The following is a 57,671-nucleotide window of genomic DNA, read 5'->3' on the forward strand; positions in this document are numbered from 1 at the left end:
GTGGCCGGGCCCGGCCACGACGGGGGCGGGGGTGGGGGCGTGCGCGTCGAGCAGTGCCCGTTCGATGAGCGCGGCGTGCCCCGCCACGGTGGGGGCGGCGAAGAACTCGGTGAGGGACAGCTCCACCCCGAGGTCCTCGCGCAGGTCGTCGACCACGGCGAGCGCGAGGAGCGAGTGCCCGCCGAGCGCGAAGAAGTCGACGTCGGGGCCGCCGACCTCGCGGCCGAGGGACAGGGCCCAGGCGTCGGCCACCGCCTGCTGAATCGGCGTCAGCCCGGTGCTCGCGGCAGCGGACTCCGAAGCCAAGTGTCCAGCCGGATCCGGTAGTTCGACCAGCGCGCGGCGGTCCACCTTCCCGGACGCGGTGAGCGGCAGTCGCTCGACGACCGTCCACTCGTCCGGCACCAGATGGGCGGGCAGCCGCTCCGAGAGCCGGGCGCGCAGCGTCTCGCCCTTCGGCACCGGCCCCGGCGCGGGGACGACGAACGCGGCCAGGCGCGCGTCGTCCGGCGTCGGGCGGCGCACGGCGACCGCCGCGGCGTCGACCTCCGGCTGCTCCCGCAGCGCGTGCTCGATCTCGCCCGGCTCGATGCGGAACCCGCGGACCTTGACCTGGTCGTCCGCCCGGCCGTGGAAGTCGAGGACGCCGTCCGGCCTGCGCGAGACGAGATCCCCGGTGCGGTAGAGGCGCCCGTGCCGCGCGTGGTCGACGAAGCGCTCCGCCGTCAGCTCGGGCTTCTTGAGATAGCCCCGCGCCAGCCGCGGGCCGCCGACCCACAGCTCACCGCGTTCCCCGTCCGCCACGGGCTCCCCGGCGTCGTCGAGGACGAGCGCCGTGGCCCCGGCGACGGGCCGGCCGATCGGCGGCGGCGCGTCGCAATCGGCGTCGGTCACGGTGTGCGCGGTGGCGAAGGTGGTGGTCTCCGTCGGGCCGTAGCCGTTGACCAGCTCCAGCCAGGGGAAGGCCCGCAGGACCTCGCGGGCGGACTGGGCGGCCAGCGCCTCGCCGCCGACGACCACCGTGCGCAGCACGCCGAAGAGCCGCGAGCGCCGCGCGGCCAGCTGGTGGAAGAGCGCGGTGGTGAAGAAGGCGACGGTCGCGCCGTGCCGCTCGACGTCCTGCGCCAGCTCCTCCAGCGAGGGGCGCTCGGCGGCGCAGACCGCCACCGCCGCGCCGCACGCGAGCGCGATCCACACCTCGAAGGTGGAGGCGTCGAACGTGCCGGGGGAGTGGAACAGCACCCGGTCGCGCGGGGTGACCGTGACATACGAGGGGTCGGTCACCAGGCCCGCGATGCCGCGGTGGGTCAGGGCGACGCCCTTGGGCCGGCCGGTCGAACCGGACGTGAACATCACGCAGGCCGTGGCGTCCGGGTCGTACGGGGCGCGGGCCAGCGGCGCCCGCACCGCGCCCTCGCCGCGCTCCGCCCCGTCGGCGTCCAGGACCAGCGCCCGGTCGGCGGGGATGCCGGCGCGCTCCAGCAGCTTCTTGTCACCGACCGTCAGCACGGCCTCGGTGTCCGTCAGCATCGCGTCGATGCGCGGCCGGGGATGGGCCGGATCCAGCGGTACGCACGTCGCGCCCGCCCACCAGACGGCGAGCTGGGTGACGACGGTACGGGCGGAGCGCGCCGTGAGCGTCGCGACGGCGTCGCCGGGGCGTACCCCGCGGTCGTACAAGGACGCCGCCAACTGCCCGGCCCCGGCGACGAGCTGTGCGTACGTCAGAGTGGTGTCACCGTCCGTGACGGCGAGCGCCGACGGTATGCGTTCCGCGTTCCGGGCCATCAGGGCGGGTAGGCCGCCGGGCTGTTCGGGTGCGGTCGAAGCTCGGGCGTCGGCGTGGGCCTCGGCATGGACGTCGGCGGTCACGGTTCTCTCCTTTTCACGGGTCGAGGCTTTCGGAGGCGGCGCGGTTGACGTCACGTCAGCTCACCCCGTTCGCCGCGAGGCGCTTGTCCACCAGGGCGGCCACGGCGCGCAGGTCGGGCTGGCGCAGCACCTCCGGCGCGCGCAGCCGCACGCCGACGGCGTCCTGGATCGCGGCCAGCAGCCGGGCGGCGGTCAGCGACTGGCCGCCGGCCTCGGTGAAGTTGTCGTCGAGAGTGATCGCCGGGGCGGCGAGCAGGTCCCGGCAGAGCCCGAGCACCAGCACCTCGCTCGCACTGCCGGACAGCTCGCCGGCGCCGGAAGCCGCTGCTTCCGCGGCCTCCCCCGCCGCCGACGGCTCCTGGGCGGCCAGGAGCGCGGCCCGGTCCACCTTGCCGTTGGCGTCCAGCGGGAACCCGTCCACCAAGCGCACCTCCGCCGGCACCGCCTGCTCGGGGAGCCACGCCCGTACCCCGCTCAGCAGTTCAGGGACGGCGGGCGACGCGCCGGGCGCGGGCAGTACGAATGCCACGAGCCGGGCGCCGCCGGACGCCGGGCGCCGGACGGCGACCACGGCCCGCCGCACCCGCGCGTCGTGCTCGAACGCGGCCTCGACCTCGGCGGGCTCGACGCGCACGCCGCTCACCTTGACCTGGTCGTCGAGGCGGCCGAGGAACTCCAGCTCCCCGTCCGGGCGCAGCCGCACCCGGTCGCCGGTGCGGTAGACCCGTTCCACACCCGTCAGGGCCTCCGGCGCGGCGACGAACCGCCGCGCGGTCAGCTCCTCGTCCAGATAGCCCAGGGCCAGGCAGTCGCCGCCCACGAGCAGCTCGCCCGCCTCGCCCCGCGGCACGATCGCGCCCCGCTCGTCGGCGACGCAGACGACCGCGCCCGCCACCGGACGGCCGATCGCCGGGGGCTCGTCCGCCGGGCCGTCGAGCGGCTCGCCGCGCATGGCGTGCGCGGTGCAGACCACCGTGGCCTCGGCCGGGCCGTAGGCGTTGTGGATCGTCGCCGTGACATCGGCGGCCGGACGGCGGCGCAACCGATCGCCGCCCACATAGACATGACGGACCTTCAGCCCTGTCGGCCAGGGTCGGTCCAGCAGCGGCTCGACCATCGGCGTGGACGACACGGCCACCGTGATGCCCGCCTCCCGCCACCAGTCGGCCAGCGCCGCCGGGTCCCAGCGCACCTCGTCCGGTGCCACCGAGAGGGCCGCGCCGCACGTCAGGGCGGACCACAGCTCCAGAAGGTGCGGGTCGAAGGCGATGCCGACGTGCAGGCTGTGCCGGTCCTCCGGGGTCAGGCCGGTGCGCTCGCGGTGCCAGCGCAGCAGCGCGCCGAGCGATCGCTGGGCGACGGCGACCGCCTTGGGGGTGCCCGTCGATCCGGAGGTGAGCACCGCGTAGAACGTGCCGTCAGGTGCCGTACGGGCGTCGGAGACCGGGGGAACGAAGGCCGCGACGGCCTTGGCGACCGCGTTCACGCCCTCCGTGGGAACGGGCAGCGGCAAGTGCTCCGCCGCGCGGTGGCCCGGCGGCAGCGACTCGGGCGCGCCGATGACGGACACCACGCGCAGCCCCTCGGCCACGGCGGCGAGCCGCCGTTCGCCGGGGCGCGGTCCGAGCGGAAGGTACACGGCGCCGAGCCGGGCCAGCGCGACGGCGACCGCCACCAGCGCGGCGGACCGGTCCAGGCAGACCACGACGATGTCGCCGGGGCCCACCCGCCCGCGCAGCGCGTCGGCGACAGCGTCGGCTGCGGCGTCCAACTCGGCGTACGTCCAGCGGTGTTCGCCGTCCAGGACGGCCGGCGCGCCCGGAGTGTCGCGCACCCAGGTCTCGTACCAGGACAGCACCGTCTCACCGGCGGCCGGGGCGGCGGGCAGCGGACCGCCGCGCAGCACACTCGGCAGGGGCGTACCCGGGACGGTCGTGCTGTCCCGGAGGGCGTCATCGTCGAGGGGCAGGGACGCCATGTCGGCTGTCCGGGCTGTCTCAGTGGTCTCGGTCATATCGACTCCGAAGGCGCGGCCGTCGTGCCGACGGCGGTCAGGGCGCGGGCCTGGTCGGCCAGCACGGGGTTCTGGAACAGCAGCCGCAGGGGCGGCCGGTCGCCGAGGTGCGGCTCCAGCCACGCGGCGAGCCGGGCGGCGAGCAGCGAGTGCCCGCCGATCTGGAAGAAGTGCGACGAGCCCGTGAAGCGCTCGTGGCCGAGCACCTCGCGCCAGCCCTCGGCGAGCAGCGCGACGCCCGGGTCCTCGAAGACGGCGGGCTCCGGCCGGGGGTCCTCGGCGGGCCGGGCCTGCGGGAGCGCGGCGGCGATCCGCGCCAGCCCGGTCCGGTCCGGCTTGCCGCCGGACAGCGTCGGCATGGTGTCGAGCCGCACCCAGCGGCCCGGCACCAGCGCGGCGGGCAGCCGCTCGGCCAGCGCGGTGTGCAGCGCCCGCTGGTCCGGCTCGTCCGTCGACTCCAGGAAGCCCACCAGGCGCGGCCCGCCCGCGGACGCGCGGTCCAGGACCACGGCGCAGGACCGGCCGCCGAGCACGGCGGAGGCCGCGGCCTCGATCTCCTCCAGCTCGATGCGGTAGCCGCGCAGCTTGACCTGGTTGTCGCGGCGGCCCAGGAACCGCAGCCGCCCCGCCAGATCGCGGTAGCCGAGGTCGCCCGTGAGGTAGGCCCGTACGCCGCCGAGCGGCTCCGGCGTCACGAAGCGGGCCGCCGTCGCCTCCTCGTTGCCGACGTAGCCCTCGGCCAACCCGACGCCGCTGATGGCCAGTTCGCCGACCGCGCCGGCCGGCAGCGGACGCAGCCCGCCGTCCAGTACGTGCACGCGCTCGCCGGGCAGCTCGGCGCCGAGAGGGATCTCCGCGCCGTCCGCCAGGTCCTCGGCGGTGATCTCGTGGACCGTGGTGCTGATCGCCGCCTCGGTGACCCCGTACACATTGAGCACGGTGGCGCCGGTGGCCGCGAGCAGCCCGCGCATCGCGTCGGCCGGGATGCGCTCCCCGCCGAGCGCGATCAGCCGGGGCGCCCAGCGGCCCGCGGCGAGGGCCGCGCACAACTCCTCGCGCGTGGCCAGGAAGTAACTGGTCGGCAGATTGGCGACGCTCACCCGCGCGGCGGCCAGCAGTTCGATCAGCTCGGCGCCCGTCGGCACCTCCCGCTCCGGCACCACCAGGCACGCCCCGGCGTGCAGCGACGGCAGCACCTCCTCCAGCGACACGTCGAAGGAGGGCTGCGCGAAGAGCAGCGCCCGGTCCCCGTGCGTGAGCCCGAACCGCTCCGCCGTGCCCACCATATGCCGGGCCAGCGCCTCGCGTCCCACCGCGACGGGCTTCGGAATACCCGTCGAACCGGAGGTGTGGATGATGTACGCCGCGCCCTCCACTACCCGCGCCGCCGCGGCGCGCGGGAAGTCCGGCCCGTCCACGAGCGCGACGGGCAGCCCCTCGGCGGGCAGCGCCGCCGCGCCCTCGGCGGTGGTCAGCACCAGCGCCGGACCGAGCCGACCGAGCAGCAACTCGAGCCGGGAAGCAGGGTCGTTGGGCGACAGCGGACAGTACACCGCCCCCGTCCGCAGACACGCCAGGAGCGCGACGACGGAGTCCGCGCCGCGCGGCAGCACCGCCGCGACCGGCTGCCCGGCCGCCACCCCCGCGCCCCGCAGCCGGCCGGCGAGCCGGCCCACCCGCTCGTCGAGATCGCCGTACGTCACCTGGCGCGCCCCGATGAGCAGGGCCGGCAGCGACGGGTCGTTGCGCGCGGCGGGGTCCAGCGCCACGGCGTCCTCGCCGAGCGCCGCGCACGCGTCCGCCGGCGCCTCCTCGACAGCGGACCCCAGGGAGGCGAGCTTCGTGTCCGGCGCGTCGAGATACGACCGGACCAGGTCCAGGAAGCGCTCCGCGAGCAGCCGCGCCACGTCGTCGCCGAACAGATCGGCGTCGTAGTCCCACACCAGCGTCATCCCGGCCGCCCCGTGCCGCGGCCCCACCCCGCGCCGGTCGTCGGGCAGCAGCACGAGATCGAGGTCGAAGCGCGTGGTGCCGGTGTTGAACCCCTCGAACAGGGACACCTCCAGACCCGGCGTCTCCGTCTCCGGCAGCGCCGCGTCATGGGCGCTGAACATCACGTTGAACAGCGGGTTGTCCGCGCCCGAGGTGTGCATGCCCAGCGCGTGGGTCAGCTCCTGCACCGGCACGTCCTGATGCGGCAGGGACCGGATCAGCGTGTCCGTGACCTCGTCCATCGCCTCCGCGGCGCCCGCCTCCGCGTCCAGCCGCAGCCGCAGCGGGATGGTGTTCACGAACATCCCGACGGTCTCCTCGAACCCCCGCGGCCGGTTGCCCACGGCGGTCCCCACGACCATCTCCGAGCGCCCGCTGTGCCGCCGCAGCAGCTCCGCGAAGAGCCCGAGCAGCACCGCGAACGGCGTGTACCCCTGGGTGCGGGCGTGCTCGCGCAGCCGCTCGGCGAGATCCGCGCCGATGGCCTGGCGCAGCTGCCCGCCGCGGTGGCGGCGCTGCGCGCCCGGCCGGGTCAGCCCCGGCAGCGGCACGTCGAAGGAGGCGCCGGCCAGCTCCTCGCGCCAGTACGCCAGCGAGCGGGCGCGCTCCTCGCCGCCGGCCGCCTCCGCCACCGCGCGGACGTGCTCCTCGTACGAGCGCACGGGCGCCGACTCCGGCCGCTCGCCCAGCACTCGGGCGCGGTAGACGCCGAAGACGTCGCTCAGGATGATCGCGAACGAGTGCCCGTCGTGCACCAGGTGGTGCTCGACGTGGATCAGCCGGTGGTGGTCGTCGGCCAGCCGCGCCAGCGTCCAGCGCAGCAGCGGCGCCTGGTAGGTGTCCAGCGGGCGCTCCGCCTCGGCGCGCACCAGCTCCAGGAACGCGGCCTCCGGGTCGGGCTCCCCGGAGAGGTCGACGGTGCGGTAGCGGGGGGCGCACCCCTCGGCGACCCGCTGGCCGGGCACGGCGCCGGGGACGGCGACGAGTTCCAGCCGCAGGCCGGGATGGCGGTCCAGGGTCGCGGCGAGGCCGGCGCGCAGCGCGTCCTCGTCGAGCGTGCCCCACAGGTCGAGCGAGGCGGTGAAGTTGTACGCGCGGCTTCCTGGCAGCACCTGCTCGTGCAGCCAGACGATCTCCTGCGAGGAGGAGAGGGTGAACATCGGCAATTCCCAAGGGTCGTCAGGGGTGTCGGGTCCCCGTGCGGAGCGAGCGCACCACACCGCGCCACGGAGCGCGCGGCGCGGCGGGAACGTCCCGCGACAGGGGGAGGCAGCGAGTCGACGGCGCTTATCGGCGCGTCAACTACTTGCGTGGAAGGGGAAGTTGAGGTCGCGTCAGGCGAATGGCGCGGGGGCGGTGAGCCGGGCGCGCAGCGCGCCGGTCAGCTCGCCGAAGGCGTCCCCGGCAACGTTGTCGTCGAGCACGGTGCGGTCCCAGGCCATCCGGACGAGGAGTTCGGAGCCCTGCGAGACGGAGACCGCGAACGGCGCGCGCACGGGGCGGCCGTCGACGTACACCTCGCGGCCGGTGACGGCGCCGAGGCGCAGCGCCGGTGCGCGGTGCGCGTCCTCGACGGTCAGCAGTCCGGCGAGCCGCCCCGACCAGGGCGCGCCGGCCGTCCGGGCGGCGCGCACCACCTCGTCGAAGGGCGTGTCCGCGCGGTCGAGGTCGTCCCACCACGCGGTGGACAGTGCGGCGTGGGCGTCCGGCCCGGCGGCAGCGGCCGTCGCGGGGAAGACGACCGTGTTGAGGAAGCAGCCGAGCACGGGCCGTGCGGCGGCGGGCCGGCCGCCCCACGGGTAGCCGAGCGGGTGCGTTCCCTCGCCGTACAGCGCTCGCGCGGCGGCGGCGCAGGCGCCCAGCAGGTCGGGGAAGGGGAGGGGAGCGGTGCCCGCGGGCAGCCGCAGCGCGGCGGCGCCGGACGGCAGCGCGCCCGGCGGCAGGGGGCCGGGGGAGGGGACGGCGTCGCGCACGTCGCGCAGCCGCTCACCCCAGTAGCCGAGCGCCGCCGGGGCGCCCGCGCGGGACTCGGCTTCGAGCTGGAGGAGGACGGCCTCGCGGTAGGCGTCGGCCTCCTGGTCCGCCGAAGCGGGCGGTACGTCGCGGGGGCCGAGGGCGGCGGCGTAGGCGTCGGTCAGCTCCTCGATGACACGGGACAGCGACTGCCCGTCGCACGCGGTGTGGTCGAGGGCGATCGCCAGGATCTCGGAACTCGGGCCCGCGCCCGTGGAAGAAGTGTCGTCAGCGGGGACGTCGCCGACGGGCGCGTCATCGGATGCGAGGAAGAGCCGCAGCGGCGACCCGTCCGCCCGCCAGTCGCCGAGCGCGCGGCGCAGCGCGGCGCTCGCGTCCTCTCCGGGCGCGGCCTCGACGCGCACCGCCGGTACGTCGGCCTCCGCGAGCCGCTGTACGGGCGTGCCCCGTACGACCTCGGGCCGGGCGCGCAGCGCGGGGTGCAGCGCGGCCAGGTACCCGGCCGCGGCCCGTAGGCGGGCCAGGTCCACGGTGCCGCGCGGAAAGGCGAAGAAGAGCGGGACGACGTCGGGCCGCCCCTGCGGGTCGAGCGAGCGGACCAGGAGGAACCGCCGCTGCGCGCCGGTTAAGGGGAGCAGGCCGCGGGGGGTGTCCGCGCCGTCCGCGGTCCGCCGGAACCGGGCGAGGTACTGGCCCGTGATGCTGTGGTGCACGGTGTCCTCTCTCTTGTCGTGCTCGTGCTCGTGCTTCTCGTGCTTCTCGTACGTGTCGTCGTGCTGGTGCTCGGGCCGCCGTACTGCGGCAGTTCACCGGGGTGAGGCGCGGGGCCCGCGGCTCAGTTGACCGAGGCGGTCTCGGCGACGGCGTCGGGGTCCGTGCCGGGGCCCTCGCCGGATGCGTCCGGCTCGGCGGCGGGCAGGTCGCGCATGGTCCGCAGCCGCGAGAAGAGCAGGGGGAGGGGGACGGCGAGGAAGCCGATCGCGCACACCCACACCGCGGTCCGCGCCCCGTACGCGCCCGCGACCGCGCCGCCCGCGAGCGCGCCGAGCGGCATGGTGCCCCAGACCAGGAAGCGCATGGTGGCGTTCATCCGGCCCAGCAGCCGGGGCGGGCAGAGCAGCTGCCGGAAGCTGACCTGGGCGACGTTGTAGACGACGGCCCCGAAGAAGACCACCGCGGAGCCCACCGCGAACAGGGCGGCCGCGGCGCCGTGCCCGGCCAGCGGCCACAGGAGCGCGAACGGACCGCTGACCAGGGCGGAGAGCCAGATGATGCGGGCCTGGCCGAGCCCCCGCGCGAGCCGTCCCGCGCAGAGCGCGCCGGCGAGCCCGCCGACGGCCGAGGAGGACAGCATCAGCCCTATGGCGGCGGGCGGCAGGTCGAGGACGCGCACCAGGAACACCGTCTGCACGGACAGCAGCAGCGCGGAGAAGAAGTTGCCGAGCCCGGTGGTCATGACGATGACCCGCAGCAGCGGCTGGCGCAGCACGAAGCCGAGCCCCTCGCCGATCTCCGCGCGCAGCGACGTGTCCGCGCCCTCGGCGCGCGGCGCGGGCTCCTTGTGCCGGATGGCGAGCAGGAACAGCGCGGAGACGGCGTAGCCGATCGCGTCGGCGACGATCGCGAGGTGCGCGCCGAGGAGCTGGACGAGTCCGCCGCCGAGGCCGGGGCCCGCCACCTGGGCGGAGGAGCGTACGGTCTCCAGCGCGCCGTTGCCCGCGACGAGCCGCTCCTTGGGCAGGAGCTGCGGCAGGTAGCTCTGGTGGGAGACGTCGAAGAAGACCGTGGCGACGCCGGTGATCAGGGCGACGGCGTAGAGCTGGGCCATGGTCAGGAAGCCGGTCACGGCGGCGGCCGGGATGCTGGCCATGGCCACGGCCCGGACGACGTCGGCCCGGATCAGCACCGGGAGCTTGCGCATCCGGTCCACCCAGGCGCCGGCGGGCAGGCCCACGAGGAGGAACGCGGCGGTCTCCGCGGCGGTCAGCAGGGCCACCTGGAACGCGGGGGCGTCGAGTTCGAGTACGGCGACCAAGGGCAGGGCGACCAGGGTCACTTGCGCGCCGACCTGGCTCGCCGCCGCGCCGGACAGCAGGTGCCGGAAGTCCCGGTGCCGAAGCAGGCCGCCCGCCGCGGTCTGGTGAGGGGTGCTCATTTGCCAGACATTTGACGATGCGCCCCTTCAGAGTCAAAGCGATCAGAGCGTTTCAGGACAGGTTCATCGGTTCGAAGGCGGCTGTGGTGAAAATTTTTAGCTGATAACCGCCAATGGCAGGATGAACTTCGGCCGACGGCCAAGTGGAACCAAGCGCTCACTGCCGGATTCCCCGTTCGGTGAGCGGTTCCCGATGCTCGATAATCGGACCCGGAACGGCTGTCCGAAAACCGAACGGCCGCCTGGGGCCGCGTACAACCCACCCGCCGCCCTGTGCATCCGCGCGCGGCGCGGGCGCCCAGCCGCGCGACCGGACTCGGAATCGCCGCGCGACCGGACGACCCCGAAGCACCGTGCGACCGGACTCCGAATCGCTGCGGGACCGGACGCCCCCGAAGCACCGTGCGACCGGACCCAGAATCACCGCGGGACCGGACCCCGAAAAAGCCGCTGCCGCCGTGCGCCCCAGGGGGCTCACGGCGGCAGCGGCACGGCCGGCGGGTGCGGCGGCTACCCGACGGGCCGCTTCGCCCGGCTGTTCTCGCGGCCGGCTCGGCGCCGGCCCGGCGTCGGCGCGATGAGCAGCGGACGCAGGGCCCCGCCGCGCAGCCGCTCGATCAGCGGCGCCGCGAAGCGGCGCGCGAGCAGCGTGCAGACGGCCCCGACGACGGCCCCGACCACCGCGCCGACCAGCACGTCATGCGGGTAGTGGGCGCCCACGTAGACGCGGGAGAAGCCCATCACCACGGCGACCACGGCGGACAGCGCGCCCAGCCGCTTGTTGACGAGGAACAGCGCGACGGTCACGGCGGCCACGACCGTCGTGTGGTTGCTCGGGAACGCGTAGTCGTTGAGCTCCGGGCACTTTTCGATGAGGAAGTCGTGCGGCAGCGCCCGGCAGGGCCGCGGCTCGGTGAAGACCGTCTTGATGGTGGCGTTGGCGAGGTAGGCGATGACCGTGGCCACGGGGGCGGCGAGCGCCGTGGCCATGCCGGCCGCGTCCTGCTTGCGGGCGAGCCACCAGCCCACCAGCATGAAGACGGCGAAGAGCCCGACGCCGATGCTGGTGAAGGTGAGCATGGGCCCGTTCAGCCACCGCGTGTCACGGGCGAAGTCCGTGATGCTCGTGTAGAGACCGCCGTCGATTCCGGCCCCGTCCAGGGCGAGAGACGTCGTGCTGGTGGGCGTCATCGGATACGGGCCTCCGGATCGTTCAGGCGCAGGGGTGCGGTACACCGTCCCCGCTGCGGTGGTCGTGAGCCGCCGTCGTACCGTGGGACCATGGGAAACGCCAGGCGCTGCCCACAAGGCGTACCAGTAGCCGTGAAGCGACCGAGAATACGTGCGTCTACAAGACTGTAGATGATAAATCCGGGCGTCCGCGCCGCTCAGCCGGGCCCCGGCGCCGATCCTTCGCCCCTGGTCCGACCGGGCTCCGACGCCGGTCCGTCGCCCGTGGTAGGGAAACCCGGCCGCACATGTTCACCCTTCTTCCACCAACCGTCGCGCGGGGCGTGGGAGAACAAGGTCCATGTGTGCAGACGACATCCCTCCCAGAGCCGATCTGACCGAGGCCCAGTGGGCCGCCGAGCGCACCCCGCACCCCATATCCGAGCCCGCGCCGGACCGGGCCACCCCCGCGACCGCTTCGGACCGGGCCATACCCGGGGCCGCGCCGGGCCTGGCGGCCGGCGCGGCCCCCGCCCTCCGGCGGCGTACGCTCCTGGCCTCCGCGGCGGCGGCCGTCGCGGTCGGCGGCCTGGCCTCCAGAACGCCCGCCCGAGCGGCGGCCGCGACGGAGAAGTTCCCGCTCCCGGACGGAGTGGGCGCGGACGGCTCGCTGTCGGTGCTGATCACCGGGGACGCGGGCACGGGGAAGGCCGCCCAGTACGCCGTGGCCGCGGCGGCGCGCGAGGTGTGCCGGGCCGAGGGCGTCTCCCTCGCCGTCGGCCTCGGCGACAACATCTACGAGAACGGCCCGGAGTCGGGCCACGACCCGGAGTTCGCCGACAAGTTCGAGCGGCCCAACGCGGGCATCGACGTCCCCTGGCTGATGGTGCTGGGCAACCACGACTGCTCCGGCATCATCCCCGGCAGCGGCGGCGACCCCTCCCGCGGCGACCGCGAGGTGACCTACGCGGCATCGTCGCGCCGCTGGTACATGCCCGCCCGCTACTACTCCGTACCGATCCCGGCGGGCGGCTCCGGCCCGCCCCTGGTGGAGTTCTTCGCGCTGGACACCAACCCCGTCGCGTCGACGGTTATGCAGACCGACCCGTACTTCACCTGGGACGGCCCCTACATGCGTGAGCAGCGCGCCTGGCTGGACGCGGCCCTGACCCGCTCCCGCGCCGCCTGGAAGGTGGTGCTCGGCCACCACCCGTATCTGAACAACGGCGTCCACGGCGACGCCGGGGCCTACGACGGCTTCGTGATAGGCCACTACACCAGCGGCGTCCACCTCAAGGAGCTCTACGAGCAGGTGGTGTGCGGCCGGGCCGACCTGATCCTCTCCGGGCACGACCACACCCTCCAGGTGCTGGAGCCGACCGCGCGCAGCCGGGGCACCCGGCAGCTGGTGTGCGGCGCGGCGAGCAAGACGGGGGACGGCCGGGCCCACGGCCGCACGCCCGCCAAGTGGCAGGACTTCGCCGGCCACGGATTCATGATCGCGAAGATCACGGCGGAGCGGCTGACGGTGAACTCCTACACCGTCGACACCGCCGCCGCCCGTGCCCGCCTGGCGCACAGCTTCAGCTCCGCGCCCCTGCTCGCCCCGGTTGGCTGACCGCTCGGGTCCGGCCTCCGGCGGGCGCTCAGTGCGCGTGCGGTTCGGCCCGGTGCACCGGGCCGTGCGGATCCTCGCAGTGCGTATGCGAAGGGTCCGCGGCCGACTCGCCGGGCCGGGCCACGGTCAGCACACGCGCGGGGGCGTGGTCGACCTGGAGGGTCGTGTGGCCGATCTTGTAGTCGTGCCGCAGGACGTGCTCCAGGTCGCGCCGCACCGCGTGGCAGTCGCCGTCCGGGGTGACCAGGACGTGCGCCGAGAGCGCCGGCTGGCCGGACGTGATCGTCCAGACGTGCAGGTCGTGGACCTCGGTCACCGACGGGTTGGCGGCCAGCCGGTCGCCTATGGCGTCGGGGGCGAGGTCCGCCGGCGCGGCCTCCAGGAAGATCCGCCCGGACTCGCGGACCAGCCCGTACCCGGCCCGCACCATCAGCGCGACCACCACCAGCGTCACGACGGCGTCGATGCGGGCGAAACCGGTGGTCAGCACCACGAGCCCGGCCACCGCCGTGGCGATGAAGCCGAACAGGTCGTTGAGGATGTGCTGGTACGCGCCCTCGACGTTCAGCGAGGAGCGGTTGGCCCGCGAGATGCACCAGGCCGCCGCGATGTTCACGACGATGCCGGCCAGGGCGGTGACGAGGACGAGGGAGCCGTCCACGCTCGGCGGGTCGAACAGCCGGCGCACCGCCTCGTAGGTCAGCCACGCGGCGAGCAGCAGCAGCGTGACGCCGTTGAGCTGCGCGGAGAGGATCTCGGCGCGCTTGAGCCCGTAGGTGAAGCCGCCGCGCGCGGGCCGCGCCGCGAGCCGCATCGCGACCAGGGCGAGCACGATCGACGCGGCGTCGGTGAGCATATGGGCCGCGTCGGAGATCAGGGCGAGGGAGCCTGCCGCGATGCCGATCAGGACCTCGACCGCCATATACGCGGTGATCAGGGCGAGCGCGGCGAACAGCCACCGGCGGTCGGCGTCCGCCGACACCCCGTGGGAATGCCCGGCGTGCCCGCCCGGTCCGTGGCCGTGCTCGTGGCCGTGCTCGATGTGCTCGCTCATCGCTCCTGCGCCTCCCCTTCAACGCTGCCGACCCCCGCAGTGAAGCGCACCGCGAGCGGATCGGCAAAGGCTGCACCGGTGACCGTTGTCATCATCGATAACACCGCTCTGACCTGCGGTTATGTGTGAATGGCGGCGGTCGGTCCGGAGCGCGGGACGGCAGTCCCGGAGCGGCGGGCGGACGGACAGTCAGCAGGGAACACGCGGCGCCGGTTGCCCGGCGGGCGACTGGGTAGGGGCGCAAAATGATGATCTAGCCCCTGTCCGCCTCCGTACGGGATGAGTATGAACACTGGACGACCGAGCCCGTCGAAGACCAGGCGGGACAAGAGGCAGAGCGGCGGCGGCAGCGCCGCCACGGACCGCATGCTCCGCATCCTGCTGCGCCGCGAAAAGAACACGCTGAGCCCCGAGGACGTCACCGTCACCGACAAGCCGCAGGTGCGCCGCGCGGTGTCGGCGGCGGCGCTCGGCAACACCATGGAATGGTTCGACTTCGGGGTCTACGCCTATCTGGCGGGCACGCTGGGGAAGGTGTTCTTCCCGGCCAGCGAGCCGGGCACCCAGGTGGTCTCCACCTTCGCCACCTTCGCCGCGGCCTTCCTGGTCCGGCCGCTCGGCGGACTGGTCTTCGGACCGCTCGGCGACCGCATCGGCCGCAAGCGCGTACTCGCCGCCACCATGATCATGATGGCGATCAGCACCTTCGCCGTCGGCTTCCTGCCCAGCTACGACGCCATCGGCTTCGCGGCCCCGATCCTGCTGCTCATCTGCCGACTGGTGCAGGGCTTCTCCACCGGCGGCGAGTACGCCGGAGCCACCACCTATATCGCCGAGTACGCGCCGGACAAGCGCCGCGGCTTCCTCGGCAGCTGGCTCGACTTCGGCACCTTCGTCGGCTACTCGCTCGGCTCCGGCCTGGTCACCATCCTCACGGCCGCGCTCGGCTCCGACGGCATGACCGACTGGGGCTGGCGGCTGCCGTTCCTGGTCGCCGGGCCGCTCGGGCTGATCGGCCTCTATATGCGGCTGCGGCTGGAGGAGACCCCGGCCTTCCAGAAGGAGACCGAACAGGCCGAGGCCGACGCCGAGAGCGGCGAGAGCGGCGAGGGCGACCCGGTCGAGGAGGCCCGCCAGTCCGGTCACGGGCGGTTGAAGGAGATCTTCACCCGGCACTGGCAGGCGGTCCTCATCTGCATGGGCCTGGTGCTGCTCTACAACGTCACCAACTACATGGTGACCTCGTACCTGCCGACCTTCATGACCGAGACGCTCGGCGAGGACGACCTCACCGCCCAGCTGCTGGTGCTCGGCACCATGATCGTGGTGGTGCTGACCATCACCACCGTGGGCCGCACCTCCGACCGCTGGGGCCGCCGGCCCGTCTTCATGGCCGGCAGCATCGCGCTCGTCGTGCTCGCGATCCCCGCGGTGGCCCTCATCAAGCAGGGCGGCATCCTCATGCCCGCCTTCGGCTGCCTGATCCTGGGGCTGCTCCTCGTCTGCTTCGCCGGCACCTCCGCCTCGACGCTCCCCGCGCTCTTCCCCACCCGGCTGCGCTACGGGGCCCTGTCCATCGCCTTCAACATCTCCGTCTCCCTGTTCGGCGGCACGACGCCGCTGTTCGCCTCGGGGCTGGTGCAGGCCACCGGCGACAAGATGGTGCCCGCCTACTACCTGATGGTCGCGGGCGTCATCGGCTTCATCGCCGCCTTCTTCCTGCACGAGACGGCCGGCAAGCCGCTGCGCGGCTCGGGACCGATGGTCGAGACCCCCGAACAGGCCCAGGCGCTGGTCGCCGACAGCCGCACGGAGGCGGGCCGCCGGGCGCGGGACATCTGGATCAAGCTCCGCCACCCCTGGGCGCGCCGCGAAGGGAAATAACCGCCACGGCGGGGCGCCGGGCTCACCCCGGCGCCCCGCCCCGCCACACGCGCAGGTCCGCCTCCACGCGGGCCTGCGCGCGGCTGAGGGCGGGCAGCAGCGCGGCCCGCGTCTCCTCGGCGGTGCACCGGCCCGCGTGGGTGGACACGTTGAGGGCGGCCACGACCCGGCCGGAGCCGTCGCGCACGGGGACCGCGATGGACCGCAGCCCCTCCTCCAACTCCTCGTCCACGAGGGCGTGGCCCCCGTCGGCGGCGGCGTCGAGGATACGGGCCAGGGCGCGCCGGTCGGTGACGGTGCGCGGGGTGAGCGGGCGCGGCACGGCGCGTACGAGCCGCGCCGCGCGCTCGTCGGCGGGCAGCCCGGCGAGCAGCACCCGGCCCATCGAGGTCGCGTAGGCGGGGAAGCGGGTGCCCACGCGGATATTGACGCTCATGATCCGGTACGAGGGCACGCGCGCGATGTAGCGGATGTCGTCGCCGTCCAGCACCGCCATCGAGGCGGACTCGCGCACCCGCGCCGCCAGCCACTCCAGATGGGGCTGGACGACATCGGTGAAACCGAGCCCCGACAGATGGGCGTAGCCCAGCTCCAGGACGCGGGGCAGCGGGTGGAAGAGCCGGTCGCGCGACGCGGCGTAGCCGAGCCGCTCCAGACTGAGCAGCGCGCGCCGGGCCGTCGCGCGCGGCAGGCCCGTCGCCTCCGCGACCCGTGCCAGGGACCGGCCGCCGGGGCGCCCGCCGAGGGCCCGCAGGACGGCCAGCCCGCGGGCGAGGGACTGGAGGTACTCCGCGCCCAGCTCCTCCTTGGCGGCATCCAACTCCTCCTGGGTCGCGCTCAGTTCGGCCTTTGCCGCGCCCGGTACGTCCCGCGTCGCGGGTGCCGGGGGCGGGGTTCCCGCCGAGGGGGTAACCGGCGGCGCGGCCAGGGCCCCGGCCATCAGCGGCAGCCGCTCGCGCAGCCGCGGCAGGACGGCGGCGGCCAGTGAGGCGACCGTGTGCCGGCTGGTGTGGCTGACCACGCTCACCGCGCACACGACCCGGCCCGCGGCGTCGGTCACCGGCACGGCGACGGCGATCAGACCGGGCTCGATCAGCCCGTCGTCCGCGGCCCAGCCGCACCCGGCCGCCTCGGCGCGGCGACGCTCGAAGTCGGCTTCGACGCGGGCCGCCGCTTCTTCGGCCGCCGCCGCTTCCGGGGACGTCGCCGCGTGGCGCCGGGGCGGTACGGACGGGAAACCGGCGTCCTCCGGGTCGGTCCGCCGCCGCTCCCGCCACGCCGCCCACTCCTCGGTGCTCCAGTCGGCGGCGAACAGTGTCCCGGCGGCGCAGCGTTCGGCGGGCAGCAGGTCGCCGATGCGGAAGGCGAGCGACATGGTGCGGCGCCGGGTGTACTGGGCGACGAACCGCACCCCGTCCCTGTCCGGCACGGCCACGGAGACCGACTCGTCGAACTCGTCGGCGAGCCCCGCCGCGTACGGGCCCAGAGCCGCCGGGATGCCACTGCCCGTCAGATAGCCGTCGCCGAGCTCCAGCAGACGCGGCGTCAGCTCGACGTCCCGGCCGACGGTACGCAGATAGCCGACGCGGACCAGCGTGGCGACGACGCGGTCCACCGTCGAGCGGGCGAGCCCCGTGGCGCGCACCAGGTCGCTGGGGCGCCGGCGGTGGCCGTCCGGCGCCGACATCGCGCGCAGCACGGCGAGCCCGCGTTCGAGCGGGCCGACGACCGTCGCCTCGGGTGCGGCGCCGGCCGGGTCGGGAGTGGCTTGCGGGTGGGACACGGAGGGGGCTCCTCGTAACGGGCCGGCGGGGGCTGCGGCGGGCCGGGCCACGGGCCGGCGGAGACGGTCCCGGCATCCGGCGGCCGGGGCCATTGACACCCGGGAACGCACGGGCAGAGACTCGTTCGCGACCCATTATGAACGAAAGTTCATCAGGCGAACAACAGTGACAGCAGCAAGCGAAGGGAACCATGGCCGAGACCCGAACCCTGCGCGACGCCGTAGCGGACCTCATCCACGACGGCGACACCGTCGCCCTCGAAGGGTTCACGCACCTCATCCCGTTCGCCGCCGCGCACGAGATCATCCGGCAGGGCGCCACCGACCTCACGCTCGCCCGCATGACGCCTGACGTCGTCTACGACCAACTCATCGGCGCCGGCCTGGTGAAGAAGCTCGTCTTCTCCTGGGGCGGCAACCCCGGCGTCGGCTCGCTGCACCGCTTCCGCGACGCCGTCGAGAACGGCTGGCCGCGCCCGCTGGAACTGGACGAGCACAGCCACGCCGGCATGGCCAACCGTTATGTCGCCGGCGCCTCGAAGCTCCCCTTCACCGTCCTGCGCGGCTACCGGGGCTCCGACCTCGCGACCCGCACGGACACCGTGTCCACCGTCGTCTGCCCCTTCACCGGCGAGGAGCTGGCCGCCGTCGCCGCCCTCAACCCCGACGTCACCGTCATCCACGCCCAGCGCGCCGACCGTGACCACAACGTGCAGCTGTGGGGCGTGCTCGGCGTGCAGAAGGAGGCGGCGCTCGCCGCGCGCCGCGTCCTGGTCACCGTGGAGGAGCTGGTCGACGAGCTGCCGCCCACGCCCGGGGCCGTCGTCCTGCCCGGCTGGACCGTCGACGCGGTCGTCCCCGTGCCGGGCGGCGCGCACCCCTCCTACGCGAGCGGGTACTCCGTCCGCGACAACGCCTTCTACCAGGCATGGGACTCCGTCGCCCGCGACCGCGAGACGTTCCGGGCCTGGCTGGCGAAGAACGTGCTGAGCGAAGGAGCCGCCACCCGATGACCGGTCGAACAGCCCCCGGCGACCAGGGATTCACCCCGGACGAGCTGATGGAGGTCAACGCGGCCCGCGCGCTCGCCCGCGCGCGTACCTGCTTCGTCGGCATCGGACTGCCCAGCACCGCCGCCAACCTCGCCCGCCGCACCGTCAACCCCCGCCTCGTGCTCATCTACGAATCCGGCACCATCGGCTCCAAGCCCACCCGGCTGCCGCTGTCCATCGGCGACGGCGAACTGGCCGACACCGCGGACGCCGTCGTCCCCGTGCCCGAGGTGTTCAACTACTGGCTCCAGGGCGGCCGGATCGACGTCGGCTTCCTCGGCGCCGCCCAGGTGGACCGGTTCGCCAACGTCAACACCACCGTCGTCGACCGGGGCCCCGGCAAGCCGGAAGGCCGCCTCCCCGGCGCGGGCGGCGCACCCGAGATCGCCGCCAACTGCGGCGAAGTCCTGCTCGTCCTGCGGCACTCCACACGCGGCTTCGTCCAGCGGCTCGACTTCGTCACCACCCTCGGCCACGGCTACGGACCCCACGTCCGTACGAAGCTCGGCATGCCCGGTCGCGGCCCCGTCGCCGTCATCACCGACCTCGGCATCCTCCGCCCCGACCCCGCCACCTCCGAACTGACCCTCGCCGAACTGCATCCGGGCGTCACCGCCGAGCAGGTACGGGCCGCCACCGGCTGGGACCTCCGGGCCGCCGACCCGGTCGGCGTCACCGCGCCGCCGACCGCCGAAGAACTCCGCGAGCTGCGCGCCCTCAAGGCGGCGGGAAGGGGCCAGGCGTGAACCACGGGACGCCCCGCCCGCCCACGCAGGCGGAGATCAGCGCCGAGATCGCCGAGCTGCGCGCCGCCTACGCCACGGCGCGCGCCGAGGGCGCACCGCCCGCAGACCACCCCGCCCGCGACTATCCCCCCTACCGGTCGAGCCTGCTCCGCCACCCCCGGCAGCCCCTGGTGGCCATAGCCGGGGACCCGGAGACCGTGGAACTGCACACCCCGGTCTTCGGCCCCACCGACGTCACCGAGTGCGACGACGACCTGACGGTCCAGCACGCCGGGGAGCCGCTGGGCGAGCGCATCACCGTCTCCGGCAAGCTGCTCGACAGCCGGGGCCGACCGGTCCGCGGGCAGCTGATAGAGCTGTGGCAGGCCAACGCGGCAGGCCGCTACGCCCACTTGAGAGACCGTCACCCAGCGCCGCTGGACCCCAACTTCACCGGCGTGGGGCGGACGTTGACCGGGGACGACGGAAGCTACAGCTTCACCACCGTCAAGCCCGGCGCCTACCCGTGGCGCAACCACACGAACGCCTGGCGCCCCGCCCACCTCCACTTCTCCGTCTTCGGCACGGCCTTCACCCAGCGTCTGGTCACCCAGATGTACTTTCCCGGCGACCCGCTCTTCGCCCACGACCCGATCCTGCAGTCGGTCACCGACGACGCCGCCCGCGACCGCCTCGTCGCCGCCTACGACCACGGGCTCTCCCGGCCCGAATGGTCGCTCGGCTACCGCTGGGACATCGTCCTCGACGGCCCGTCGGCGACATGGAGCGAAGGCGCGCGCTGAGCGGCCGACGGCGGCCCCATACCCTCCGGCCCCTTGTGAGGCGAAACCCCCACACCCTCCGACCACTTGTGAGGCGAAACGCGGTGGACACCGACACCACGGGCGAGTACCGCCCCACCCCCTCCCACACCGTCGGCCCCTTCTACGGCTACGCGCTGCCCTTCACCGGCGGCGCGGACGTGGCGCCCGCCGGACGGCCCGACGCGATCACCCTGCACGGCCGCGTCCTGGACGGCGCCGGCGCCCCCGTACCGGACGCCCTCGTCGAGACCTGGCAGGCCGGACCCGACGGGACGCTCCGGGGCCGGCCCGGCTCCATGCGCCGCGACCCGGCCGACGGCGGCTTCCTCGGGCGCGACGGCACGGGCTTCACGGCGTTCGGCCGGTGCGCCACCGACGCCGACGGCCACTGGGCCGTCCGTACGCTCCCGCCCGGCCCGACCGGCGGCCCCGACGCCCCCTACATCAGCGTGTGCGTCTTCGCCCGCGGCCTGCTCCACCACCTCTTCACCCGCGCCTACCTCACGGATGAGGCGGCCGATCGGGCAGCGAGCGGCAGCGCCGCGATCGACGCCGACCCGCTGCTGTCCTCGCTCGCCCCGCGACGGCGACGGACCCTCCTGGCCGTCGCGGAACCCCACGGCCTGCACCGCTTCGACATCCGCCTTCAGGGCGAGGAGGAGACGGTCTTCCTTGAGTTCCGCTGATGATTCCGCTGCCGCCGCGTCCCCGGACGCCGGGCTGCTCGCTCCCGTCTGGGCCGGGTGCGCGGCCGAGGCGGCCACCGGCGACACCGCGTACCTCGCGGCGCTGCTCGACGCGGAGGCCGCCCTCGTCCGGGCCCAGGCGGCCGTCGGGCAGGCCCCTCGTGCGGCGGCCGACGCCGTCACGGCGGCGGCCCGCGCCGACGCCTTCGACGTACGGGACCTGGCCCTGCGCGCCCGCGCCGGCGGCAACCCCGTCATCCCCCTGGTCGCCGACCTCACCGGGGCCGTCGCCCGTACGGACCCCGAGGCGGCGGGGTACGTGCACCGCGGTGCCACGAGCCAGGACATCCTCGACACGGCGCTGATGCTGGTCGCCGCCCGTACCCTGCCGCACATCACCGGCGAACTGGCGCGCACCGCCGAGGCGTTGAGACGCCTGGCCGCCGTCCACCGCACCACCCCCATGCCCGGCCGCACCCTGACCCAGCACGCCGTTCCCACCACCTTCGGCCTCAAAGCGGCGGGCTGGCGCTCCCTGGCCCTGGACGCCCACGACCGGCTCGCCGCCGTACGAGCCCGGTTGCCCGCCCAACTCGGCGGCGCGGCGGGCACGCTGGCCGCCTTCGAGACCTCCGAGGTGTTCGAGGCATTCGAGACCTTCGGGACCTCGGGAGCCGACGAGGACCAGGAGTCCGGCGGCGGCGTGCTGCGGCTGCTCGGCCGGTTCGCCGTCGAGACCGGGCTGGCTGAACCCGAACTGCCCTGGCACACGCTCCGTACGCCCGTCGCCGACCTCGCGGGGGCGCTCGCGTTCTGCGCGGGGGCGCTGGGCAAGATCGCGGCCGATGTGCTCGTCCTCTCCCGCACGGAGATCGGCGAGGTGGCGGAGGGGAGCGGCGGCGGCTCGTCCGCCATGCCGCACAAGAGCAATCCGGTGCGGGCCGCGCTCATCGCCGCGTCGGCGCGGCAGGCCCCCGGCCTCGCCGGAGTCCTCGTCGGGGCGCTCGCCGCCGAGGACGAGCGGCCGGCCGGAGCCTGGCACGCGGAGTGGCAGCCCCTGCGCGAACTCCTGCGGATCGCGGGCGGCGCGGCACGGCAAGCCGCTGAACTCACCGAGGGCCTCTCGGTGTTCCCGGAGCGGATGCGCGAGAACCTGGACGCCGCCGGCGGCCTGATGGCCAGTGAGCGGATCGCCGCCGCGCTGACCCCGCCGCTCGGGCGCGCCCGCGCCAAGGACCTGCTGACCGCTGCCGCCCGCCGCGCCGCGGCCGAGCGCCTGCCGCTGGCGGAGGCGCTGACGGCGGCGCTCGCGACGGAGGTGCCGGGGGTGCTGGAGAAGGTCTCCGAGGACCGGATCCGGCGGCTGGCCGACCCCGCCGGCTACCTCGGCCGCGCCCCGGAACTGACCGACCGCGCCCTTCGGCGCCAGCCCAGGACGGACCTATGACCAGCCTCCACCACAAGGTCACCGGCGACAGCGACGGCGGGACGCCGCTGCTGCTCGGACCCTCCCTCGGCACCTCGCTCGCCGTCTGGGAGCCCCAGCTGCCCGCGCTCGACCCCGGCCGCCGGGTGCTGCGCTGGGACCTCCCCGGCCACGGCGGCTCCGCCGCCGGCCTCCTGCCGGGCGACGGCACCGCCACCGTCGCCGACCTGGCGGCGCTCGTGCTGCGGCTCGCCGACGACCGGGGCTGGGACCGCTTCGCCTACGCCGGGATCTCCCTCGGCGGCGCCGTCGGGCTGCACCTCGCGGTCCACCGCCCGGACCGCGTCGCCGCGCTCGCCCTGCTGTGCTCCTCCGCCGTCTTCGCCGACGCCGCCGCCTGGCGCGAGCGGGCCGCGAGCGTACGGGCCGGGGGCACCGGACACCTCGTCGGACCCAGCGCCGGACGCTGGTTCAGCCGCCCCTCGACGGCCGCCCGGCCGCCCGGCGCGGGGCTCCTCGACGATCTGCGCACGGCCGACCCCACCGGGTACGCGGCCTGCTGCGACGCCCTGGCCGGGTACGACCTCCGCGCCGAACTGCCCCGCGTCACCGCCCCCACCCTGATCCTCGCGGGCCGGGACGACCAGGCCACGCCGCCCTCCCACGCCCGCGAACTCGCCGACGGCATCCCCGGCGCGAGCCTCCTGGAGATCGCGCACGCCGGTCACCTCGCGGGCCTCGAACGGCCCCGGACCGTATCGGCGGCGCTACGGGCCCACTTCGCGCCGGGCTCGTACGCTCCCGGTCCCGCGGCGGCCCGCGGACGGACGGGGCGGAGCTGATGCGCACCACCGTCGGGATCATCGGCGCCGGGCCCGCCGGGCTGCTGCTCGCGCGGCTGCTGCACCGCGCGGGCGTCGACAGCGTCGTCCTGGAGAGCCGCGACCGCGCCTACGCCGAACACCGCCAGCGGGCCGGAGTCCTCGAACAGGGCACCGTGGACATCCTGCGCGCGTGCGGCGCGGGGGAGCGGATGGACCGTCAGGGGCTGGTCCACCACGGCATAGAGCTCCGCTTCGAGCGCCGGGCGCACCGGATCGACTTCCCCTCGCTCACCGGCGGCCGCGGCGTCATGATCTACGCGCAGACCGAGGTGGTGAAGGACCTGATCGCCCTTCAGCTCGCCGACGGCGGGCCGCTGCTCTTCGAGGCGCGGGCGCTGTCCGTCGAGGGCGCCGACACCGAGCGGCCCGTGGTCCGCTATCTGCGCGAGGGCCGCGAGCAGACGCTGGAGTGCGACTACGTCGTCGGCTGCGACGGCTTCCACGGCATCGCGCGGAACGCCGTGCCCGAGCGTGTACGCCGGACGTACGAGCGGATATACCCGTACTCCTGGCTGGGCGTCCTCGCCGATGTGCCGCCCTCCTGCGAGGAGCTGATCTACGCCCACTCGCGGCGCGGCTTCGCGCTGCACAGCATGCGGTCGCCCACCGTGAGCCGGCTCTACCTCCAGGTGCCGAGCGGCGACGACGCGGCCGCGTGGCCCGACGAACGAATCTGGGACGAGCTCGACGCCCGCTTCGCCATCGACGGGCAGTGGCGGCTGGAGAGGGGCCAGATAACCGCCAAGTCGGTGCTGCCGATGCGTAGTTGGGTCACCGAGCCCATGCGCTACGGCCGGCTGCTGCTGGCCGGCGACGCGGCGCACATCGTGCCGCCCACCGGCGCCAAGGGCCTCAACCTGGCCGTCGGCGACGTCGTCGTGCTCGCCCGCGCGCTGGCCGAGCTGAAGGAGTCCGGCTCCGCCGCGGCGCTGGACGCCTACTCGGACACCCGTCTGCGTCGGGTGTGGCGGGCCGAGCACTTCTCGTACTTCATGACCACCACCCTGCACACGGAGCCCGGCCAGTCCCCGTTCACCACGCGCCTCCAGCTCGCGCAGCTCGACCGCATCGCCTCCGCCACGGCCGCCGCCACCGAACTCGCGGAGAACTACACCGGGTTGCCCTTCACCTGAAGCAGCGTCTCGGCGGTGGACCGGGCGCGCCGGGCCGCCTCGGGCGACCCGGACACGGCGGCCGTGGTGATCGCCCCCTCCGCGAGCAGCGCGAGCTGCCCGGCCAGCTCGGGCGGGCCGCCGGCGTCGGCGGCGAGCTCCGCCAGATAGCGGTGGAAGGCGTCCTTGTGCTCGCGGGCCGCGGTGGCGACGGCGGGGGAGACCGCGCCGAGCTCGCCGAAGGCGTTGATGAACGCGCAGCCGCGGAAGCCGGGCCCGGCGAACCAGTCGTGCAGCCAGTCGAAGACGGCCAGCACCTTGACCCGCGGCCCGGTCCGCTCGGACACGTACGCGGCCAGCGACTCCCGCCACCGGGTGTCGCGCCGCCGCAGATACGCCTCGATGATGTCGGCCTTGGAGGGGAACAGCTGGTAGAGGCGCTTGAGCGAGACGCCCGACGCGGACCGGAGCTCGTCCATGCCCACCGCCTGCACCCCGCGCCCGTAGAAGAGCTCCTCGGCCGCGTCGAGCAGCCGGTTCCGGGCGATGTCGGGATCCACAGCAGACCTGCCTTGCGAGAGAACAATCGTTCTCCCACTGTACCGCCCGCCGGATGGGCGGTGTCGCGTGAGCGAAGTGCCAAGGGGCTGTGAACGATCCTTGTACGGCCGGGCGCGGGGAAGGGAACGGCCTTCAGCGGGCCTTCGCCGGGGCCTGCCGCCAACGGCCCGGCCGACCTCGAAGGATTGCCGCGAACGGGCCGAAAACGGGAATGAAAGAGAGTAGCTGGAGCACCCTTTGGGCCACGAGCCTATGACCGAAAGTAAGTTGACACATTCCGCCTGCGAAGTAACCATCGTCTCGATGTCCGAGACGGGGGCGCATACGGACAGTGGCGAAACATGGCACCACCGCGATGCGCCGGTCATTGCTAGGAGGAGCTATCACGTCATGAACCACTCCGAAACTCCCACCGATGGGGCGCCGGTCACCTTTGAGAGGCCGGTGCGTACTCTGATCAGTGGCGGTCCGGGGAGCCAAGAAGCCGTTGGGGGCGGCCAGAGGCAGCTCTTTGACGCAGCTCTCCACCCATGGGGGCGCACCCCTCGCGGGGCGCGACTTCGAAGGACTCTTCAGCCCGTAGGGAACGAAACCACGGCGTGGAGGCTCTGATGGCCTTGTATTTGGCCTCCTCTACGACCGTACCCGTATCGGCCGCCGGCACCCCGGTCGCCACCGTGAAGAGTCCGACCGCGACAATGGTCCGCCGGCAGCGGGCGAGTTCCCCGAATCCGGCTCTCACGACGATGGTTCCCATCGATTCCCTGTTGCCCGCCGACTCGCCCCGCACCACGGGTGAGGACGACGGGCATATTCAGGTACTGGCGGAATTGGATGCTCCACTTCCGCCCATTATCGTGCACCGTTCCACGATGCGCGTAATCGACGGAATGCACCGGCTCCGCGCCGCGCAAGTCAGCGGCGCGGAGTCCATTGAAGTCCGCTTTTTCGAAGGCACCGAGGAGAACGCCTTTGTCCTCGCGGTCAAGCTGAATGTCGCCAATGGGCTGCCGCTCTCCCAGAGCGACCGCACCGCGGCCGCCGTCCGGATCCTCGGCAGCCATCCGCAGTGGTCGGACCGGCGCATCGCCGCCGCCACCGGGCTCGTCGCCAGCACCATCGCGGCGATGCGCAAGCGTTCAACCGGTGGCATCGAGCAGTTGAACGCGCGGGTCGGCCGCGACGGGCGGGCCCGCCCGCTCAACTCCGCCGAAGGGCGCCGGCGCGCCGGCCAGGTCATCGCCGACCGGCCGCACGCCTCCCTGCGGGAGATCGCCGACGCGGCCGGGGTCGCCCCCGCCACCGCGAAGGACGTGCGCGACCGCATTCTCCAAGGCCGCGACCCCGTGCCGTCCAGACTGCGGGAGGCCGAGGCCCAGCAGGCGGCGGCTTCGGCCCGGGCGGCGGAGCCGGAGGCCGCGGCGGCCCGGTCCGGCGCGGACCGCCTCGACGCGCGGGCGCTCGCCGAGGCGACCGCCGCCGGGACGGCCCTGCCGAACATGCGCAAGGACCCCTCGCTGCGCACGGAAGCGGGGCGCACGCTCCTGCGGCTGCTGAGCGCTCACTCCATCGGCGAAGAGGAGAAGTGGCGGCGGCTCGTGGACAGCGTGCCCCGGCACCGGGCCGATTCGGTGGCCCGCGCCGCGCGGGCCTGTGCCGAACAGTGGGTCCGCTTCGCGAAGGAGCTGGAACTCCGGGGCACCTGAGCGCGGGCCGGGGCGTCAGTACGTCCGTATGCCCGTAGGCCCCGTCGAGGCCGGCGACGCCACGGCGCCGCCGGCCTCGACGGCGTTCACGGCTCCGCGCCGCACGGCGTATCGGTGCGCGGCGGAATGACCCGCGGATGATTACCCGGATGAATTGCCGACCCCCGCGGCCGGTGATGCGCACGGCCGTCGAACGGCGTTGGCACGCCTACCCCCAGGTGATAGTTTCGCGGCGTAATGCGGAGGGCCGAAAGCGGGGCGGGGAATTCCATCGGCTGTCGCTGATCGCGGTCACCGGGTATATACGCGCAATACCGTGGCCGCGGACAGAGCCCGCTGGGATTTTTTCGGACGCCCGCGGAAGAGGGAGTTTCGCTGTGACGGACGTGCAGGACTGGAAGCCGCTGGAGATTCGCCCCGAGGACGTCGGGACGCGGCCGGGGGCGGCCGGCCTGGTGGAGTATCTGAAGGGGCATCCAGGATTCGACTCGCTCCTGGCGGAGAACAAGGCCGTGGTGTTCCGGGACTTCGCCGTGACGGAAGGCGAACTGGAGCCCGTACTCGATCTGCTGCTGCCGAACCGGCTGGCCTATGTGCACGGGAATTCGCCGCGGACCAAAGTGGGGGAGAATGTCTACACCTCCACGGAATATCCGCAGGAGCTGACCATCTCCATGCACAATGAGCTGTCCTACAGCGCCCAGTGGCCGTCGCGGCTGCTGTTCTACTGCGCCGTCGCGCCGGGCTCCGGCGGCGCCACCCCCGTCGTCGACGGGGTGAAGTGGCTGGCGTCGCTGGACGACGAGGTGCGGGAGGCGTTCGCCCAGGGCGTGCGCTACTCCCAGAACCTGCACGACGGGCTCGGCCTGGGCAAGAGCTGGCAGGACACCTTCGAGACCGACGACCGGTCCGCGGTGGAGGCGTTCCTGGCGGGCTCCGCCGCCGAGTGGGAGTGGAAGGGCGACGGCAGCCTGCGGATCAGCCAGGTCCGGCCGTCCACCACCCGCCACCCGGTGACGGGCGCGGAGGTGTGGTTCAACCAGTCCGACCAGTGGCACCCCGCCGCCCTCGGCGACGAGACCGCGGCCGAGCTGGCCGAGCTGCTGCCGGCGGACGAGCTGCCGCAGTCGGTGACGTTCGCGGACGGCAGCCCCATTCCGGGGGAGTACGCGATCCAGGTGCGGGACCGGGGGCTGGAGGCCGCCGTCGACGTGGACTGGCGCCAGGGCGATCTGCTGCTGATCGACAACGTCCTCGTCGGGCACGGGCGCAGGCCCTTCACGGGCGACCGCAAGGTGCTCGTCGCGATGACCGACTGAGCCGCCCCGCACCCTCGCGCACGCCGCCTCGCCCGGCCGGCCGCGCTATCAGTCGTCCGCATCAGTTGTCCGCATTTCTGTACCGACATGTTGTGAGCTGCCCGCGCGGGCGGCCTTCGCGATGACAGGAGCCGATCCATGACGAATCCGTTCGAGGACGCCGAGGGCACCTATCTGGTGCTGGTGAACGACGAGGGGCAGCACTCGCTGTGGCCCGCGTTCGTGGAGGTGCCGGCCGGCTGGACGGTGGCGCTCCAGGAGACGGCGCGCCAGGCGTGCCTGGACTACATCAACGAGCACTGGACGGACATGCGGCCCAAGAGCCTCATAGCGGCCATGGACGGCGACGCCGCCTGACCCGGTCCGCCGACGGCGCGCGCGAGGCGGCCGGTCCACGGGGCGCGAACCCGTGGCCGGCCGCCTTCGCGCGTCATGGCGGGCCGCCGGACGACCTGACGAAAGTGGGGGTCGGATCCTGTCTAAGGACTCCTGACCACGTGCTCACCGGCCCGTAGCGTCCTTCCCACGCACCGCCGGAGAGGACTTGGACCACGATGCTCACCCTGCAGGGCCTGACGAAGAGGTACGGCGAGAAGACCGCCGTCGACCAGCTCACGCTGGACGTCGCGCCCGGTAAGATCACCGGATTCCTGGGGCCGAACGGCGCCGGGAAGTCCACCACGATGCGCATGATCCTCGGCCTGGACCACCCCACCTCCGGCACCGCCCTCATCAAGGGCAAGCGCTACGCGGACCTCGCGCACCCGCTGCGGGAGGTCGGGGCGCTCCTCGACGCCAAGGCGGTGCACCCCCGGCGCACCGCGTACAAGCACCTGCTGGCGATGGCCCGCAGCCACGGCATCGGCGCCAAGCGGGTGGACGAGGTCCTCGGCGTCGCCGGGCTCGGCGAGGTCGCCGGCAAGCGGGCCGGGTCCTTCTCCCTCGGGATGGGGCAGCGGCTGGGCATCGCCGGGGCGCTCCTGGGCGACCCCGAGGTGCTGATGCTCGACGAGCCGGTCAACGGCCTCGACCCGGACGGCGTGCTGTGGATCCGCACCTTTCTGCGCTCGCTGGCCGCCGAGGGCCGCACCGTCTTCGTCTCCAGCCACCTGATGAGCGAGATGGAGCTCACCGCCGACCGGCTGATCGTCATCGGCAAGGGCAAGCTCATCGCCGACGCCCCGATGGAGGACATCCTCTCCCGCAGCTCCCGGAACTCCGTCACGGTGCGCGGCCCCGAGGTCGAGGGCCTGCACATGCTGGCGAACCGGCTGCTGGAGGAGGCCGCCGACGTGGCGTGGCGGTCCTCCAACGAACTGGTCGTCACCGGCCTGAGCGTCGAGCGCGTCGGCGACCTCGCCCACGAGCGGCACGTACGACTCCATGAACTGCGCCCAGTGGAAGCCTCGTTGGAGCAGGCGTACATGGAACTGACGTCAGGGAGCGTCGAGTACGGAGAGCAGCAGCATGCCGTCCTCAAGGAGAAGCCGGACCGGCACGGGGAGACGCCACTTGTCGTCTGACCGCCGCGCCGCCGCCCCCGCGCACCGCATCACTTCCTCGCACCGAACCGCTTCCTCGCACCGAACCGCCGCCGGTGACCCGCACCGGCCCGGCGCCCTTCGCCGAACCGACCAGAGAGACCGCGTCCGATCATGAGCTCGCTGACTACCCACCCCGCGGCCACGCCCCGCGCCACACCCCGGCCCTCCGGCGGCGGCCTGCCCGGAGCCGTGGCCGCCGAGTGGACGAAGCTGTGGTCGCTGCGCTCGACCTGGTACTTCCTCCTCACCGCCGCGGCCGTGATGGCCGTGACGGCCGGGTGCATCGGCACCGTCACACACGACGCGACGGCCTCCGTCGCCCGCCCGGCGACCCTCGCGACCGTCTACGGCGTCGAGTTCGTCGTCGCGGCCCTGGCGATGCTCTCCGTCACCGGCGAGTACGCCACCGGCAGCATCACCAACACCCTCCAGTGCGTGCCCAACCGGGCGCGCATGCTGGTGGCCAAGAGCATCACGCTCGGCGGCGTCGCCTTCGCCGTGGGCGTCGTGCTGGCCGTCATCGGCGTGGCCGCGGGCGGCGCGGCCATGGACGCCTCCACCTTCGAGATGTCCTACGTGGCCGGGCAAGTTCTCGCCATCGCCCTGCACTTGGCGCTGCTGAGCGTACTGACCATCGGGCTCGCGGCCATCGTGCGCAGCTCGGCCGGCGCCATCACGGCGCTGTTCCTGCTGCTGCTCATCGTGCCGATGATCCTCCAGTCGATCCCCGCCGACTTCTTCACCGACCTGGCGCAGTTCCTGCCGCAGGCGGCGGGCTCGCAGTTCATGGCGGACGAGGCCGAGCTGTACGGGCCCGTGACCGGGCTGCTGATCCTCGTCGCCTGGGCCGCCGCGTTCCTGACCGGGGCCACGGTCGTCCTGCGCCGCCGCGACGCCTGAGCGCCGCGGGCAACAAGCCGGCTGGACCGGCGCCTTACTCCCCCGGAGGCGCCGGTCCAGTCCGTTCCTCGGAGCGAAGCGAGAGCTCCGAGGGGCCGCTCAGTCGTCCTCGTCCACCTGGCTCGCCTCGTGGGCGAGGACGGCGGCCTGTACGAGGCCGGGCGCGCGGAGCCCGCCGGGAGCGGGCCCCGCGCCGTACCGCGAGAGTTTCCTCATCGAGATCGAGTGGGAATCCGCGAAAGCGATAAACGCTCAGACCGCGAGCGGGGGAGTAATCCGCGCGTACTTCCCCCGGTGGTAGAGCAAGGGACCGGCCGCGTCGCCCGCGCCCAGTCCACGGACATCCGCCGTGACGACGAGATGGTCCCCGCCGTCGTATTCGGCCTGGAGTTCGCAGTCCACCCACGCCGCGACGCCGGAGAGCAACGGCATTCCATTGGGGGAGAGAGCCCACTCCACGCCGTCGAACTTGTCGCCGCCCGACCGGGCGAAACCATTGCTCAGCCCCTCCTGGCCGGCCGCGAGCACGTTCACGCAGAAGCGCCCCGCGGCGCCGATGACCGGCCAGGTCGTCGAGGACCGGCTCGGGCAGAGCAGCACCCGCGGCGGCCGCAGCGACAACGAGCTGAACGACTGGCAGGTGAACCCCACCGGGCCGTCCGGGCCGATGGCCGTCACGACGGTTATGCCGGAACAGAAATGTCCCATGACTGACCGGAACTCCTGAGGGTCGATCCCCTCCGCAGTCACGGCATTGGCGACGGCATCACGCACTGTCGCTCCTTCCTCCCGTTGAAGGGAAATGATACCGACCGGCTTTCACCCGGACAGGGCCGCCGGGAACCGAATTCCGGCCGACGGACCACAGTCCGCGGCCGGTCCGCCCGCCCCGATTCACACGGGATTCACGCGGCGCACACCGAGCGCGCCGATACTCCACAAGAGAAACCAAAAGGGAATCGCCATGCCCGACACCCGCCGCACCACGCCCGCCGCCCCCGCTCCGGCCACCCGCACCGCGATCCGGCGCCGCCTGCTGATGTGCGCCCCGAGCCACTTCGACGTCACCTACTCCATCAACCCGTGGATGGAGCCCGAGAAGCCCGTCGACGGCGGCCTCGCGCTCGCCCAGTGGGAGCGGCTGCGCGACCTCTACCGCGAACTCGGCCACACCGTCGACGTCATCGAGCCGGTCCGCGGCCTGCCCGACATGGTCTTCGCCGCGAACGGCGCCACCGTCATCGACGGCCGCGTCCTCGGCGCCCGCTTCCGGCACATGGAACGCACCGCGGAGGGCCCCGTCTACCTCTCCTGGCTCCGGGAGAACGGCTTCGGCCGGGCGCACTGGCCCGAGCACATCAACGAGGGGGAGGGCGACTATCTCCTCGCCGGCCGCCGGCTCCTGGCCGGCGCCGGCTTCCGGACCGACCCCCGGTCCCACGCCGAGGCCCAGGAGTTCTTCGGCCTGCCCGTCACCGGCCTGACCCTCGTCGACCCCCGCTACTACCACCTCGACACCGCCCTCGCCGTGCTCGGCGACGACGAGGTCATGTACTACCCCGCCGCCTTCTCCCCGGGCAGCCGGGCGGCCCTGCGCGAGATGTTCCCCGACGCCCTGCTCGCCACCGACGACGACGCCGCCGTCTTCGGCCTCAACGCCTTCAGCGACGGCCGCCATGTGCTGCTGCCCGAAGCCGCCACCCGCCTCGCCGCCGAACTGCGGGAGCGCGGCTACGAACCGATCGGCCTGGACCTGACCGAACTCCTCAAGGCCGGCGGCAGCGTCAAGTGCTGCACGTTGGAGCTGCGCACCGGCTGAGCCGACGGCCACCTGACGAAGGTCAGGGGTGCCCGCTGCCGTTTGTGCAGTGCGCCATCCGGCGTACCGCTCCTACGGTCGTTCCACAAGGGATCAACGCCCCCGCGCGGGGGCCGACTTCCCGCAGCAGAGGCCGACGCCCCCACACGGGGCCGACGTCCACGGAGGACCGCGAAGCAGGGCAGCGGACGCTCGCCGCCGGTACCGAATGCCCATCGAATGGAGACCAGCACACTCATGCTCCCGACATCCACCGCGTCAGCGGCAACCACCTCGTACGTCACCTCCATCGCGGACACCACGCAGCAGATACGCGCCGCCCAGCGGCTGCGCCACCAGGTCTTCGGCGAGGAGATGGGCGCCACCCTCCACACGCCCCTCGCCGGCCACGACATGGACGCCTACGACGACCTCGCCGACCACCTCATCGTCACCGACACGACCACGGACGAGGTGGTGGGCACCTACCGGCTGCTCCCGCCCGGCCGCGCCGAACACTCCTACTCGGACAGCGAGTTCGACCTCCGGGCGCTGGACGGGCTGCGGTCCTCCATCGTCGAGGCGGGCCGCTCCTGCGTCCACGCGGACCACCGCAGCGGCGCCGTCATCAACCTCATGTGGTCCGCGCTCGCCCGCTACGTCCTGCTCTCCGGCCACCGCTACCTCGCCGGCTGCGCCTCCGTGCCGCTCGCCGACGGAGGACAGGCCGCCTCCAGCGCCTGGCTGCTCGGCACCGCCAAGCACCCCTCGCCCCCCGAGCTGCGCGTACACCCGCACCGCCCCTGGATGCCCGCCGACCTGGAGGCCGTCCGCCCCAGCTACGCCGACCTGCCGCCGCTGCTCCGCGGCTATCTGCGGCTCGGCGCCTGGATGTGCGGCGCGCCCGCCCACGACCCCGAGTTCGACGTCGCCGACTTCTTCGTCCTGCTCGACATGGACCAGCTCAACGACCGCTACCGCCGCTATTTCCTGGGGGAGACCCGATGAACCCCTGGGCCGTGGACGCGGGGTGCACCCCCGGCTGCGCCACGCACGCCGCCCCACGCGTGCCGCTGGCGGAGGCCGTCCGCCGCTACGCGACTCTGAGCTGGGCGCTGGCCCGCAGCGCCGCCGAGGGCGAGCGGCTCGCCGAGTTCGAGACGCTGCGCACCCAGGCGCGGAGCGTGCTCACGGCGCTCGACGTACGGCTGGAGGCGGCGCCCGGCCCGCTGAGCGTCAGCGGGCCGAACGGGGTCGGCACGCTGATCGTCGCCAACCACGTCTCCTGGCTCGACATCGTCGCCGTGCTCGCCGTCGAACCGGCGACGCTGCTGGCCAAGCGGGAAGTGGGCGGCTGGCCGCTGATCGGCACGCTGGCCCGGCGGATCGGCACCCGGTTCATCGACCGCGAGGGGCTGCGCGCGCTGCCCGGCGCCGTCGCGGAGCTGACCGGAACGCTGCGCTCCGGCCGGTCCGTGGTGGTCTTCCCGCAGGCCACCACCTGGTGTACGACGTCCGGCGGCCGGTTCCGGCGCGCCACCTTCCAGGCGGCGATCGACGCGGGCGCGCCCGTACGGCCGATCACCATCGACTACCGCCAGCACGGCGCGCCCAGCACGGTCGCCGCCTTCCTCGGCGACGAGGGCTTCGGCACGTCGCTGCGCAGGGTGGCCGGCGCGGGCGGGCTCAGCGTGCGGGTCACCGCGCATCCCCAACTCGCCCCGGGCACGGACCGGCGCGAACTGGCCGCCCGTACTTGGTCCGCCGTGTGCGGCGCGGAGTCGCCCGCCCATGTTTGAGGTGTTCGACCGGCTGGTCGGGCTGTTGCAGTCCACTCTCGACTCGCCCTGGCTGTGGGCGATCGTCTTCCTGGTGGCCGGCCTGGACGCGCTGCTGCCGTTCATGCCGAGCGAGACGACGGTGGTCATGGTGGCCGTCCTGCTCGGCTCGGACCTGCCGCAGCTCGCGCTGCTCGCCGCGGTCGCCGCGGCGGGCGCGCTCGCCGGGGACTGCCTCAGCCACGGCATGGGCCGGTGGCTCGGGCCGCGAGCGGTCGCCCGGCTGCTGCGCGGCGAGAAGGGCCGGGAGCGCTACGAGTGGGGCCGCTCCATGGTCGCCCGGCACGCCACGACGCTGGTCGTGGCGGCGCGCTTCCTGCCGGGCGGACGGGTGGCCTCCGGGCTGTCCACGGGCAGTCTGGGATTTCCGCTGCGCCGCTTCGTCGCGCTGGACGCGATGGGTGCCGGCCTGTGGGCGGTCAGCAGTACGGCCATCGGGTTCGTCGGCGGGGCGAGCTTCGGCGACGACCCGGTGAAGGGGCTGCTGCTGGCGTTCGCCCTCGCCCTCCTGCTCGTCGGGGCCATCGAGTCGGCGCGCCGCCTCCGCGCGCGCCACGGCGGTGCGGTCGGCGGGCTCGTGCCGGACGGCCCGCGGCTCGCCGGACCCGCGGCCGAGCGGACGCCCGACCCCGCCGCGGAGACCGTCGCGCATTCCGACTGAGCGGCGGGGCGACTCGATCCAAGCGACTCTGCCCGAGCGCTGAGCGACTGAACGACTCTGCCCGAGCGACTGAACGACTGAACGACTCTGCCGGATCGACTGAACGTCTCGACGTCCGCCCGACGACCTGAATTCCGGATTCCGGGAATCCGGTTGTCTGGGCAGGGCGGGGCCGGGCGGGGCGGCAGCGACGGTGCGACAGCAGTGCGGGGCCGGAAATGGGCCGGGAATGCGGAATCATCCGCCCCGGCCCTTCGCCGTGTCCGGCGCCGCCCTTGCGAACCCGCCCGGATTCCGGTAGGAAGGCGCGCCGCGGCAATGCCTTTTACGCTGCCCCGCCCCCGGCGGCGGAATCGGCCGCGACCGTTCAAGGAGCCTCGGGCGGCCTTTGACTGTTCTTGATCTAGTGGGTAGCGTCGAACCGCTTTGGTGCTCATCGGCATTGTCGGCATCGACCGCCGAATCCGCGCACCGGAGCGGTCCTTGGCTGCGCAGTCCTGACGGGGGATGGTGGGCTGAATTTCCGGTCATCCGGTGACGGGGCCATTCGGTGACGGAATCGACGGGACAAAGTCCGGGCCGTAGGCCGGAACGTCCGCAACCGATTTCTTCCGCGTGGGTCGGCACCCTCGTTGTTTCTGTTCGCCCCGAATTCGCAGGGAGCTTTCATGGGGGCAACCATGCCCATGTTCCAGGAGATCACCGAGGCGCAGATGATGCCGCGGCTCGTGCGTCTCGGCCCGAATCTCTACGGGGCCGTCTTCACGCTGATGAAGCTGCTGCCGGCCCGCTATATCCTGCGCCGCGCCATGGAACGCGGCGACCTGGACCGGGACACCGTGATCACGGAGACGACGTCCGGCACCTTCGGCCTCGCCCTGGCCATGCAGGCGGCCCTCATGGAACGGGACCTGATCCTCGTCAGCGACCCCGCCATCGACGCCAACCTCTTCCGCCGCCTGGAGGACCTCGGCGCCCAGGTCGAGATCTGCCCGGAGCCCGCGCCCACCGGCGGCTTCCAGGAGGCCCGGCTGCGCAGACTCGCCGAGATCCGCGCCGAGCGGCCCAGCACCTTCTGCCCCGAGCAGTACACCAACCCCGACAACCCCCGCTCGTACGCCGTCGTCGCCGAGCAGCTCACCCAGACGCTCGGGCGGATCGACTGCGTCGTGGGCCCCGTCGGCTCCGGCGGCTCGATGTGCGGCACCGTCCGCACCCTGCGCGAACAGACCCCGCACACCCGCGCCATCGGCGTCGACACCCACCGCAGCGTCCTCTTCGGCCAGCCCGACGGCCCCCGCGCCCTGCGCGGCCTCGGCAACAGCCTCTGGCCCGCCAACCTCGACCACACCGTCTTCGACGACGTCCACTGGTGCACCGCCGCCGAGGCGTACGCCGCCACCCGCCGCCTGCACGCCAAGCACGCCCTCTTCCAGGGGCCGACCAGCGGCGCCGCCTACCTCGCCGCCGACTGGTGGGCCCGCCGCAACCCCGACTCGCTGTGCGTGGTGATGCTCCCTGACGAGGGCTACCGCTACCAGGCCACCGTCTACGACGATGCCTGGCTCGCCGAGAACGGCCACGCCGACGCCGCGATACCCGCCGAACCCGTCGAACTCACCCGCATCGACCAGGCCGAGGACCGCTGGAGCCGCCTCGCCTGGCGGCGCAGCCCGTACGGGCGCATACCCGGCGCGGTCGCCATGGCCGCCGCCGCCCCGCGCGACGCCGAGGCGCTCTCATGAGCGGTACGGGCCGGCTCACCGCCACCCTCGGCGCCCGCACCCAGCACGTGGTCTACGGCGACCCCGGACCCGCCGAGATCCGCCGCGAACTCGACTTCACCACCACCATCGACCTGGCCCACGTCGTCATGCTGACCGAACGGGGCCTGCTGCCCGCCCCGGCCGCCGCGGCCCTCCTCGGCCGCGTCAGCGAACTGCGCGCCACCGGCTTCGCCGAACTGCTCGACGAACCCGCCCCCCGCGGCCTCTACCTGATGTACGAGAGCCACCTGGTGGCGGCCCTCGGCGCGGACATCGGCGGCAAGCTGCACACCGGCCGCTCCCGCAACGACATCAAGGCCACCATCACCGCGATGCGGCTGCGCACGGAACTGACCGAGCTGCTCGGCCAGGTGCTGCGCCTCCAGGGCGTACTACTCTCCCGCGCCAGGGCGTACCGGCACACCGTCATGCCGGTCTACACGCACTTCCAGCCCGCCATGCCCATCACCTACGGCTACTACCTGGCCGGCATCGCCGTCGCCCTCGACCGGGACATCGACGCCCTGCGCCACACCCTGGCCGGACTCGGCCGCTGCCCGCTGGGCGCGGGCGCCGTCGCCGGTACGGACCTGCCCATCGACCCGGCCCGCACCGCCGCCCTCCTGGGCTTCGACGGGCCGCCGCTGCACGCCGTAGACGCCGTCGCCAGCCGGGACGGCGTGCTGCGGGCGCTGGCCGTCATCAGCGGCGTCGGCATGACGCTCAGCCGCCTCGCCACCGACCTCCAGCTGTGGAGCACCCAGGAGTTCGCGTTCGTCGAATTCCCCGAACGACTCGTCGGCGGCAGCTCGGCCATGCCGCAGAAGCGCAACGCGTTCCTGCTGGAGCACGTCAAGGCCAAGGCAGGCGTGGCGCTCGGCGCCTGGACGGCCGCCGCCGCCACCATGAAGTCCACCCCCTTCACCAACTCCATCGAGGTCGGCACCGAGGCCGTCGCCCCCGCCTGGGGCGCCCTGCACACCGTCACCGAGTCCGTGCTCCTGGCCCAGGTGCTCGTGAGCGGCGCCCGCCCCGCGCCGGACCGGATGGCCCAGCGCGCAGACGAGGGCTTCGTGACGGCGACGATCCTCGCCAACCGCCTGGTGCGGGAGGGAGTGCCGTTCCGAACCGCCCACCACGTCGTCGGCGCCGCCGTGCGCGAGGCCGTCGAGACCGGCGCCACCGCGCTGCGCCTGCCGCCGGGCACCCCCGGCGCCGAGCGGGCGTCACTGCCGCCGCTCGGCGACGTGGTCGCCGAACACGACCGCGGCGGCGGTCCGGGCATGTTCGCCACCGCCTTCGCCACCGCCCGCGAACGCCTGGCGGAACACGGCGGCTGGCTGCGCGGGCACCGGGAGCGCGTCGACGCCGCCCGGCACGGACTCCACACAGCGGTCGAGGCGCTCGTGGCCGGGGCGGACCCGGCGGGGCGGACCGGAAAGGCACGCGATGAGTGACACCGGCGACGGACGGCAGTGGTTCGCCTTCCTGGAGAGCAACACCACGGGAACCGGGCGGCAGTTCTGCGCGGCGGCCGCGGCCCGCGGCATGCGCCCGGTGCTGCTCGCCCGCGACCCCGGCCGCTATCCGTACGCGGCGGAGGACGGCATCGAGACCGTTGTGCTCGACACCGGGGACTTCGACGCCGTCCGGGAGGCGTGCGAGCACCTCGCGGCCGGGGCCGGGCTCGCCGGGATCGCCTCCAGCTCCGAGTACTTCGTGGCGTCCGCCGCCCGCGCCGCCGCGAAACTGGGGCTCCCCGCGGCCGACGGCGACGCCGTGGCCCGCTGCCGCCGCAAGGACGCCCAGCGCGACCTGCTCGCGGCGGCCGGCGTGCCCTCGCCCGCGTACCGTTCCGTCGGCGAGGTCGCCGAAGCCGTCGCCGCGGCGCGGGAGATCGGCTGCCCGGTGGTGCTCAAACCCGTCAGCGGCTCCGGCTCGGTCGGCGTGAAGCTCTGCCGCGACGAGGACGAGACGCGGCAGTGGGCGGACCGGCTGCTGTCCCGCGCGGCCGACGAACGCGGCACCCCCGTACCCCGCCGGCTGCTCGTCGAAGCGGCCGTCGACGGCCCGGAGTTCTCCGTGGAGACCTTCGACACGGATGTGGTGACCGTCGTCGGCAAGCACCTCGGGCCTGAGCCCTACTTCGTGGAGACGGGCCACGACGTGCCCGCGACCGCCCCCGAGGACATGCGGGCCGCGCTCGCCGACACCGCCGTACGAGCGCTCGCCGCCCTCGGCCTCGGCTGGGGCGCGGCCCACACCGAACTGCGCTGGTCCGCGGCGGGCCCCGTGGTCATCGAGGTCAACCCGCGGCTCGCCGGCGGCATGATCCCCGCCGCGGTCAAGGCGGCCACCGGCAGGGACCTCGTGGACGCGGTCATCGCCCGCGCCTGCGGCGGTCCGCTCCCGGCGCCCGGCCCCGCGGCCGGGCACGCCGCGGTCCGCTTCCTCATGGCGCCCGGAGCCGGCCGGGTCACGGCCGTCGGCGGGCTGGACGAGGCGGCGGCGGGCCCCGGCGTCGTCCTGGCACACGCCGCCACGGCCGCCGGCAGGACGGTGGGAATCACCCACTCCTTCCTCGACCGCCTGGGCTGCGCCGTGGCCGCAGGCCGGGACGCCGAGGAGGCCGCGCGGCGCGCGACGGCGGCCGTACGACTGATCAGGATCGAGATGCGGGCCGCGGAATGGGACGAAGGAGGCGGCGGGCGATGACGGGGAACGCGAGCCAGGGGGCGCCCACCAGCGCCCCGCGGTGGACCGAGCGCCACAAGCCCGGCCAGGGGACCGGCGAACACCGCGGCCGGATCCCCGAGGAGCTGGTTGCGGACCTCCGCCGCGCCGCCATACGGCTCGGCACGGACCTCACCGCCCTGCTGCTCGCCGCGCACGCCCGCGTGCTGGCCACCGTGACGGCGGAACACGAGCTGAACACCGGACAGGTACGCACCGCCGACGCGGCTCCGACGGCGCTGCGGCTCACCGTCGCCGACTCCACATGGGCCGAACTGGTGCGCGCGGCCGGGGAGTCGGCGTCTTGGGAAGCGGCGCGGGCGGCCGAGATCGTCTGCGATCTCGCCGCCCTCGAAGACCGACGACCCGAAGCGCCCTGCTCCGCAGAGGCCGTCGATGACGCTCTGGGCGACGGCGTGCTGCTGCGCGTCGCCTTCGCCCCCGACGGAGCCGGACTCTCGCTGCGCGTACTCTTCGACCGCGCCACGCTGAACGAGGAGTACGCGGCCCGGCTGACGGGCTATCACCTCACCGCGCTCCGCTTCCTCGCCGCCGACCCCGACGCCCAGCACCACCGGCAGAGCCTGCTTTCCCCGGCCGAGACGGAGACCCAGCTCTACGGCCTGTCCGGACCACGGACCGGGCCGCCGGAGGGGACGTTCTCGGACCTCTTCGAGGAGCAGGTCCGCGGCGGGCCCGACCGGATCGCCGCGGCGCACGGCACGGACCAGTGGACGTACGGCGAACTCAACGCCCGCGCCAACCGGTACGCCCACGCCCTGCTCGCCGCCGGAACGCAGGCCGAGGACGTGGTGGCCGTGGTCATGCGCCGCGGCCTCGACTGGATCGCCGCGGCCCTGGGCGTCTTCAAGGCGGGCGGCGTCTACCTGCCCGTACATCCGGACTTCCCGGCGGAGCGGACGGCGGCCCAACTCGACCGCAGCGAATGCGCGTTGGTGCTCGCCGAACCGTCGGCCGAGGCGCGCGTACGGGAGGCCGCGGCCGGTCTCGACCGGCCGCCGCGCATCCTGATCACGTCTCAGGCGGCGCAGGCGGGCCCGCCTGCGAACGACGGGAATCCGGGGATCGCCGTCGCCCCCGGCCAGGCGGCGTACATCTACTTCACGTCCGGCTCCACCGGCGCTCCCAAGGGCGCGCTCTGCGAGCACGCGGGACTGCTCAACCACCTCCATATGAAGATCGAGGACATGGGCATGACGGCGGGCGGCGGCGAGGTGAGCGCCCAGACCGCCGCCCAGTTCGTCGACATCTCGCTGTGGCAGTTCGCCGCGCCGCTGCTGGTCGGCGGCAGCACCCGCGTCGTGGACACCGACACGCTGCTCGACGTCGACCGCTTCCTCGACGAGATCGTGCGCGGCGCGGTCACCGTCGCCCAGGTCGTCCCCTCCTACCTGGAGGTGCTGCTCGCGCACGTGGAGCGGCACCCGCGGCCGCTCGGCGGCCTGCGGGCGCTGTCGGTGACCGGCGAGACGCTGCGGCTGGAGCCGGTACGGCGCTGGTTCCGGGCCTACCCGCACATCAGGCTGGTCAACTCCTACGGGGCCACCGAGGTGTCCGACGACACCATGCACGAGGTCATGGACCGCGCGCCGGAGGGCGACTTCGTCCCCGTCGGCCGGGCGCTGCGCAACGTCAACGCCTATGTGCTGGACGAGAACCTGGCGCTGGTGCCGCTCGGCTCGCCCGGCGAGATCGCCTTCTCCGGCGTCTGCGTGGGGCGCGGCTACATCAACGACGAGGAGCGGACCCGGCAGGCGTTCGTCCCCGACCCCTTCCGGGCCAACACCCGGATGTACCGCACCGGGGACTTCGGGCGCCGGCTGCCGGACGGGCGCGTCGAGTACCTCGGGCGCCGCGACGAGCAGGTCAAGATCCGGGGCTTCCGCATCGAGATCGGGGAGATCGAGAACCGGCTGCTGGCCATGGCGGACGTCCACGACGCCGCCGTGGTCATCGAGGGCGCGGCGGGCGGCCCCCGCAACCTCGTCGCCTTCTTCACCGGCGGCGAGGAGCTGGACGCCGAGCGGCTGCGGGACTTCCTCGCCGGATCGCTGCCCGACTACATGGCGCCCACCTACTTCCACCGGCTGCGGCGGCTGCCGCTGACCGAGAACGGCAAGGTGGACAAGAAGGCGCTGACCCGGCTGGCCGGCACGCTCGGCCACGGCGGCGCGCCCTACGTCGCGCCGCGCACCCCCACCGAGCAGCGGCTGGCCACGCTCTGGGCGGAGGTGCTGAACACCCCGCTGGAGCGCATCGGCCGGGACGACGACTTCTTCGAGCTGGGCGGCTCCTCGCTCGCCGGGGTGCGGCTCGTGGTCCGGATGGACCGGGAGCTCTCCCTCAAACAGCTCGTCGGCCACCCCGTGCTCAGCTCCCTCGCGGCGGTGCTCGACGGAACGCACCCCGAGGGCGACGGGCCGCCGGCGGACGGTCTGCTCCAGCCGCTGTCCCGCGTCGACGCCCCGCACCACAGCCTGGTCTGCTTCCCCTACGCGGGCGGAAACGCCGTCAACTTCCGTGCGCTGGCGGCGGAGTTGGAGCGTGACGGCATCGCCGTGTACGGGGTGGAGCCGCCCGGACACGATCTGGCCGGCGACGGGGAGCCGCTGGCCGACGTGGCGGAGGTGGCCCGCCGGGTGCACGCGGAGATCGTGGCGCGGGTCGGCACGCCCGTACTGCTGTGGGGGCACGGCGAGGGCGCGGCGGCGGCGCTGGAGACGGCGCGGCTGCTGGAGGCCGAGGGCCGCCGGGCGGAGCGCGTCTTCATCGGGGCGCTGCTGCTGGAAGAGATCGACGGCCTGCGGCGCGAGATGCGGACGGTCGCCGACGCCGACAACCGCACCCTCCTCGCGCGGCTGCGCGCCGAGAGCGCCTATGTCGAGCTCGACGGGCTCAAGCCGGAGCGCGCCGAGGTGGTGGGCTCGGCGTACCGCCATGACGTGCTGAGCGCCAACCGCCATCTCATCACCGTCCGGCAGAACGCCGAGCGGTACGGCATCACTTCGGCGGTGGACGTGGTCGTCGCGCGGGACGACGCGACGACCAGCGGGTTCGGGGAGCGGCACGGCGAGTGGAAGCTGGTCGCGGACACGGTGCGGCTGCGCGAACTCGCCGAGGGCGGACGGTATTTCGTCCGGGCGTCGCCCGTGGACAGCGCGGCGCTGGTGCGGGCGGCGTGCGAGCGGCCCCGGCGGACCACGGTGTGACGCTGAGGCCGACGCCGACTCGGAGGCGTGGAGGCGGAGACGCGGAGGCGCGGATGCGGACATCGGCATCGACACCGATGCCGACGCCGACGCCGACGCCGACCGGACGGTCCCAGCAAGGTTTCGCAGGCACAGGGAGATCGGGAGATCTTGATGACGATGACGGGGGAAGTCGCGCTCACCGGAGGGCGCCGCACGGGCGCGACCGGCATGAGCTCGACGTTCGGGACGTTCGGCGAGCTGCTGCAAGGCGTGCTGCCGGAGGACGACGGTGACTTCCTGGTGACGCTGCCGGTGGCCCGGTGGACGTCGGTCACCTTCCAGACGTACCCGGACGGCGACGGGCTGCACGTATGGCCGCCGCACAAGAAGAAGGCGCTGCGGCTCGTCTCGATGATCATGGATGACGCCCCCGCCCCCAGCGGCGGCCTGCTGACCATCGACAGCATGCTGCCGGAGGGCAAGGGGCTGGCCAGCTCCTCGGCCGACCTGGTGGCCACCGCCCGCGCCGTGGGCAACGCCCTCGACCTGCCGATGCCGCCGCGCCGCATCGAGCGGTACCTGGCCCGTATCGAGCCCACCGACGGCGTGCTCTACCCGGCCGTCGTCGCCTTCCACCACCGCAGCGTGCGGCTCCGGGCGCGGCTGGGGTCCCTGCCGTCGATGGCCGTGGTGAGCATCGACGAGGGCGGCGCGGTGGACACGGTCGACTTCAACCGGATACCCAAGCCCTTCACCGCCGCGGACAAGCGGGAGTACGCCCGGCTGCTGGCGCGGCTGACCGGCGCGGTGGCGCGCGGCGACCTCGCGGAGGCGGGCGCGGTCGCCACCCGCAGCGCCCGGATGAACCAGGCGCTCCGCCACAAGAAGTCGCTCGACGCGATGATCGCGATCTGCGAGGAGATGGGCGGGCTGGGCGTCGTGGTCGGCCACAGCGGGACGACGCTCGGCATCCTCCTGGACACCGCCGACCCGGCGTGCGTGGGCCGGCTGGCCGCCGCGGCGCAGGCGTGCGAGGAACTGGCGGGGAACGTGACGGTGTACCGCACGCTGAGCTTCCATTAGGCCCCGGCGGATCGGGCCCTCGGGGCCCGCGAGGGACAGATCGGGCCGGTGCGCGGCGTTCCGGGCGTCCGGGGCCCGCGGCCGGGGTATCAGCCATTCGGTCCTCCGGGACGGCGGGTTCGCCGGTCGGTGAGCGCCCCCGGGGCGAAGAGATGCGAAGGTGCCCCATGGCCATCAGGCGAACGGTCCTCCGGCTCGGCAGTCTCGTCCTCGGCGCGTGGGCGCTCTCGTGCCCGTCGGCGTCGGCGGGCGGCGGCGCCGACGCGGCCGAACCCTCACGCGGGGACCGGGTGCCCGCGACGGCGCTCGGCGCGGACGCGGGATGCGAGGTGCCGCCCGTACACGACGCGGAGGTCATAAGGACCGTGCGCCGGGTCGGCGACGGCCTGGGCGTCGGCGAGAAGGTGATGCTCGCCGGGTTCGAGGCCGGCTGGGTCGAGTCCCATATGAACAATCTGGCGTGCGGCGACCGGGACTCCGTCGGCGTCTTCCAGCAGCGCCCGAGCCAGGGCTGGGGCACGCCCGAGCAGTGCATGGACGTGGCGTACGCCGCGAACTCGTTCTTCATCCGGGCCGTCGCCGTCGACCGCGGCCACCCCGCCTGGACCGCGGGCCAGGTCGCGCAGGAGGTCCAGCGGTCCGCGTTCCCCGACCGGTACGACGCGGCGGAGACCAAGGCCCGCGCGCTCCTCGACGAGGCCGGCGGGACGGGCGGGGCCGGCGCGATGGACGGGTCCGGCGGGACGGACGGGGCCGGCGGGCCGGGCGACGGCTCCGAGGGCTGACCCCCGGTCACGACGGCCTCCCGAACCCGGCGATCCTCTGGTCAGAGCGTCACCCGCCGTACGCGAAGCTCCTGCCCGTCCGCCCGCTCCCCGCGCCCCGCCGAGAGGCGGACCGCCGCGAATGGCCGAACCATGGGTAGGAGCCCGCGAAACCGAGCAGGAGACAGATCATGACGCGACCCAGGATCCTCATCGTCGGCGGCGGCTTCGCCGGAGTCGAGTGCGCGCGCAGGCTGGAGCGCACCCTGGCCCCTGGAGAGGCGGAGATCGCCCTTGTGGTGCCCTTCAGCTATCAGCTCTATCTGCCGCTGCTGCCCCAAGTGGCCTCCGGGGTGCTCACCCCGCAGTCGGTCGCGGTCTCCCTGCGGCGCGGGCTGCGGCGCACCCGGATCATCCCCGGCGGCGCGATCGGCGTGGACGGCGCGGCCAAGGTCTGCGTCATCCGGAAGATCACCGACGAGGTCGTCGACGAGTCCTACGACTACATCGTGCTCGCCCCCGGCTCCGTCACCCGGACCTTCGACATCCCGGGCCTGACCGAGTACGGGCGCGGCATGAAGACCCTCGCCGAGGCCGCGTACATCCGCGACCACGTCATCGCCCAGCTCGACCTCGCCGACGCGGCCACCGACGAGGCCGAGCGGGTCTCACGGCTCCAGTTCATCGTGGTCGGCGGCGGCTACGCGGGCACCGAGACCGCCGCCTGCCTCCAGCGCATCACCACCGCGGCGGCCGCCCGCTACCCCCGGCTGGACCCGAAACTCATCAAGTGGCACCTCATCGACGTCGCACCGAAGCTGATGCCCGAGCTCGGCGACAAGCTCGGCGCCGACGCCATGGAGGTGCTCCAGCGCCGCGGTATCGAGATCTCCCTCGGCGTCTCCGTCGCCGAGGCCGGGCCCGAGACGGTCACCCTCACCGACGGCCGCGAACTGCCCTGCCGCACCCTGATCTGGACCGCGGGCGTCGCCGCCAGCCCGCTGGTCGCCACCCTCGACGCGGAGACCGTACGCGGCCGGCTCGCCGTCACCGACCGGATGACGCTGCCCGGCTTCGACGGCGTCTTCGCCCTCGGCGACTGCGCGGCCGTGCCCGACGTCCATACGGGCGACGGGGCCATCTGCCCGCCCACCGCGCAGCACGCGCAGCGCCAGGGCAAGGCGGTCGCCGACAACCTCACCGCCACCCTGCGCGGCGCGCCGCTGCGCCCGTACGTCCACAAGGACCTCGGTCTGGTCGTGGACCTCGGCGGCAAGGACGCCGTCTCCAAGCCGCTGGGCGTCGAGCTCAAGGGCATCTCCGCGCAGGCCGTGGCCCGCGGCTACCACCTGATGGCGCTGCGCACCAACGTCGCCAAGATCCGCACGGTGACCAACTGGCTGCTGAACGCCACCGCGGGCGACGATTTCGTCCGCACCGGCTTCCAGCTGCGGCGCCCCGCGACGCTCAGCGACTTCGAGTACACCGACGTCTACCTGACCCCCGATCAAGTGCGGGAGCACACCAAGGCCATGTCCGTGCGTCACTGACAGGGCGACGGGCGCGCCGCGCCCATGGCGCGCCGGGCCGGGCGTACGGACCGCCGCGCGACCGATCCGTACGCCCGCGACCGGCGCGTACGCCCGACCGGGCCCGTGCCACCGGCTCTCGCGTCGAAAATGCGGGCAAATAGTGACAGAGTGGCCTCATGGTTGATCGGGGAGCGACGCCGGCCGCCGTATCGCTGCCGGGCGACTGGCCCGCGCACCCGGACCTGACGCTGGCCCTCAACCGCATGGGCACCTTCGACTGGGACCTGGACAGCGGGCTCATGCACCTGGACACCGCGGCCCTCGCCGTCTTCGACCTCACCCCCGAGGAGTACGACGGCAACCCGGAAACCCTCTTCGGCCGCGTCCAGCTCACCGAGTCCGCCCAGCTCGACGGGCTCGTGGCGCGGGCCCTGAAATCCGGCGGCGCCTCCTACGGGGCCTACTTCCGCGTCCGGCGCCGCGACGACACCCCCCGATGGGCCCACATCCAGGGCCACATCCGCCGCGACCAGCAGGGCCGCCCGCATCGCATCCTCGGCGTCTTCCGCGACGCGACCGCCGAACTCGCCCATTCGGCAGAACGCCGCGACGCGCCCGCCGGCAGCCGCCACCAGAGCGCCGTCGTCGAACGGACCACCGCCGCCCTCGCGCACGCCAGGACCGTGCAGGACGTCATCGACGTCCTCAGCGACTCACCCGGCCTGGAGCGACTCGGCGCCGACAGCCTCGTCGTCGGCCTCATCGAGGGCGGCCGCATCCACCTGGTCGCCGAGGGCCCCACCGACTCCTTCGTGCCCGGCACCCGCTACACCCGGATCGACGACAACTACCCGATGAGCGAGGTGGTACGGACCCTCGCGCCCCGCTTCATCGGGTCCCGCGAGGACTTCGCCGCCTCCTACCCCGAGCTGTGGGAGCACATCGACGCGCTCGAACTCTCCTCCGCCGCCTATCTGCCGCTCATCGCCCAGGCCCGCCCCATCGGCGCGCTCGGCCTGCTCTACCGCGCAAGGCAGGGCTTCACCCCCGAGGAGCGCGCCCTGCTCGTCGCCCTCGGCAGCACCATCGCGCAGAGCCTGGCCCGCGCCATGCTCTTCGACCAGGAACACGACCTCGCCGAGGGCCTCCAGCAGGCCATGCTGCCGCGCCGCATCCCCTCCGTCCCCGGCGCGCAGCTCGCGGTGCGCTACCGCTCCGCGCGGCTCGGCCGGGACATCGGCGGCGACTGGTACGACGTCATCCCGCTGCCCGGCGGCCGCGTCGGCGCGGTCATCGGCGACGTACAGGGCCACGACACCCACGCCGCCGCCGTCATGGGCCAGCTGCGGATCGTCCTGCGGGCGTACGCGTCCGAGGGCCACGCGCCCGCCACCGTCATGGCCCGCGCCTCCCTCTTCCTGCACGAACTCGACACCGACCGCTTCGCCACCTGCACCTACGCCGAGGCCGACCTCGCCACCGGCGAGCTCAGGCTCGTACGGGCCGGGCACATCGACCCGCTGCTGCGGCACACCGACGGCACCTGCCGCAGGCTGCCCTTCCCCGGCGGGCTGCCGCTCGGCCTGTCCGCCCAGTTCGGCCGGCTCGACTACCCCGTCACCGCCCTGGAGCTGGACCCGGGGGAGACCCTCCTGATGTGCACCGACGGCCTCGTCGAACAGCCCGGCGCCGACCTGGACGACGGCTTCCAATGGCTCACCGAGATCGTCCGCGACGGCCCGCACGACCTCCAGGAACTCGCCGACCAGCTGTGCGAGCGGGTCGACGAGCGCTCCGGCGAGGACGACCTGGCCGTCCTGCTGATGCGCCGCACCGGCACCGCAGCGCACAGCGGCGGCCGGCTCCAGCAGCACATCGCCTCCGCCGACCCCGAGGCCCTGTCCGCCGCCCGGCACATGATCCGCGCGGCGGTACGGGCGTGGGGCGCGCGCGAACGCGCCGACGACATCGAACTCGTCGCCGACGAGCTGATCACCAACGCCCTGCTGCACACCGACGGGTCCGCCGTCGTGACCGCCCGGATGCTCCCCGGCACGGGCGGCGAACGGCGGCTGCGGATCGAGGTCGAGGACCGGTCCAGCGCCATGCCGCGGCGGCGGGAGCCCGGCGAGGCGGGCGTCTCGGGGCGCGGCCTGCTGCTCGTCGACGGACTGGCGGACGTATGGGGCGTGGAGTCGCGGGGGGCCGGCAAGTGCGTGTGGTGCGAGTTCACCTGCCCCGAACGCGGCTGCTGAATTCCCGCCCCCGGCGTACCGGGCGCAGCACAATGGGTGCCGGAGCCAAGGCCGTCACCGCAGCGCGTACCGTGCCGCACCCCCAGGAGGACCCGGCCATGAACGAGCCGACCCGCCGCCCCGACCCGACCGCCCCCACCGCACCGCACCCCCGCGCCGTGGTCCTCGGCACCGGCCTCGCCGGACTGCTGACCGCCGCCGTCCTCGCCGGAGACGGCGTGTCGGTCACCCTCGTGGACCGGGACCGGCTGCCCTCGACACCCGCCGCGCGCAAGGGACTTCCGCAGGCCCGCCACGCCCACCTGCTGTGGTCGGGCGGGGCCCGCGTCATCGAATCCCTGCTGCCCGGCACCACCGACCGGTGGATCGCGACGGGCGCCCGCCGCATCCCCCTGCCGACCGGCCTCGTCGCCCTGTCGGCGAAGGGCTGGCTGCCCCGCTGGCCCGAGATGCAGTATCTGATGGCCTGCACCCGCGACCTGCTGGACTGGGTCGTACGGGAACAGGTCCTCGCCAGGCCGGGCGTGACCCTCCGCGACGGCGCCGATGTGCTCGGACTCTCCGGCGACGCCCGGCGTGTCACCGGGGTCCGGCTCCGCGACACGGGCGCCGCGGACGGCGTGGCGCACCTGGCCGCCGACCTCGTCGTCGACGCCACCGGACGCGGCTCCCAGGCGCCGCGCTGGCTCTGCGAACTGGGTCTGCCCGCCGTCCGGGAGGAGCGCGTCGACTCCGGACTCGCCTACGCCACACGGCTGTTCCGCGCCCCGGAGGGGTCCGAGAACTTCCCCGTCGTCAGCGTGCAGCCCAAGGCCGGGCTGGCCCGCCCCGCCCAGGGCGCGACGCTCGTCCCCATCGAGGGCGGCCGCTGGCTGATCACCGCGTCCGGCACGCGCGGCGGCCAACCGCCCACGGACGCCGACGGGTTCGAGGGATTCTGCCGACAGCTCGACCACCCCGTGCTCGCCGACCTCATCGCCCGCGTCGAGCCGATCACCGACGTGTTCGTCTCCCGCAGCACCGTCAACCGCCGTCGCCGCTTCGAGCAACTCCCGCGGTGGCCCGCCGGGTTCGTCGCCGCGGGCGACGCCGTCGCCACCTTCAACCCCGTATACGGCCAGGGCATGTCCGTGGCCGCCCTCGGGGCCGACGCCCTCCGCCGGGAACTGCGGCGCGGCGGCCTCGGCGACCCGGGCCTCGCCCGGCGGGCGCAGCGCGCCCTGGCCCGTACCGCCGACAGCGCGTGGGACCTGGCCACCGGGCAGGACATCCGCTACCCCGGCGCGATCGGCGACCAGCCGCCGGTCGCGGCCCGGCTGCTGCGCGGCTACTTCGACCGGCTGATGCGGTCCGCCACCGGCCGGCCCGACGTGGCGCGGGCCATGATCGACGTGATGACGCTGTCCGCGCCCGTCGACGCCCTGCTCCGCCCCGCCGTGGCCCTGGCCGTCCTGCGCGGACCGGGTGCCGCACCGCTGCCCGGCCCGCCGTTCACGGAGGCGGAACGCGACCTGTGCCGGGCGCCGCGGTGACGCCGCCACGGGCGTCCGTGATGCAACGGGGGCGCCCGCCGAGCCCATCGGCTCGGCGGGCGCCCCCCATCGGCAACGGCTCAGACGTCCGCCGACGTGTCGATGATCTGCCGGATCGCCGCGCCGCTCGCCAGGTCCTCCATGGCCGTGTTCAGCCCGCTCAGCGGCAGCGTCCCGGTGTGCATCTGCTCCACCGGCATCTGCCCGGCGCGCCACAGGCCCAGATAGCGCGGGATGTCCCGGCGCGGCACCGCGTCGCCCATGTACGAGCCGACGAGCGACTTGCCCTCACCGGCGAACGCCAGCGCCGGGACCTCAAGCTTGCGGCCCGGCGCGGGCAGCCCCACCGAGACGACGGCGCCGCCGCGGGCCACCGACTCCAGGCACCCCGCCATCACCTGCGGGCTGCCGACCGCCTCCACGGCGAACTCGGCGCCGCCGCCCGTCACATCGGCCACGGTCCCCGCGTCCTCGGGCGCGAACACATGGCTCGCCCCCAGCCGCAGCGCCAGCTCCCGCTTGGCGGGAACAGGGTCGACGGCGACGATCGGCCAGGCGCCGACCGCGCGGGCGCCGAGGACGGCGGAGAGCCCCACCCCGCCCAGGCCGTGCACCGCCACCGACTGACCGGGCCGCACCGCGGCGGTGTTGATGACCGCGCCCGCCCCCGTCAGCACCGCGCAGCCGAACATGGACGCCACCGAGAACGGCACGTCCTCGGGAATCCTGACCACGGACTCCTGGGCGACGACCGCGTACCGCGCGAACGCCGAGACCCCGAGCTGATGGTGGATCACCTCGCCGCCCGCGCCGCGCAGCAGGGACGGGCCGTGCAGCAGCCCGCCCGACCCGTTGGCCTCGGCCGCCGCCGCGCACAGCGCGGGGCGCCCCTCGCCGCACCGCACGCACCGCCCGCAGCTGGGCACGAAGACCAGCGCCACATGGTCGCCCGCCTCCACGTCGCGCACCCCCGGCCCGGCCTCCTCGACCACGCCGACCGCCTCGTGCCCGAGCACCATCGGCAGCGGCCGGACCCGGTCGCCGTTGACGACCGACAGATCGGAGTGGCACAGGCTCGCCGCGGCGATCCGCACCAGCACCTCGCCCTCGCGCGGGTCGCCGAGCTCGACCTCCTCGATCTCCACCGGCCGGGTGGCCCCGTACGGCCGCTCGGTGGACGTGGCCCGCAGTACCGCCGCCGGCATCCTCATACGGCGGCCTCCCCGCACGGCGCGACCTGCACGACCTCGCGGTGCTCCAGCAGCGGGACCACCTTGCCGAGGACGATGGACCGGAAGTGCTCGCTGGCGCAGTGCGCGGTGAAGTCCGCCTCGGCGTCGTACTCCTCGTAGAGCACGATCGTACGGTCGTCCGCCGTGCCCTGGTGGACGCGGTACCCGCGGCACCCCCTCTCGCCCAGCGAGGCCCGCGCCATCTCGGCGAGATGGGCGAGCACCTCGTCCTGCGCGCCGGGCGCGGTGCGGTAGCGGGCGATGACGACATGACTCACGGTGTTCTTCTCCTGACGAGGGGGGCGGCGTGCGCCGGGACCGGCGGGAGCTGGTCCCGGCGCAGCTGCCACAGACGGGGGTCGGAGGTGGCCACGGCGCTGGCGCCCAGCGCGATGGCCACGGCCGCGTCCTGGGCGGTCTCGATGAACCCGGCGGCGACGAACGGGGTCATCGCCGTCTGGGACTCCGGGCTCATGTGCGCGACGATCGGCGCCGGCATCAGCTCGACGAGATCGGGCACGCCGCGGGCGACCGCGTCCAGGCTCCGGCGCAGATTCGAACGGTCGGTGACGAAGACCTTCTGCATGGTGAGAAGCCCGAGCGGGCGGCCCTTCTCGACCAGCGAGAGCCGGGTGGAGACCATCCCGCTCGCGCCCATGTGCTTGAGGAACTCCAGCGCGCCCCGGTCCTGCGCGAGGCCCGGACTGCTGTCCACGTTGACGAAGACGGTCTTGCCGGACTTGCGCAGGGCCGGGACGATCTGCGGCAGCTGCCCCACCGACATCGACGCGAGGATGCACACCGATGCCGGCGCCTCGGCGAACTGCCGCAGCAGCTGCGGGCCCACGACCGACGCGATGACCGGGACCTCGGCGAGGGCCGCCGAGAGCCGGGGTTCGAGCACGGCCCGAGGCCGGTGGCTGGGGTTCATGACCTACCTGGTTGCGGGATGGGGGAGCTTCAGCTCAGCGGAGCGGTGCCGAAGCCGCTGGGAAGTCCCAGCTTGCCAGGGTTGAGGATGCCCTTCGGGTCGAGGGCCTCCTTCGCGGCGACGAAGGTCGCGAAGCCCGCGCCCAGCGCGTCCTGGAGGTACGGGCCGCGCAGCAGCCCGCAGCCGTGGTGGTGGCTGAGCGCCGCGCCGTGCCGGATGAGGACGGCGTTGGCCGCGTCCCACACCGCGCGGTACCACTGGCGGCGCTCGACGCGCTCCACGTCCCCGCGCAGCGAGAAGTAGACGCAGGCGCCGTCGGTGTAGGCGTGCGACTGGTGGGCGGAGGCGGCGAGGGTGCCCGGCACCGACTGGATGGCCGCCACCACCTCGTCGTAGATCACCGGCAGGTCGGCCCAGGACGCGGCCATCTCCAGGGTGTCGGCGACGAAGCCGGGGCCGGGCTTGAAGCCGTCCGAGGACTTGCCGGTCAGCATCCGGTCGTTGAGCCAGCGCTCGAAGACCGTCTGGCTGTCCAGCTCCGGCCCGTACTCCTCGCAGACCTCCTCGCACACCTTCAGCGTGGCGTCGACCAGCACCGGGTCGCCCTCGTCCGCGATGAGCAGCAGGTTGGTCTCGGGGTGGTCGAAGTGGACGCCGCTCTCCAGCTTGTCGTAGAGGCGCAGCGCCGCGGGGGTAGCGCCGCGCTGCAGGATGCGGCGGCACGCCTCCAGGCCCTGGGCGAACGTCTCGAAGCCGAAGGCGAGCGCCTTGGCGTAGTCCGGCAGGGGGTGCACCCGCAGCCGTACGGCCGTGATGACGCCGAGCGTGCCCTCCGAGCCGATGAACAGCTGGCGCAGATCGGGGCCGGTCGCGGCGCGGGAGTAGTCGCCGTAGGTGGCCTTGGTGCCGTCCGCGTGCACGACGTCGATGCCGACGACCATGTCCTCGATCTTGCCGTAGCGCGTCGAGAGCTGGCCCGCGCCGCGGCAGGCGACCCAGCCGCCGACCGTGGAGAGCGCGAACGCGGACGGCCAGTGGCCGGTGGTGACGTGGTGGCGCTCCTGGAGCTCCTTCTCGAAGAGGTCGCCGAACATGCCGGCCTCGACGTTCACCACGTTGGACTCGGCGTCGAAGGACAGGATCTTGTCGAGCCCGCACAGGTCCAGCACCACGCCGCCGAAGACGGGCAGCGCCGCGCCGGTGACGTTGGAGCGGCCGGCCGACGCGGTGACCGGTATCCCGGCCTCGTGGCAGATCCGCAGCACGGCCGCGACCTGGTCGGCGTCGGCGGCCTCGACGATGACGGCGTCCGGCGTCGCGGGGTTGCCGTCGGTCTCGCCGATCATGGAACCGGCCCACCAGTCGCGGGTCCGCGCCACGACCTCGTCGTGCTCGACGTGCACGGCCTCGGCGACGGAGCGCAGCTCCTCGATCACCGGCTCGGGCACCTTGACGACGTCCGACTGGAGCGACGCGGGGCCCTCTCCGGGCGGCGTGGTCCGCGCCCAGCGGGGCGGGGTGGGGGCGCCCACGGTGTAGTCACCGCGGTTGAAGGGGTTGGTGATGGTCTGACGGCTGATCATGCTGCTGCTCCTTCGGGGCCCTCGAAGAGGACGGCCTTCTCGTGTGCGACGGATGCCAAGTAGTCGGTGACCTGCTGGTCGACCTGTTCCGGGGAGAGCCCGAGCTCCTGCCCGAGCAGCCGGCCGACCTCGGGGGCGGCGGCCGTGGACGCGTCCCGGGCGAACAGCCGGGAGCGGGTGCGGCGGGAGAGCACGTCGTCCACCGAGCGGGCCATCTCGGACCGCGCCGCGTAGACGACCTCCGCCTTGGTGTACGGCAGCCCGGCGACGACCGGGTCGGCGAGGGACGGGTCGTCGGCTATCAGATCGTGGACGAACCGGGCCTCGGTGCCGTACCGCTCGCCGAAGTGCGCGGCGAGCCCGCCGGACGCGGCCACGGCCTCGGCGTCGTACCCCGCGCCGCCGATCAGCGGGAGGTGGGTGGTGCGGCTGGGCGCCTTGCGGCCGAGGACCGTCATCACCTTGTCGATCACCAGCTCGCCCATGTGCCGGCTGGTGGTGAGCTTGCCGCCGGTGACGGTGACCATGCCGCCCGCGCCGAGCGTGATGTGGTGGTCGCGCCGCATGTCCAGCGTCGCGCCCTCCTTGCCGCCGACCAGCGGCCGGAGCCCCCCGATGGAGCCCACCACGTCGTCGGGGGTCAGCTTCGTCGCGAAGGCGGTGTTCGCGCCCTCCAGCAGGAAGTCCATCTCCTCGCGGGTGCAGTGCACGTCGTCGGAGGAGCCCTGGAAGTCGGTGTCGGTGGTGCCGAGCACCACCGTGTTGCCCCAGCGGGTGCAGGTGGCGCGGCGCGCGCGGCCCGGAATGGGCACGGTCACCGTGCAGTCGTTGCGGATCTTCTCCCAGGGCACCACGATGTGCACGCCCTTGGCGGGCCGCACCTGCGGGCGGTGCCCCTCCTCGGCCATGCTGTCGACGGAGTCGGTCCACACGCCGGTCGCGTTCACCACGGCCCGCGCCCGTACGTCGATCACCTCGCCGTCCGCGCTCACCTTGGCGCCGCCGACCCGGCCGTGCTTCGTGATCAGGCCCTCGACCTTGGCGCCGTTGAGCACGGTGGCGCCGAGCGCCGCGGCCGTACGGATGATCGTCAGGGTCAGCCGGGCGTCGTCGGTGCGGCTGTCGAAGTACATCAGCCCGCCCTTGAGGTTCTCGGCGCGCAGCGTGGGCGCGTGCGCCAGGACCTCCTCGACCGTCAGCCGCTGGTGGAGCTTGCCGATCCGCCAGCCGCCGATGAGGTCGTACGTCCACAGCAGCCCCTCGAACCCCTTGGCCAGCCGGGGGTCGAAGATGCCCTCCTTCTCCAGGATCGGGAAGAGGAACGGCAGCCGGTGCACCAGATGCGGGGCGTTGCGGCGGAACCGGTGCCGCTCCAGCAGGGAGTGCCGGACGAGGCCGACGTTGCCCTGTTCGATGTAGCGCAGACCGCCGTGCACCATCTTCGAGGACTTCGACGAGGTGCCGGAGGCGAAGTCGTCCTTCTCCACCAGCGCGGCGCGCAGGCCGCGCGAGACGGCGTCGAGCAGGGCGTACGCGCCGGTCACGCCGCCGCCGATGACCAGCACGTCGTATACGTCCTGGCCCAGCTGCCGGCGGGAGGCGTCCCGGTCGAGCAGCAGCGGCTTCGCGCGGGCCGCTCCGGCCGAGGCGCGCCGCGGTTTGCGGGCGGGCAAGGTGATCACAATCAACTCCTGGTGTTTCGGGTGGACGGGTGTCAGTCGTCCGCAGGTTTCTCGCGTGCGGGCTCACGCAGGTGCGGGTCGAGGACCGCCTGCCAGCCCGCCCGGTGCTCGGTCCGCTCGGCCGCGGAGATCATGGGTTCGAAGATCCGGCCGCGCGGCTGCGCCTCGACGACCTCGTCGAGGCCGGACCACAGGCCCTGCCGGACCCCGGCCAGATAGGCGCTGCCGCGCAGGCTGGCCGTGGCCGAGTCGGCGACCCGCTCCAGCGGCAGCCCCACGAGGTCGGCCTGGATCTGCATCAGGGCGTCGCTGCCGGACACGCCGCCGCCCACCCGGAGCTGGCCGAACGGCGCCCGCATCGTGTCGCGGACCCCGTCGATCAGGTCGCAGACGGAGTGCGCGATGCCCTCCATCACGGCGCGGGCGATGTCCGCGCGGGTGGTGGCGAGGCTCAGCCCGGTCAGGGCGGCCGTGGCGTTGGGCCGCCAGGAGGGCGTACGGATCCCGGCCAGCGCCGGTACGAACCACGCCGAGCCGTTCGCGGGGGCCTTCAGGGCCAGCTCGCCGATCTCCGCGGGGGAGGCGAAGAAGCCCAGGTCGTCGCAGAGCCAGCGGAGCGCCGAACCGGTCGTGGAGCAGTACGCCTCCAGGCTGAACTGCGTCACCCCGCCCTGCCGCCAGCCGGGCTGGGCCAGCACCCCGGAGATCCCCGGCCGGGGCAGCGCCGGGTGCTCCCCGGTCGCCACGTCCACGAACGCCCCGGTCCCGTACACGCACATGCCGCGGCCCGCGGCGAGACCGCCCAGCGCGATCAGCGCCGCGTGCTGGTCGCCCATCGTGGCGGCCACCGGCACGGAGACGCCCAGCAGCGCCTCGTCGGTGACGCCGTCGCACTCGTCGTCGCCGAGGAGGTCGGGCAGCAGCTCCAACGGGAAGCCCTGGTGGGCGATCCACTCCTCGTCCCACGCGTGCCGCTCCAGCAGATAGCCGCCGGTGGAGCAGGCGTTGGTGGCGGAGGTGGCGTGCACGGCGCCGCCGGTGAGCTGCCAGATCAGCCAGGTGTCGACGGTGCCGAACACCAGCCGCCCCTCGCGGGCCGCGGCGGCGACCTCCGGGTGCTCGGCGATCTGCCGGGCCGCCCAGTAGAACGGCGCGCGGCTGCCCACCGGCCGCCCGGTGCGCGCGGTCAGCACCTCGTCCCACTCGCGCTCGTACGCGAGCAGCTCCCGCGCGTACCGCCGGTCCTGCCACACGACGGCGGGCGCCAGCGGCCGACCGGTGCGCCGGTCCCACAGCATGGCGGTGGCCCGCTGGGTGGACAGCGCCACGGCCGTCACCTCGACGTTCTCGTCGCGCGCCCAGGCCAGGGCCTGCCGGCAGACGTCCAGGGTGGCCGTCCAGATCTCCCACGGGTCCTGCTCGACCGACGCGTCGTCGGGGTGGCTGACCTCGATGGGCCGGTAGCGGACGTGCCCGACCGCGCCGTCGTCCAGGACGATGCCGGCCCGCGTGCCCGTGGTGCCCTCGTCGACGGCGAGCACGCCGAGCCGCCGCGCCGAGCCGTGGTGTGTCTGCGTCATCGCAGCCCTTTCAGTTCGTGCCGGCCGCTGCCGCGGCCGGTGTCTTGCGCCCGGAGCCGTCCAGCGTCCCGCCCTCGATGTCCTCGTCGTCGGGGGAGACCGTCGCCTTCGTCGGGTCCCACTTGACGACCAGGCACGTGATCAGGCCCGCGAGCGGGACGACGGCGATCACCAGGAAGGTGTCGGCCAGTCCGAGGGCGTCCTTGATCTGCGGGAAGAGGTAGAGGCCCACGACGCTGCCGAAGCTGCCGACCATGCCGGTGACCCCGGTGCCCAGGGTCCGCACCTCGCTGCGGTACGAGAGCGCGGCGATCGACTTGCCGTTGGCGCCCGGCCCGGCGGCGTGGCAGAGGATGAACAGCACCGGCAGGATGAACGCGACCGCGGTCGGCACCTTCCCGAAGGTCAGCCCCATCGCGACCAGGGCGACGAGCACTCCGGCGAAGCCGGCCGCCGAGCTGAGCCGCAGCCCGAGTCTGCGCGCGAAGTACGCGGAGGCGATGCCCGCGACGATGCCGAAGGCGTTGAAGACCATCGAGCCGATGGTGGCCTTCTCGAAGCTCTCGCCGAAGATGGTGAGGCTGATCAGCGGGAGGTACCAGCCCACCGCGAAGTACTGCATGGCCTGGGCCAGCGAGATCACCGAGGAGAGCACGGTGCGCGGCAGGTACCGGCCGCGGAAGAGGATGCCGATCTGCCGCATCCCGATCGCCGGGGCGGCCTTCTCGCCCTCGGCCTTCTCGCCTTCGGCCGGGGTGCCGGCGACGGCGGAGATGCCGAAGATCTTGTGGAGGCTGCGGACCGCGTCCTCCAGCCGCCCCTTGGTCGCGAGCCAGGACGGGCTCTCCGACAGGAAGAGGATCTGGAGGACCAGCAGCACGGCGGCCACCACGCCCGCGGACCCCACCGACCAGCGCCAGATGTCCGCGCCGACGTCGAAGTTGTAGAAGACCAGGGCCAGCGCGAGGTTGCTGGTGGTGGCGATGTACCAGACCGCCTGCCAGAGGTTGAGGCGGCCGCGGATGGAGGCGGGGGTGTACTCGGCCAGCAGCGCCATGGCGACGGCGAAGTCGATGCCGTAGGCGACGCCGACCAGCACCCGGCCGATCCAGACCATGGTGAAGTCGCCCGCGAACCCGGCGAGCAGCGCGCCGAGGAGCGCGAACACCTTGGCCATCAGCAGCGGGGGCACCCGGCCCATGCGGGTGGCGAGCCAGCCGCCGACCGGGTTGAA

Annotated in this window: 44 protein-coding genes (1 of these 44 running past the window's edge); 27 read left to right on the top strand and 17 right to left on the bottom strand. The window is 73.8% G+C overall.

Going from position 1 to position 57,671, the window contains the following annotated elements; all coding sequences use genetic code 11:
• From AB0I49_RS30410 to AB0I49_RS30435, 6 genes are all read right to left on the bottom strand, one after another.
• On the bottom strand, positions 1 to 1,872 hold a 1,872-nt coding region (locus tag AB0I49_RS30410), incomplete at its 3' end, for a non-ribosomal peptide synthetase (RefSeq protein ID WP_363230340.1).
• Positions 1,873 to 1,927: 55 nt separating this feature from the next.
• The gene (locus tag AB0I49_RS30415; RefSeq protein WP_363230341.1) at positions 1,928 to 3,886 is read right to left on the bottom strand and encodes a non-ribosomal peptide synthetase; all 1,959 of its coding nucleotides are present in this window, start codon (positions 3,884 to 3,886) and stop codon (positions 1,928 to 1,930) included.
• On the bottom strand, positions 3,883 to 7,038 hold the full coding sequence (locus AB0I49_RS30420) for an amino acid adenylation domain-containing protein (protein WP_363230437.1): 3,156 nt from the start codon (positions 7,036 to 7,038) through the stop codon (positions 3,883 to 3,885). The genes AB0I49_RS30415 and AB0I49_RS30420 overlap by 4 nt, the downstream gene beginning before the upstream one ends.
• A gap of 174 nt (positions 7,039 to 7,212) precedes the next feature.
• The gene (locus AB0I49_RS30425; RefSeq protein WP_363230342.1) at positions 7,213 to 8,565 is read right to left on the bottom strand and encodes a non-ribosomal peptide synthetase; all 1,353 of its coding nucleotides are present in this window, start codon (positions 8,563 to 8,565) and stop codon (positions 7,213 to 7,215) included.
• 122 nt (positions 8,566 to 8,687) lie between these two features.
• Positions 8,688 to 10,007, bottom strand: coding sequence for an MFS transporter (locus tag AB0I49_RS30430; RefSeq protein ID WP_363230343.1), 1,320 nt, complete (start codon positions 10,005 to 10,007; stop codon positions 8,688 to 8,690).
• 510 nt (positions 10,008 to 10,517) lie between these two features.
• Positions 10,518 to 11,198: a phosphatase PAP2 family protein gene (locus tag AB0I49_RS30435; protein WP_363230344.1), complete on the bottom strand. Its 681-nt coding sequence runs from the start codon at positions 11,196 to 11,198 to the stop codon at positions 10,518 to 10,520.
• A 340-nt stretch (positions 11,199 to 11,538) separates the two neighbouring features.
• Between AB0I49_RS30435 and AB0I49_RS30440 the strand changes: the two genes are divergently transcribed.
• Positions 11,539 to 12,795, top strand: a complete 1,257-nt coding sequence (locus AB0I49_RS30440; protein ID WP_363230345.1) for a metallophosphoesterase — start codon at positions 11,539 to 11,541, stop codon at positions 12,793 to 12,795.
• 28 nt (positions 12,796 to 12,823) lie between these two features.
• Here AB0I49_RS30440 and AB0I49_RS30445 read toward each other — a convergent pair whose 3' ends face one another.
• Complete coding sequence (locus AB0I49_RS30445) at positions 12,824 to 13,849, bottom strand: cation diffusion facilitator family transporter (RefSeq protein ID WP_363230346.1); 1,026 nt, start codon at positions 13,847 to 13,849, stop codon at positions 12,824 to 12,826.
• A gap of 366 nt (positions 13,850 to 14,215) precedes the next feature.
• Between AB0I49_RS30445 and proP the strand changes: the two genes are divergently transcribed.
• Positions 14,216 to 15,733 (top strand): glycine betaine/L-proline transporter ProP, encoded by a 1,518-nt coding sequence (gene proP, locus AB0I49_RS30450; RefSeq protein WP_363230438.1) that lies wholly within the window; start codon positions 14,216 to 14,218, stop codon positions 15,731 to 15,733.
• Between the two features lie 22 nt (positions 15,734 to 15,755).
• Here proP and AB0I49_RS30455 read toward each other — a convergent pair whose 3' ends face one another.
• Complete coding sequence (locus AB0I49_RS30455) at positions 15,756 to 17,420, bottom strand: IclR family transcriptional regulator C-terminal domain-containing protein (protein WP_363230439.1); 1,665 nt, start codon at positions 17,418 to 17,420, stop codon at positions 15,756 to 15,758.
• Between the two features lie 287 nt (positions 17,421 to 17,707).
• Between AB0I49_RS30455 and AB0I49_RS30460 the strand changes: the two genes are divergently transcribed.
• From AB0I49_RS30460 to AB0I49_RS30490, 7 genes are all read left to right on the top strand, one after another.
• Positions 17,708 to 18,529, top strand: a complete 822-nt coding sequence (locus AB0I49_RS30460; protein WP_363230347.1) for a CoA-transferase — start codon at positions 17,708 to 17,710, stop codon at positions 18,527 to 18,529.
• Entirely contained in the window at positions 18,526 to 19,314 is a 789-nt protein-coding gene (locus tag AB0I49_RS30465) for a CoA-transferase (RefSeq protein ID WP_363230348.1), read from the top strand. Before AB0I49_RS30460 ends, AB0I49_RS30465 begins: the two co-directional genes overlap by 4 nt.
• Entirely contained in the window at positions 19,311 to 20,096 is a 786-nt protein-coding gene (gene pcaH / locus AB0I49_RS30470; RefSeq protein ID WP_363230349.1) for a protocatechuate 3,4-dioxygenase subunit beta, read from the top strand. Before AB0I49_RS30465 ends, pcaH begins: the two co-directional genes overlap by 4 nt.
• A gap of 83 nt (positions 20,097 to 20,179) precedes the next feature.
• The gene (gene pcaG, locus AB0I49_RS30475) at positions 20,180 to 20,803 is read left to right on the top strand and encodes a protocatechuate 3,4-dioxygenase subunit alpha (RefSeq protein WP_363230350.1); all 624 of its coding nucleotides are present in this window, start codon (positions 20,180 to 20,182) and stop codon (positions 20,801 to 20,803) included.
• A complete protein-coding gene (gene pcaB, locus AB0I49_RS30480) occupies positions 20,790 to 22,250 on the top strand; it encodes a 3-carboxy-cis,cis-muconate cycloisomerase (protein WP_363230351.1) in 1,461 nt (486 codons plus the stop codon). Before pcaG ends, pcaB begins: the two co-directional genes overlap by 14 nt.
• A complete protein-coding gene (locus tag AB0I49_RS30485) occupies positions 22,247 to 23,071 on the top strand; it encodes an alpha/beta fold hydrolase (RefSeq protein ID WP_363230352.1) in 825 nt (274 codons plus the stop codon). The genes pcaB and AB0I49_RS30485 overlap by 4 nt, the downstream gene beginning before the upstream one ends.
• Entirely contained in the window at positions 23,071 to 24,246 is a 1,176-nt protein-coding gene (locus tag AB0I49_RS30490) for a 4-hydroxybenzoate 3-monooxygenase (protein ID WP_363230353.1), read from the top strand. The genes AB0I49_RS30485 and AB0I49_RS30490 overlap by 1 nt, the downstream gene beginning before the upstream one ends.
• Here the strand turns inward: AB0I49_RS30490 and AB0I49_RS30495 are convergent.
• A complete protein-coding gene (locus AB0I49_RS30495; RefSeq protein WP_363230354.1) occupies positions 24,222 to 24,785 on the bottom strand; it encodes a TetR/AcrR family transcriptional regulator in 564 nt (187 codons plus the stop codon). The genes AB0I49_RS30490 and AB0I49_RS30495 overlap by 25 nt on opposite strands.
• Before the next feature lie 873 nt (positions 24,786 to 25,658).
• Here AB0I49_RS30495 and AB0I49_RS30500 point away from each other — a divergent pair.
• From AB0I49_RS30500 to AB0I49_RS30520, 5 genes are all read left to right on the top strand, one after another.
• Positions 25,659 to 26,492 (top strand): ParB/RepB/Spo0J family partition protein, encoded by an 834-nt coding sequence (locus AB0I49_RS30500; protein ID WP_363230355.1) that lies wholly within the window; start codon positions 25,659 to 25,661, stop codon positions 26,490 to 26,492.
• Positions 26,493 to 26,869: 377 nt separating this feature from the next.
• Positions 26,870 to 27,811, top strand: coding sequence for a TauD/TfdA family dioxygenase (locus AB0I49_RS30505; protein ID WP_363230356.1), 942 nt, complete (start codon positions 26,870 to 26,872; stop codon positions 27,809 to 27,811).
• A 138-nt stretch (positions 27,812 to 27,949) separates the two neighbouring features.
• Complete coding sequence (locus AB0I49_RS30510; RefSeq protein ID WP_363228210.1) at positions 27,950 to 28,168, top strand: MbtH family protein; 219 nt, start codon at positions 27,950 to 27,952, stop codon at positions 28,166 to 28,168.
• A 197-nt stretch (positions 28,169 to 28,365) separates the two neighbouring features.
• Positions 28,366 to 29,334, top strand: coding sequence for an ABC transporter ATP-binding protein (locus tag AB0I49_RS30515; RefSeq protein ID WP_363230358.1), 969 nt, complete (start codon positions 28,366 to 28,368; stop codon positions 29,332 to 29,334).
• 132 nt (positions 29,335 to 29,466) lie between these two features.
• Positions 29,467 to 30,255, top strand: a complete 789-nt coding sequence (locus tag AB0I49_RS30520) for an ABC transporter permease (protein WP_363230359.1) — start codon at positions 29,467 to 29,469, stop codon at positions 30,253 to 30,255.
• Positions 30,256 to 30,507: 252 nt separating this feature from the next.
• Here AB0I49_RS30520 and AB0I49_RS30525 read toward each other — a convergent pair whose 3' ends face one another.
• Positions 30,508 to 30,963, bottom strand: coding sequence for a flavin reductase family protein (locus AB0I49_RS30525; RefSeq protein ID WP_363230360.1), 456 nt, complete (start codon positions 30,961 to 30,963; stop codon positions 30,508 to 30,510).
• A gap of 256 nt (positions 30,964 to 31,219) precedes the next feature.
• Here AB0I49_RS30525 and ddaH point away from each other — a divergent pair, with 256 nt between their 5' ends.
• The 13 genes from ddaH to AB0I49_RS30590 all read left to right on the top strand — a co-directional run bounded on the left by ddaH (position 31,220) and on the right by AB0I49_RS30590 (position 49,429).
• Positions 31,220 to 32,074 carry a dimethylargininase gene (gene ddaH / locus AB0I49_RS30530; protein ID WP_363230361.1) on the top strand — a complete coding sequence of 285 codons (855 nt, stop codon included), beginning with the start codon at positions 31,220 to 31,222 and terminating at the stop codon, positions 32,072 to 32,074.
• A gap of 237 nt (positions 32,075 to 32,311) precedes the next feature.
• Positions 32,312 to 33,061 carry a GNAT family N-acyltransferase gene (locus tag AB0I49_RS30535; protein WP_363230362.1) on the top strand — a complete coding sequence of 250 codons (750 nt, stop codon included), beginning with the start codon at positions 32,312 to 32,314 and terminating at the stop codon, positions 33,059 to 33,061.
• Positions 33,058 to 33,852, top strand: a complete 795-nt coding sequence (locus tag AB0I49_RS30540) for a lysophospholipid acyltransferase family protein (RefSeq protein ID WP_363230363.1) — start codon at positions 33,058 to 33,060, stop codon at positions 33,850 to 33,852. Before AB0I49_RS30535 ends, AB0I49_RS30540 begins: the two co-directional genes overlap by 4 nt.
• A complete protein-coding gene (locus tag AB0I49_RS30545) occupies positions 33,845 to 34,552 on the top strand; it encodes a VTT domain-containing protein (RefSeq protein ID WP_363230364.1) in 708 nt (235 codons plus the stop codon). Before AB0I49_RS30540 ends, AB0I49_RS30545 begins: the two co-directional genes overlap by 8 nt.
• 668 nt (positions 34,553 to 35,220) lie before the next feature.
• A complete protein-coding gene (locus AB0I49_RS30550; protein WP_363230365.1) occupies positions 35,221 to 36,297 on the top strand; it encodes a cysteine synthase family protein in 1,077 nt (358 codons plus the stop codon).
• On the top strand, positions 36,294 to 37,775 hold the full coding sequence (gene argH, locus AB0I49_RS30555; protein WP_363230366.1) for an argininosuccinate lyase: 1,482 nt from the start codon (positions 36,294 to 36,296) through the stop codon (positions 37,773 to 37,775). Before AB0I49_RS30550 ends, argH begins: the two co-directional genes overlap by 4 nt.
• The gene (locus tag AB0I49_RS30560) at positions 37,768 to 39,033 is read left to right on the top strand and encodes an ATP-grasp domain-containing protein (RefSeq protein WP_363230367.1); all 1,266 of its coding nucleotides are present in this window, start codon (positions 37,768 to 37,770) and stop codon (positions 39,031 to 39,033) included. The genes argH and AB0I49_RS30560 overlap by 8 nt, the downstream gene beginning before the upstream one ends.
• Positions 39,030 to 42,281 (top strand): amino acid adenylation domain-containing protein, encoded by a 3,252-nt coding sequence (locus tag AB0I49_RS30565; RefSeq protein ID WP_363230368.1) that lies wholly within the window; start codon positions 39,030 to 39,032, stop codon positions 42,279 to 42,281. Before AB0I49_RS30560 ends, AB0I49_RS30565 begins: the two co-directional genes overlap by 4 nt.
• 159 nt (positions 42,282 to 42,440) lie before the next feature.
• Complete coding sequence (locus tag AB0I49_RS30570) at positions 42,441 to 43,346, top strand: kinase (protein WP_363230369.1); 906 nt, start codon at positions 42,441 to 42,443, stop codon at positions 43,344 to 43,346.
• A 167-nt stretch (positions 43,347 to 43,513) separates the two neighbouring features.
• Complete coding sequence (locus tag AB0I49_RS30575; RefSeq protein WP_363230371.1) at positions 43,514 to 44,131, top strand: hypothetical protein; 618 nt, start codon at positions 43,514 to 43,516, stop codon at positions 44,129 to 44,131.
• Between the two features lie 170 nt (positions 44,132 to 44,301).
• The gene (locus AB0I49_RS30580) at positions 44,302 to 45,660 is read left to right on the top strand and encodes an NAD(P)/FAD-dependent oxidoreductase (RefSeq protein WP_363230372.1); all 1,359 of its coding nucleotides are present in this window, start codon (positions 44,302 to 44,304) and stop codon (positions 45,658 to 45,660) included.
• Between the two features lie 158 nt (positions 45,661 to 45,818).
• Positions 45,819 to 47,897: a SpoIIE family protein phosphatase gene (locus AB0I49_RS30585; RefSeq protein ID WP_363230373.1), complete on the top strand. Its 2,079-nt coding sequence runs from the start codon at positions 45,819 to 45,821 to the stop codon at positions 47,895 to 47,897.
• A 98-nt stretch (positions 47,898 to 47,995) separates the two neighbouring features.
• A complete protein-coding gene (locus tag AB0I49_RS30590; RefSeq protein ID WP_363230374.1) occupies positions 47,996 to 49,429 on the top strand; it encodes an FAD-dependent monooxygenase in 1,434 nt (477 codons plus the stop codon).
• Between the two features lie 80 nt (positions 49,430 to 49,509).
• Here the strand turns inward: AB0I49_RS30590 and AB0I49_RS30595 are convergent, their stop codons facing one another.
• The 7 genes in view from AB0I49_RS30595 to AB0I49_RS30625 are tightly spaced (at most 32 nt apart) and all read right to left on the bottom strand, a layout consistent with a single transcriptional unit that may run on beyond the window.
• Positions 49,510 to 50,640: an alcohol dehydrogenase catalytic domain-containing protein gene (locus AB0I49_RS30595; RefSeq protein ID WP_363230375.1), complete on the bottom strand. Its 1,131-nt coding sequence runs from the start codon at positions 50,638 to 50,640 to the stop codon at positions 49,510 to 49,512.
• Entirely contained in the window at positions 50,637 to 50,939 is a 303-nt protein-coding gene (locus tag AB0I49_RS30600) for an antibiotic biosynthesis monooxygenase family protein (protein WP_363230376.1), read from the bottom strand. Before AB0I49_RS30600 ends, AB0I49_RS30595 begins: the two co-directional genes overlap by 4 nt.
• Positions 50,936 to 51,592, bottom strand: coding sequence for a glycerol-3-phosphate responsive antiterminator (locus tag AB0I49_RS30605; RefSeq protein ID WP_363230377.1), 657 nt, complete (start codon positions 51,590 to 51,592; stop codon positions 50,936 to 50,938). The genes AB0I49_RS30600 and AB0I49_RS30605 overlap by 4 nt, the downstream gene beginning before the upstream one ends.
• A 29-nt stretch (positions 51,593 to 51,621) precedes the next feature.
• Positions 51,622 to 53,175, bottom strand: coding sequence for an FAD-binding oxidoreductase (locus tag AB0I49_RS30610; RefSeq protein ID WP_363230378.1), 1,554 nt, complete (start codon positions 53,173 to 53,175; stop codon positions 51,622 to 51,624).
• Positions 53,172 to 54,857: a glycerol-3-phosphate dehydrogenase/oxidase gene (locus AB0I49_RS30615; protein ID WP_363230379.1), complete on the bottom strand. Its 1,686-nt coding sequence runs from the start codon at positions 54,855 to 54,857 to the stop codon at positions 53,172 to 53,174. Before AB0I49_RS30615 ends, AB0I49_RS30610 begins: the two co-directional genes overlap by 4 nt.
• A 32-nt stretch (positions 54,858 to 54,889) precedes the next feature.
• Positions 54,890 to 56,437, bottom strand: a complete 1,548-nt coding sequence (locus AB0I49_RS30620; RefSeq protein WP_363230380.1) for an FGGY family carbohydrate kinase — start codon at positions 56,435 to 56,437, stop codon at positions 54,890 to 54,892.
• A 10-nt stretch (positions 56,438 to 56,447) separates the two neighbouring features.
• Positions 56,448 to 57,671: the 3' portion of an MFS transporter gene (locus AB0I49_RS30625; RefSeq protein ID WP_363230381.1), read on the bottom strand. It continues 237 nt past the right edge of the window; 1,224 of the gene's 1,461 nt are visible here — the last part of the coding sequence; the start codon falls outside the window, past its right edge; it ends in the stop codon at positions 56,448 to 56,450.

Source organism: Streptomyces sp. NPDC050617, from assembly GCF_040654795.1.
Taxonomy (GTDB): Bacteria; Actinomycetota; Actinomycetes; order Streptomycetales; family Streptomycetaceae; genus Streptomyces.

Excerpts from the sequence above, each read along its gene's own strand:
- AB0I49_RS30415 (WP_363230341.1), bottom strand. The coding sequence starts at position 3,886 with ATGACCGAGACCACTGAGACAGCCCGGACAGCCGACATGGCGTCCCTG.
- AB0I49_RS30420 (WP_363230437.1), bottom strand. The coding sequence starts at position 7,038 with ATGTTCACCCTCTCCTCCTCGCAGGAGATCGTCTGGCTGCACGAGCAG.
- AB0I49_RS30430 (WP_363230343.1), bottom strand. The coding sequence starts at position 10,007 with ATGAGCACCCCTCACCAGACCGCGGCGGGCGGCCTGCTTCGGCACCGG.
- AB0I49_RS30435 (WP_363230344.1), bottom strand. The coding sequence starts at position 11,198 with ATGACGCCCACCAGCACGACGTCTCTCGCCCTGGACGGGGCCGGAATC.
- AB0I49_RS30440 (WP_363230345.1), top strand. The coding sequence starts at position 11,539 with ATGTGTGCAGACGACATCCCTCCCAGAGCCGATCTGACCGAGGCCCAG.
- AB0I49_RS30445 (WP_363230346.1), bottom strand. The coding sequence starts at position 13,849 with ATGAGCGAGCACATCGAGCACGGCCACGAGCACGGCCACGGACCGGGC.
- proP (WP_363230438.1), top strand. The coding sequence starts at position 14,216 with ATGCTCCGCATCCTGCTGCGCCGCGAAAAGAACACGCTGAGCCCCGAG.
- AB0I49_RS30455 (WP_363230439.1), bottom strand. The coding sequence starts at position 17,420 with ATGTCGGCGCCGGACGGCCACCGCCGGCGCCCCAGCGACCTGGTGCGC.
- AB0I49_RS30460 (WP_363230347.1), top strand. The coding sequence starts at position 17,708 with ATGGCCGAGACCCGAACCCTGCGCGACGCCGTAGCGGACCTCATCCAC.
- AB0I49_RS30465 (WP_363230348.1), top strand. The coding sequence starts at position 18,526 with ATGACCGGTCGAACAGCCCCCGGCGACCAGGGATTCACCCCGGACGAG.
- AB0I49_RS30485 (WP_363230352.1), top strand. The coding sequence starts at position 22,247 with ATGACCAGCCTCCACCACAAGGTCACCGGCGACAGCGACGGCGGGACG.
- AB0I49_RS30490 (WP_363230353.1), top strand. The coding sequence starts at position 23,071 with ATGCGCACCACCGTCGGGATCATCGGCGCCGGGCCCGCCGGGCTGCTG.
- AB0I49_RS30500 (WP_363230355.1), top strand. The coding sequence starts at position 25,659 with ATGCGCGTAATCGACGGAATGCACCGGCTCCGCGCCGCGCAAGTCAGC.
- AB0I49_RS30510 (WP_363228210.1), top strand. The coding sequence starts at position 27,950 with ATGACGAATCCGTTCGAGGACGCCGAGGGCACCTATCTGGTGCTGGTG.
- AB0I49_RS30515 (WP_363230358.1), top strand. The coding sequence starts at position 28,366 with ATGCTCACCCTGCAGGGCCTGACGAAGAGGTACGGCGAGAAGACCGCC.
- AB0I49_RS30520 (WP_363230359.1), top strand. The coding sequence starts at position 29,467 with ATGAGCTCGCTGACTACCCACCCCGCGGCCACGCCCCGCGCCACACCC.
- AB0I49_RS30525 (WP_363230360.1), bottom strand. The coding sequence starts at position 30,963 with ATGGGACATTTCTGTTCCGGCATAACCGTCGTGACGGCCATCGGCCCG.
- ddaH (WP_363230361.1), top strand. The coding sequence starts at position 31,220 with ATGCCCGACACCCGCCGCACCACGCCCGCCGCCCCCGCTCCGGCCACC.
- AB0I49_RS30535 (WP_363230362.1), top strand. The coding sequence starts at position 32,312 with ATGCTCCCGACATCCACCGCGTCAGCGGCAACCACCTCGTACGTCACC.
- AB0I49_RS30540 (WP_363230363.1), top strand. The coding sequence starts at position 33,058 with ATGAACCCCTGGGCCGTGGACGCGGGGTGCACCCCCGGCTGCGCCACG.
- AB0I49_RS30545 (WP_363230364.1), top strand. The coding sequence starts at position 33,845 with ATGTTTGAGGTGTTCGACCGGCTGGTCGGGCTGTTGCAGTCCACTCTC.
- AB0I49_RS30550 (WP_363230365.1), top strand. The coding sequence starts at position 35,221 with ATGGGGGCAACCATGCCCATGTTCCAGGAGATCACCGAGGCGCAGATG.
- argH (WP_363230366.1), top strand. The coding sequence starts at position 36,294 with ATGAGCGGTACGGGCCGGCTCACCGCCACCCTCGGCGCCCGCACCCAG.
- AB0I49_RS30560 (WP_363230367.1), top strand. The coding sequence starts at position 37,768 with ATGAGTGACACCGGCGACGGACGGCAGTGGTTCGCCTTCCTGGAGAGC.
- AB0I49_RS30565 (WP_363230368.1), top strand. The coding sequence starts at position 39,030 with ATGACGGGGAACGCGAGCCAGGGGGCGCCCACCAGCGCCCCGCGGTGG.
- AB0I49_RS30570 (WP_363230369.1), top strand. The coding sequence starts at position 42,441 with ATGACGGGGGAAGTCGCGCTCACCGGAGGGCGCCGCACGGGCGCGACC.
- AB0I49_RS30575 (WP_363230371.1), top strand. The coding sequence starts at position 43,514 with ATGGCCATCAGGCGAACGGTCCTCCGGCTCGGCAGTCTCGTCCTCGGC.
- AB0I49_RS30580 (WP_363230372.1), top strand. The coding sequence starts at position 44,302 with ATGACGCGACCCAGGATCCTCATCGTCGGCGGCGGCTTCGCCGGAGTC.
- AB0I49_RS30585 (WP_363230373.1), top strand. The coding sequence starts at position 45,819 with ATGGTTGATCGGGGAGCGACGCCGGCCGCCGTATCGCTGCCGGGCGAC.
- AB0I49_RS30590 (WP_363230374.1), top strand. The coding sequence starts at position 47,996 with ATGAACGAGCCGACCCGCCGCCCCGACCCGACCGCCCCCACCGCACCG.
- AB0I49_RS30595 (WP_363230375.1), bottom strand. The coding sequence starts at position 50,640 with ATGAGGATGCCGGCGGCGGTACTGCGGGCCACGTCCACCGAGCGGCCG.
- AB0I49_RS30605 (WP_363230377.1), bottom strand. The coding sequence starts at position 51,592 with ATGAACCCCAGCCACCGGCCTCGGGCCGTGCTCGAACCCCGGCTCTCG.
- AB0I49_RS30610 (WP_363230378.1), bottom strand. The coding sequence starts at position 53,175 with ATGATCAGCCGTCAGACCATCACCAACCCCTTCAACCGCGGTGACTAC.
- AB0I49_RS30620 (WP_363230380.1), bottom strand. The coding sequence starts at position 56,437 with ATGACGCAGACACACCACGGCTCGGCGCGGCGGCTCGGCGTGCTCGCC.